General features: G+C 70.0%; 48 protein-coding genes and 9 pseudogenes (1 of these 57 only partly in view). 26 read left to right on the top strand and 31 right to left on the bottom strand.

Translation table 11 applies throughout. The annotated features are described in order from the left end of the window. The 3 genes in view from ABZ951_RS15405 to ABZ951_RS15395 are tightly spaced (at most 51 nt apart) and all read left to right on the top strand, a layout consistent with a single transcriptional unit that may run on beyond the window. On the top strand, window positions 1-2,170 hold the 3' portion of the coding sequence (locus tag ABZ951_RS15405; protein WP_344088273.1) for an aldehyde dehydrogenase family protein. It extends 785 nt beyond the left edge of the window; only the last 2,170 of its 2,955 coding nucleotides appear in the window; its start codon lies beyond the left edge, outside the window; it ends in the stop codon at window positions 2,168-2,170. A gap of 51 nt (window positions 2,171-2,221) precedes the next feature. Continuing rightward, window positions 2,222-2,575, top strand: a complete 354-nt coding sequence (locus ABZ951_RS15400) for an acyl carrier protein (protein WP_344088270.1) — start codon at window positions 2,222-2,224, stop codon at window positions 2,573-2,575. Beyond that, the gene (locus ABZ951_RS15395; RefSeq protein WP_344088267.1) at window positions 2,572-4,314 is read left to right on the top strand and encodes a fatty acyl-AMP ligase; all 1,743 of its coding nucleotides are present in this window, start codon (window positions 2,572-2,574) and stop codon (window positions 4,312-4,314) included. Before ABZ951_RS15400 ends, ABZ951_RS15395 begins: the two co-directional genes overlap by 4 nt. Before the next feature lie 181 nt (window positions 4,315-4,495). On the opposite strand, the gene ABZ951_RS15390 is transcribed toward ABZ951_RS15395, so the two are convergent. Further along, window positions 4,496-4,993 (bottom strand): MarR family transcriptional regulator, encoded by a 498-nt coding sequence (locus tag ABZ951_RS15390; RefSeq protein WP_344088264.1) that lies wholly within the window; start codon window positions 4,991-4,993, stop codon window positions 4,496-4,498. A 232-nt stretch (window positions 4,994-5,225) separates the two neighbouring features. Between ABZ951_RS15390 and ABZ951_RS15385 the strand changes: the two genes are divergently transcribed. After that, on the top strand, window positions 5,226-6,746 hold the full coding sequence (locus tag ABZ951_RS15385; protein ID WP_344088261.1) for an MFS transporter: 1,521 nt from the start codon (window positions 5,226-5,228) through the stop codon (window positions 6,744-6,746). 276 nt (window positions 6,747-7,022) lie between these two features. Here the strand turns inward: ABZ951_RS15385 and ABZ951_RS15380 are convergent, their stop codons facing one another. Next, window positions 7,023-7,874: a phytanoyl-CoA dioxygenase family protein gene (locus ABZ951_RS15380; RefSeq protein WP_344088258.1), complete on the bottom strand. Its 852-nt coding sequence runs from the start codon at window positions 7,872-7,874 to the stop codon at window positions 7,023-7,025. A 119-nt stretch (window positions 7,875-7,993) separates the two neighbouring features. On the opposite strand from ABZ951_RS15380, the gene ABZ951_RS15375 reads away from it, so the two are divergent. Continuing rightward, entirely contained in the window at window positions 7,994-8,860 is an 867-nt protein-coding gene (locus ABZ951_RS15375) for an AraC family transcriptional regulator (protein ID WP_344088372.1), read from the top strand. 88 nt (window positions 8,861-8,948) lie between these two features. Here the strand turns inward: ABZ951_RS15375 and ABZ951_RS15370 are convergent, their stop codons facing one another. Beyond that, entirely contained in the window at window positions 8,949-9,542 is a 594-nt protein-coding gene (locus ABZ951_RS15370) for a DUF2690 domain-containing protein (protein ID WP_344088255.1), read from the bottom strand. 277 nt (window positions 9,543-9,819) lie between these two features. Between ABZ951_RS15370 and ABZ951_RS15365 the strand changes: the two genes are divergently transcribed. The 3 genes from ABZ951_RS15365 (at window position 9,820) to ABZ951_RS15355 (ending at window position 12,266) form a co-directional block, all read left to right on the top strand. Then, window positions 9,820-10,866, top strand: a complete 1,047-nt coding sequence (locus ABZ951_RS15365; RefSeq protein WP_344088252.1) for a YihY/virulence factor BrkB family protein — start codon at window positions 9,820-9,822, stop codon at window positions 10,864-10,866. Between the two features lie 40 nt (window positions 10,867-10,906). Then, window positions 10,907-11,455, top strand: a complete 549-nt coding sequence (locus ABZ951_RS15360) for a phosphatase PAP2 family protein (RefSeq protein ID WP_344088249.1) — start codon at window positions 10,907-10,909, stop codon at window positions 11,453-11,455. A 313-nt stretch (window positions 11,456-11,768) separates the two neighbouring features. Further along, on the top strand, window positions 11,769-12,266 hold the full coding sequence (locus tag ABZ951_RS15355; protein ID WP_344088246.1) for a hypothetical protein: 498 nt from the start codon (window positions 11,769-11,771) through the stop codon (window positions 12,264-12,266). A 197-nt stretch (window positions 12,267-12,463) separates the two neighbouring features. On the opposite strand, the gene ABZ951_RS15350 is transcribed toward ABZ951_RS15355, so the two are convergent. Beyond that, window positions 12,464-13,519 (bottom strand): magnesium and cobalt transport protein CorA, encoded by a 1,056-nt coding sequence (locus tag ABZ951_RS15350; RefSeq protein WP_344088243.1) that lies wholly within the window; start codon window positions 13,517-13,519, stop codon window positions 12,464-12,466. Window positions 13,520-13,702: 183 nt separating this feature from the next. Between ABZ951_RS15350 and ABZ951_RS15345 the strand changes: the two genes are divergently transcribed. Beyond that, window positions 13,703-14,728 carry a hypothetical protein gene (locus ABZ951_RS15345; RefSeq protein WP_344088240.1) on the top strand — a complete coding sequence of 342 codons (1,026 nt, stop codon included), beginning with the start codon at window positions 13,703-13,705 and terminating at the stop codon, window positions 14,726-14,728. Here ABZ951_RS15345 and ABZ951_RS15340 read toward each other — a convergent pair. After that, window positions 14,709-15,605 (bottom strand): YwqG family protein, encoded by an 897-nt coding sequence (locus ABZ951_RS15340; RefSeq protein WP_344088237.1) that lies wholly within the window; start codon window positions 15,603-15,605, stop codon window positions 14,709-14,711. The genes ABZ951_RS15345 and ABZ951_RS15340 overlap by 20 nt on opposite strands. A gap of 359 nt (window positions 15,606-15,964) precedes the next feature. On the opposite strand from ABZ951_RS15340, the gene ABZ951_RS15335 reads away from it, so the two are divergent. Then, a complete protein-coding gene (locus ABZ951_RS15335; RefSeq protein ID WP_344088369.1) occupies window positions 15,965-17,749 on the top strand; it encodes an FAD-dependent oxidoreductase in 1,785 nt (594 codons plus the stop codon). A gap of 297 nt (window positions 17,750-18,046) precedes the next feature. Beyond that, window positions 18,047-18,865, top strand: a complete 819-nt coding sequence (locus tag ABZ951_RS15330; protein ID WP_344088234.1) for a lipase family protein — start codon at window positions 18,047-18,049, stop codon at window positions 18,863-18,865. Window positions 18,866-19,039: 174 nt separating this feature from the next. On the opposite strand, the gene ABZ951_RS15325 is transcribed toward ABZ951_RS15330, so the two are convergent. The 3 genes and pseudogenes from ABZ951_RS15325 to ABZ951_RS15315 all read right to left on the bottom strand — a co-directional run. After that, window positions 19,040-20,077: a CU044_5270 family protein gene (locus ABZ951_RS15325; protein WP_344088231.1), complete on the bottom strand. Its 1,038-nt coding sequence runs from the start codon at window positions 20,075-20,077 to the stop codon at window positions 19,040-19,042. Then, window positions 20,074-20,688 carry an RNA polymerase sigma factor gene (locus ABZ951_RS15320; RefSeq protein WP_344088366.1) on the bottom strand — a complete coding sequence of 205 codons (615 nt, stop codon included), beginning with the start codon at window positions 20,686-20,688 and terminating at the stop codon, window positions 20,074-20,076. Before ABZ951_RS15320 ends, ABZ951_RS15325 begins: the two co-directional genes overlap by 4 nt. A 246-nt stretch (window positions 20,689-20,934) precedes the next feature. Next, window positions 20,935-21,048: pseudogene (locus ABZ951_RS15315) on the bottom strand (NADP-dependent oxidoreductase); the annotation flags it as partial. A gap of 52 nt (window positions 21,049-21,100) precedes the next feature. Here ABZ951_RS15315 and ABZ951_RS15310 point away from each other — a divergent pair. After that, window positions 21,101-21,247, top strand: a pseudogene (locus tag ABZ951_RS15310) (AraC family transcriptional regulator); the annotation flags it as partial. Window positions 21,248-21,330: 83 nt separating this feature from the next. Further along, window positions 21,331-21,912 (top strand): annotated as a pseudogene (locus tag ABZ951_RS15305) (transposase); the annotation flags it as partial. Window positions 21,913-22,260: 348 nt separating this feature from the next. On the opposite strand, the gene ABZ951_RS15300 reads toward ABZ951_RS15305, so the two are convergent. Next, window positions 22,261-22,608 carry a hypothetical protein gene (locus ABZ951_RS15300; RefSeq protein WP_344088363.1) on the bottom strand — a complete coding sequence of 116 codons (348 nt, stop codon included), beginning with the start codon at window positions 22,606-22,608 and terminating at the stop codon, window positions 22,261-22,263. A 143-nt stretch (window positions 22,609-22,751) separates the two neighbouring features. After that, a pseudogene (locus ABZ951_RS15295) lies at window positions 22,752-22,850 on the bottom strand (IS5/IS1182 family transposase); the annotation flags it as partial. 391 nt (window positions 22,851-23,241) lie between these two features. Here ABZ951_RS15295 and ABZ951_RS15290 point away from each other — a divergent pair. Next, window positions 23,242-23,418 (top strand): annotated as a pseudogene (locus tag ABZ951_RS15290) (transcriptional regulator); the annotation flags it as partial. 343 nt (window positions 23,419-23,761) lie between these two features. On the opposite strand, the gene ABZ951_RS15285 reads toward ABZ951_RS15290, so the two are convergent. Beyond that, window positions 23,762-24,718, bottom strand: a complete 957-nt coding sequence (locus ABZ951_RS15285) for an NADP-dependent oxidoreductase (RefSeq protein WP_344088228.1) — start codon at window positions 24,716-24,718, stop codon at window positions 23,762-23,764. Between the two features lie 71 nt (window positions 24,719-24,789). Between ABZ951_RS15285 and ABZ951_RS15280 the strand changes: the two genes are divergently transcribed. After that, window positions 24,790-25,734 carry a helix-turn-helix domain-containing protein gene (locus ABZ951_RS15280; protein ID WP_344088224.1) on the top strand — a complete coding sequence of 315 codons (945 nt, stop codon included), beginning with the start codon at window positions 24,790-24,792 and terminating at the stop codon, window positions 25,732-25,734. Here ABZ951_RS15280 and ABZ951_RS15275 read toward each other — a convergent pair. The 5 genes and pseudogenes from ABZ951_RS15275 to ABZ951_RS15255 form a co-directional block, all read right to left on the bottom strand. Next, window positions 25,715-25,990: pseudogene (locus tag ABZ951_RS15275) on the bottom strand (transposase); the annotation flags it as partial. The gene ABZ951_RS15280 and the pseudogene ABZ951_RS15275 overlap by 20 nt on opposite strands. A 484-nt stretch (window positions 25,991-26,474) precedes the next feature. Then, on the bottom strand, window positions 26,475-28,415 hold the full coding sequence (locus tag ABZ951_RS15270) for a GAF domain-containing protein (protein ID WP_344088221.1): 1,941 nt from the start codon (window positions 28,413-28,415) through the stop codon (window positions 26,475-26,477). 144 nt (window positions 28,416-28,559) lie between these two features. Further along, a complete protein-coding gene (locus ABZ951_RS15265; protein WP_344088218.1) occupies window positions 28,560-29,960 on the bottom strand; it encodes an MFS transporter in 1,401 nt (466 codons plus the stop codon). Window positions 29,961-30,036: 76 nt separating this feature from the next. Continuing rightward, on the bottom strand, window positions 30,037-30,849 hold the full coding sequence (locus ABZ951_RS15260) for a 3-hydroxybutyrate dehydrogenase (RefSeq protein WP_344088215.1): 813 nt from the start codon (window positions 30,847-30,849) through the stop codon (window positions 30,037-30,039). 182 nt (window positions 30,850-31,031) lie between these two features. After that, window positions 31,032-32,462 carry a 3-hydroxybutyrate oligomer hydrolase family protein gene (locus ABZ951_RS15255; RefSeq protein ID WP_344088212.1) on the bottom strand — a complete coding sequence of 477 codons (1,431 nt, stop codon included), beginning with the start codon at window positions 32,460-32,462 and terminating at the stop codon, window positions 31,032-31,034. A 569-nt stretch (window positions 32,463-33,031) separates the two neighbouring features. On the opposite strand from ABZ951_RS15255, the gene ABZ951_RS15250 reads away from it, so the two are divergent. From ABZ951_RS15250 to ABZ951_RS15240, 3 genes are all read left to right on the top strand, one after another. Further along, window positions 33,032-33,817, top strand: coding sequence for a CoA transferase subunit A (locus tag ABZ951_RS15250; RefSeq protein WP_344088360.1), 786 nt, complete (start codon window positions 33,032-33,034; stop codon window positions 33,815-33,817). A 1-nt stretch (window position 33,818) separates the two neighbouring features. Next, entirely contained in the window at window positions 33,819-34,478 is a 660-nt protein-coding gene (locus tag ABZ951_RS15245) for a CoA transferase subunit B (RefSeq protein WP_344088209.1), read from the top strand. Window positions 34,479-34,784: 306 nt separating this feature from the next. Then, window positions 34,785-35,948 (top strand): PHB depolymerase family esterase, encoded by a 1,164-nt coding sequence (locus ABZ951_RS15240; protein WP_361280003.1) that lies wholly within the window; start codon window positions 34,785-34,787, stop codon window positions 35,946-35,948. A gap of 176 nt (window positions 35,949-36,124) precedes the next feature. Here ABZ951_RS15240 and ABZ951_RS15235 read toward each other — a convergent pair whose 3' ends face one another. Then, the gene (locus tag ABZ951_RS15235) at window positions 36,125-37,249 is read right to left on the bottom strand and encodes a hypothetical protein (protein WP_344088203.1); all 1,125 of its coding nucleotides are present in this window, start codon (window positions 37,247-37,249) and stop codon (window positions 36,125-36,127) included. Window positions 37,250-37,631: 382 nt separating this feature from the next. Here ABZ951_RS15235 and ABZ951_RS15230 point away from each other — a divergent pair, with 382 nt between their 5' ends. Then, a complete protein-coding gene (locus ABZ951_RS15230; protein ID WP_344088200.1) occupies window positions 37,632-38,252 on the top strand; it encodes a LysE family translocator in 621 nt (206 codons plus the stop codon). Between the two features lie 548 nt (window positions 38,253-38,800). On the opposite strand, the gene ABZ951_RS15225 is transcribed toward ABZ951_RS15230, so the two are convergent. Continuing rightward, the gene (locus ABZ951_RS15225) at window positions 38,801-38,977 is read right to left on the bottom strand and encodes a hypothetical protein (protein ID WP_344088197.1); all 177 of its coding nucleotides are present in this window, start codon (window positions 38,975-38,977) and stop codon (window positions 38,801-38,803) included. Between the two features lie 73 nt (window positions 38,978-39,050). On the opposite strand from ABZ951_RS15225, the pseudogene ABZ951_RS15220 reads away from it, so the two are divergent. Further along, window positions 39,051-39,314: pseudogene (locus tag ABZ951_RS15220) on the top strand (IS110 family transposase); the annotation flags it as partial. Between the two features lie 88 nt (window positions 39,315-39,402). Here ABZ951_RS15220 and ABZ951_RS15215 read toward each other — a convergent pair. Continuing rightward, window positions 39,403-39,618 (bottom strand): hypothetical protein, encoded by a 216-nt coding sequence (locus ABZ951_RS15215; RefSeq protein ID WP_344088194.1) that lies wholly within the window; start codon window positions 39,616-39,618, stop codon window positions 39,403-39,405. Between the two features lie 51 nt (window positions 39,619-39,669). Then, window positions 39,670-40,437: a MerR family transcriptional regulator gene (locus ABZ951_RS15210; protein WP_344088191.1), complete on the bottom strand. Its 768-nt coding sequence runs from the start codon at window positions 40,435-40,437 to the stop codon at window positions 39,670-39,672. A gap of 518 nt (window positions 40,438-40,955) precedes the next feature. On the opposite strand from ABZ951_RS15210, the pseudogene ABZ951_RS15205 reads away from it, so the two are divergent. Together ABZ951_RS15205 and ABZ951_RS15200 are read left to right on the top strand one after the other, a co-directional pair. After that, window positions 40,956-41,185: pseudogene (locus ABZ951_RS15205) on the top strand (transposase); the annotation flags it as partial. A gap of 85 nt (window positions 41,186-41,270) precedes the next feature. After that, a pseudogene (locus ABZ951_RS15200) lies at window positions 41,271-41,872 on the top strand (Tn3 family transposase); the annotation flags it as partial. A gap of 28 nt (window positions 41,873-41,900) precedes the next feature. Here the strand turns inward: ABZ951_RS15200 and ABZ951_RS15195 are convergent. Both ABZ951_RS15195 and ABZ951_RS15190 read right to left on the bottom strand, forming a co-directional pair. After that, on the bottom strand, window positions 41,901-42,398 hold the full coding sequence (locus ABZ951_RS15195) for a peptidylprolyl isomerase (protein ID WP_344088357.1): 498 nt from the start codon (window positions 42,396-42,398) through the stop codon (window positions 41,901-41,903). A 187-nt stretch (window positions 42,399-42,585) separates the two neighbouring features. Beyond that, on the bottom strand, window positions 42,586-42,984 hold the full coding sequence (locus tag ABZ951_RS15190) for a hypothetical protein (protein ID WP_344088189.1): 399 nt from the start codon (window positions 42,982-42,984) through the stop codon (window positions 42,586-42,588). A gap of 234 nt (window positions 42,985-43,218) precedes the next feature. On the opposite strand from ABZ951_RS15190, the gene ABZ951_RS15185 reads away from it, so the two are divergent. Next, window positions 43,219-43,590 (top strand): hypothetical protein, encoded by a 372-nt coding sequence (locus ABZ951_RS15185; RefSeq protein WP_344088187.1) that lies wholly within the window; start codon window positions 43,219-43,221, stop codon window positions 43,588-43,590. Between the two features lie 243 nt (window positions 43,591-43,833). Here the strand turns inward: ABZ951_RS15185 and ABZ951_RS15180 are convergent, their stop codons facing one another. The 4 genes from ABZ951_RS15180 to ABZ951_RS15165 form a co-directional block, all read right to left on the bottom strand. Beyond that, complete coding sequence (locus ABZ951_RS15180; protein WP_344088185.1) at window positions 43,834-44,481, bottom strand: response regulator transcription factor; 648 nt, start codon at window positions 44,479-44,481, stop codon at window positions 43,834-43,836. Then, window positions 44,469-45,707 (bottom strand): sensor domain-containing protein, encoded by a 1,239-nt coding sequence (locus tag ABZ951_RS15175; RefSeq protein ID WP_344088183.1) that lies wholly within the window; start codon window positions 45,705-45,707, stop codon window positions 44,469-44,471. The genes ABZ951_RS15180 and ABZ951_RS15175 overlap by 13 nt, the downstream gene beginning before the upstream one ends. Before the next feature lie 71 nt (window positions 45,708-45,778). Continuing rightward, on the bottom strand, window positions 45,779-48,298 hold the full coding sequence (locus tag ABZ951_RS15170; RefSeq protein WP_344088180.1) for an ABC transporter permease: 2,520 nt from the start codon (window positions 48,296-48,298) through the stop codon (window positions 45,779-45,781). After that, window positions 48,295-49,041 (bottom strand): ABC transporter ATP-binding protein, encoded by a 747-nt coding sequence (locus ABZ951_RS15165; RefSeq protein WP_344088177.1) that lies wholly within the window; start codon window positions 49,039-49,041, stop codon window positions 48,295-48,297. The genes ABZ951_RS15170 and ABZ951_RS15165 overlap by 4 nt, the downstream gene beginning before the upstream one ends. A gap of 229 nt (window positions 49,042-49,270) precedes the next feature. On the opposite strand from ABZ951_RS15165, the gene ABZ951_RS15160 reads away from it, so the two are divergent. Next, window positions 49,271-49,435 (top strand): hypothetical protein, encoded by a 165-nt coding sequence (locus ABZ951_RS15160; protein WP_344088174.1) that lies wholly within the window; start codon window positions 49,271-49,273, stop codon window positions 49,433-49,435. Between the two features lie 55 nt (window positions 49,436-49,490). On the opposite strand, the gene ABZ951_RS15155 is transcribed toward ABZ951_RS15160, so the two are convergent. The 3 genes from ABZ951_RS15155 to ABZ951_RS15145 form a co-directional block, all read right to left on the bottom strand. Further along, a complete protein-coding gene (locus ABZ951_RS15155) occupies window positions 49,491-50,705 on the bottom strand; it encodes a glycosyltransferase (protein ID WP_344088171.1) in 1,215 nt (404 codons plus the stop codon). Next, window positions 50,702-51,502, bottom strand: coding sequence for a MerR family transcriptional regulator (locus tag ABZ951_RS15150; protein ID WP_344088168.1), 801 nt, complete (start codon window positions 51,500-51,502; stop codon window positions 50,702-50,704). The genes ABZ951_RS15155 and ABZ951_RS15150 overlap by 4 nt, the downstream gene beginning before the upstream one ends. A 273-nt stretch (window positions 51,503-51,775) precedes the next feature. After that, the gene (locus tag ABZ951_RS15145; protein ID WP_344088165.1) at window positions 51,776-52,072 is read right to left on the bottom strand and encodes a helix-turn-helix domain-containing protein; all 297 of its coding nucleotides are present in this window, start codon (window positions 52,070-52,072) and stop codon (window positions 51,776-51,778) included. Between ABZ951_RS15145 and ABZ951_RS15140 the strand changes: the two genes are divergently transcribed. Both ABZ951_RS15140 and ABZ951_RS15135 read left to right on the top strand, forming a co-directional pair. Beyond that, the gene (locus ABZ951_RS15140) at window positions 52,071-52,235 is read left to right on the top strand and encodes a hypothetical protein (protein WP_344088162.1); all 165 of its coding nucleotides are present in this window, start codon (window positions 52,071-52,073) and stop codon (window positions 52,233-52,235) included. The genes ABZ951_RS15145 and ABZ951_RS15140 overlap by 2 nt on opposite strands. A 117-nt stretch (window positions 52,236-52,352) precedes the next feature. Further along, on the top strand, window positions 52,353-53,060 hold the full coding sequence (locus ABZ951_RS15135; RefSeq protein ID WP_344088158.1) for a hypothetical protein: 708 nt from the start codon (window positions 52,353-52,355) through the stop codon (window positions 53,058-53,060). A gap of 68 nt (window positions 53,061-53,128) precedes the next feature. Here ABZ951_RS15135 and ABZ951_RS15130 read toward each other — a convergent pair whose 3' ends face one another. Both ABZ951_RS15130 and ABZ951_RS15125 read right to left on the bottom strand, forming a co-directional pair. Then, on the bottom strand, window positions 53,129-53,680 hold the full coding sequence (locus tag ABZ951_RS15130; protein ID WP_344088155.1) for a GNAT family N-acetyltransferase: 552 nt from the start codon (window positions 53,678-53,680) through the stop codon (window positions 53,129-53,131). Window positions 53,681-55,338: 1,658 nt separating this feature from the next. Beyond that, window positions 55,339-55,473: beta/gamma crystallin domain-containing protein (locus tag ABZ951_RS15125; protein WP_361280017.1), on the bottom strand; the 135-nt coding region annotated here is incomplete at its 5' end.

The following is a 55,473-nucleotide window of genomic DNA, read 5'->3' as shown; positions in this document are numbered from 1 at the left end:
GCTGGCGAGCCCGTTGGTCGACGACATCTTCTACTTCGGCGACAGCACACGGGGCCTGCGTCTGCAACAGAACTGTCTGGCGCGGGGCAAGAAGCCGGTGCTGGAGCTGGCGGGCAACGACATGGTCGTGGTCTGGAAGGACGCCGACCTCGCTCCGGCCGTCGAGGCGCTGACCGAGTCTTTCTACGCGGCCGGGCAGATCTGCTGCGCGCCCAACATCGCCCTGGCTCACCCCGAGGTGGCGGACGAACTCCTGGACCGGCTTCAAGAGGCCATGCGAGGTCTGCGCCCCGGTCACCCCGAGGACCCGGACGTCGTCCTCGTCCCCACGCCCCACAGCGCGGGGTACGACGCGGCACTGGCCGACGCGCGTGAGCACGGCGCGCGCGTGCTCGCCGGGGGAAGGCACCTCGACGTCCACGGCGAGGAACGCGACACCGGCATCTTCCTGGAACCCGCTCTGGTGCGGGCGGACGGCATCCGGCAGGCGCACAGACTGCGCGCCGTCCGGCACGAGACGTTCTTCCCCCTGTTGACCGTGGTGGTGCCCGACACGGTCGACGATCAGCCACTCCTGGAAACCGCCTTGGAGTTCGTCCGTGCCAGCGCCTACGGACTGCGCTGCTCGCTGTGGACGCGTGACGGTCATGTAGCCGAACAGTTCCTGGACCGGACCACGTCGTACGGGCAGTTGCGCGTCAACGACTCCCACCTGGCCGCGCTTCCCTACCTGCCCCCGCACGGCGGCACCGGGCTCAGCGGTGGCGCGTTCGGGGAAGCCAACTACCCCATGCTGCGCACCAGCCACCTTCAGGCGGTGTCGGTGGCCGATGGTGTGTGGCCACGTCAGGCCCTCTATGAGGTCTTCGACCGGGAGATCGGCCCGGGCCGCGTCACGGGTGGCGTCAAGCCGGTGGTGCGGGCCGAGCAGACGCACCCTGCCGGATGGCCGCCCGCCGATCTGCCGGCAGGGCTTCCGGCACCCTTCACCGACCGGTTTCACCAGGACCCGTACCCGACCCTGCGGTGGCTGCGCGAGAACCGGCCCGTGAGCCGCGTCGTCACCCCCGACGGCCCCGGTTGGCTGCTCACCCGGTACGAGGACGTACGCCTGGCCCACAAGGACAGACGGGTGAGCTGCGACAGCAAGCGCACCCCGGCCGGCATTCTGTGGGGCGGCGCATGGCCCGGCGAGCTCCGCGAGCGGTTGTTCACCCATCTCCTGGACACCGACGACCCACGCCACGGTGAGCTGCGGCGCGTGGTGGCCCCCATGTTCACCCCGCACCGGCAGGACCGATGGCTCACACGGATCACCGGCATCGTCAACGAACGCATCGACCGGATGGCCCCCCGCGGGCACGCCGACCTGATGGCCGAGGTCGCCTACCCGCTCGGGGCACACGTGCTCTTCTCCGTCCTCGGAGCCCCGGTCCCCGACCTGCCCCAGATGCGCGCCCTGACCTGGCGACTGGTCGACTGGAACACCACCGTTCCCTACTTCCCGGCCCTGGCCCACCAGGCGGACGAGATGACGCGCGCCATCCTGTCCGACAAGCGCCGACGGCCGGGTGACGACCTCCTGTCGCTGCTGGTGCGCGCCTGCGACGAGGAACGCCTCATCACCGAAGACGAACTGCGGGGCATGTTCCTGCTGATGCTGGTCGCGGGGCAGGATCCCAGCATCAACGGCGTCGGCAACAGCATGCACACCCTGCTGACCCACCCCGAACAGGCCGATCTCCTGCGCACCGACCCCACCTTGATCGCGACGGCCACGGATGAGCTCCTGCGGTTCGACAGCCCTCTCACCTTCACCAGCTGGCGCGGCACTCTGGAACCCGTCACCTTCAGTGGTGTCACCGTTCCCGCGGACGCGTCGCTGATCGTCTCCCTCGGCTCGGCCAACCGGGACGCCTCCCACTTCGACCGGCCCGACGAACTCGACCTGCGACGAAACCCCAACCCGCACTTGGCCTACGGGCACGGCCCCCACTACTGCCTCGGGGCCCGGATCGGCCGCCTCACCGCCGAAACAGCCATCAGCATCCTGCTGCGCCGCTTCCCCGATCTGCGACTCGACGGGCACGTGCGCTGGAGACCCGGCCCGTTCGAACGCGGCCTGGAGCGCCTGCCCGTGACGTGGAACCCCGCCGACGTCCGGCCATGAGTTGCGCCGGAGCCCCCGATCACTGGAAGAACTCCCTTGAGGTGACGGACCATGACGGAGACGAGGAACGAGGTGACGCGTCCTTCGATGACCAGGGAAGAGATCGTGCGAGCCCTGAGCGACATCGTGCGGGACGTCACCGATCTCCCGAGCGAGCGGATCGACGAGAACAAGGCGTTCGTCGCCGACCTGGAGCTCGACTCACTGCGCATGGTGCAGATCGTGGTGGCGGCCGAAGACCGGTTCGGCGTCACCATCAGCGAGGAAAAGGCATGGGAGCTGCGCACGGTCGCGGACGCGGTCACCTGGATTCAGGACGCCCTGGAGCCCGCGGCCACGCACCCGGAACACCGCTCCCGCACGGCCGGCCCGGCGACGTCGCCCGCGACCGGTGACGACCGGTGAGCAGCTTCGTGCACTGCCTGCGGGAGCAGGCCCGCCGGTACGCGGACACCCGCTGGTTCGCCTTCGTCGAGAGCCGGCGGGGCAGCACCGTGGAAACAGGACGCCTGACGTACACGGGTCTGGAACGGCGGGCCCGTGACATCGGCGCCCGGCTGGCCGGCGCAGGCGTGACCGACCAGCCCGTCCTGCTGCTCTACCCGGCCGGGCTGGAATTCCTCAGCGCTTTCTTCGGCTGCCTTTTCGCGCGGGCGGTCGCCGTTCCCGCGCCGCTGCCGGCCACTGACCCGCGGGCGCTGGACCGCGCGGAGGCCATCATCCGGGACACCGGAATCCGGCTGATCCTCACCGACCGGGGCAACCAGGCCGCGCTCCGCCAGTGGCTGCGCGGCACCGGCCTGCACGTCACCGTGAGCTGCCTGGCCACCGAGACCACCCCGCCACCCGCCTCAGGTCACACAGCGCTGCCGGAGGTCACCGCACAGACCACCGCCTATCTGCAGTACACCTCGGGCTCCACCGGCGCACCGCGCGGCGTCGCCGTCTCCCACGCCAACCTCCTCCACAACTCACAGCAGATCCACACCGTCATCGGCTCACCGACATCCGGTACGGGCGCCGGATGGCTGCCCCACTACCACGACATGGGCCTGGTCGGACAACTGCTCCAGCCCCTGTACACGGGCGGGAACATGGTCTTCACCTCACCGCTCACGTTCGTCGCCCGCCCCGCCGTATGGCTGCAGATGATCAGCCGGTACCGGGCGGCCTTCACCCTCGGCCCCAACTTCGCCTACGAGTGGCTGGTGCGCTCCGTACGTGACGAAGACCTGCGAACCCTCGACATCTCCTGCCTGGAATGGGCACTCAACGGTGCGGAGACCGTTCGCGCCTCCACCCTGCGCAAGACCGCGGAACGGCTCGGCCCCATCGGATTCCGCCCCCAGGCATGGGCGCCTGCCTACGGCCTGGCCGAATCCACCCTGCTGGTCACCGGCAGCCACCGAGGCACCGGCCCCCGCACCCGCCGTCTCGATACCGTCCGCCTGGCCCACCACCGTGCGGTGAGCGCACCGGCCGGCACCGGCACCGAGCTGGTCTCCAGCGGCCGGCCCGTCGGCGCGGACCTGCGCATCGTCGACCCCGGGACCACCACGCCCCTCCCCGACGGACACGTCGGTGAGATCTGGGTGGCCGGCGACAGCGTCGCCCAGGGCTACCGGGGACGCGAGCAGGCCACCCGTGACACCTTCCACGCCCACCTCACCGACGGCACCGGCCCCTTCCTGCGCACCGGCGACCTCGGCTTCCTGTTCGAGAACGAGCTCTACGTCACCGGCCGCCTCAAAGAACTCATCATCGTCAACGGCCGCAACCTCTACCCCCAGGACATCGAGGAAGCGGGCCGCACCGCGCACCCTGCCGCCGGTGCCGCGGCCGCCTTCGGCGTGGATACCGGTCAAGAACACATCGTCCTCATCCAGGAGGTACGCGAGGACAAGCTCGACGGCCTGACCCATCAGGAACTCGCCCGACTCATCAAACAGGCCGTGAGGACCACTACGGGCACACCGGCCAGCCTCGTCCTCGTGCCACTCCACACCGTCCACCGGACCACCAGCGGAAAGATCCAGCGGACACGGATGCGCGAGACCTTCCTGTCTCACCGCCTCCGCCCACTGCACACCGACACTCACCCCGACATCAGCGCCTACCTCACGTGCGCCCCCGCGCGGCAGTAGAAACCCACCCGCTGGAGGACGGATGCCTGCTTGCAGGCCGCAGGCCGAGAACGGCTCTGTGCCGGTAGCCGACGAGGGCGAAGCCGGCGCGGTCGGGGTCCCTCGCGCGAGACGACGGCGGTCTCATCGAAGCTCTGGTCGCCGCAGCGGGCAGAGCGCAGCGGCCTGGACCGGATGTCGTCTAAGCGGGCCGCTGTCGGCCCTGGTCGTTTCCCGCCAGGTGTTGGGCGAGGGTCTGGTGGAGGCCGTCGAGGAAGTCCTCGAACTGCGCGAGTGTTTCGGCAGGGTACCGGTCCAGGAACGCGCCGATGAGGGTGGCGACCGGCAGGAAGAACTCGTCGGCCAGCCTCTGCGCTTCCCGGCCGGTGCGCAGGGTCACCACGCGACGGTCGGAGTGCTCACGGGTGCGGGTGACGTGACCGGCGTTCTCCAGGCGGTTGATCAGGGCGCTGGTTGCGGCGGGTGAGAGCTGGATGCGGCGGCTGAGGCGGGCGGGGGTGAGGGGGTCGCCGCGGTGCTCGCTGTTGATGATCTCGAGCAGGGCGGTGCCGTCGGTGGTGTGCAGGCCCAGCCATCCGGCGAAGCGGCGTCCGTAATCGGAGTAGTCGGCCGCGTAGACCCCCAGGCTTTCCACCAGCCGTTGCTGCTGGGCGTCCAGGCCCGCCTTGCGCTGGCTCATCTCTTTCGTCCCCCTCGGGTGGTCGGCGCCGGCCCAGCGGAGGGCATGGGCGGGTTTTGACATCCTGACACGTCCAGCTTAAATTCCATTATCGAATGATTCCATAATGGAAGTACCATCGTCTGGTCGGCGACCGGCCCGCACCCGGGGCCGGCGAGCCGTCGGCTGCCGTGGGCGGCCGCCCTCTCCCTTAAAGCACTGTCTTAAAGCACTGTTCGAAGGACTCCCTGTCATGGTCATACCTACGCCCGTCCCGCAGGCCGCGGCCGATCCCCGGCGTTGGAAGGCGCTGGTCTTCATCTGCCTGGCGCAGCTGATGGTCGTGCTCGACGGCACGATCGTGAACATCGCCCTGCCCTCTGCCCAGCACGATCTGGGCTTCTCCGACGCCGACCGGCAATGGGTGGTGACCGCCTACTCGCTGGCCTTCGGCGGTCTGCTGCTGTTCGGCGGGCGCATCGCCGATCTATGGGGCCGCAAGCGCGCCTTCATCACCGGTGTCATCGGCTTCGCCGCCGCCTCGGCCCTCGGCGGAGCCGCGGTGAACACCGGCATGCTGCTGGGGGCCCGCGCGCTGCAGGGCGTCTTCGGCGCGCTGCTCGCCCCCGCCGCGCTGTCGCTCCTGGCGGTGATGTTCACCGAGGCCAAGGAACGCGCCAAGGCGTTCGGGATCTACGGGGCCATCGCCGGCGGCGGCGCCGCGATCGGCCTGCTCCTGGGCGGGGTGCTGACCGAGTACCTCAACTGGCGGTGGACCCTGCTGGTCAACATCTTCTTCGCCATCGCGGCCGCCGTCGGTGCCTTCCTGCTGGTCCACGACCCGCGCGCGGCCCGTCACAGCGGCCGGCGCCTGGATGTGCCCGGGGTCCTGCTGGCCACCGGCGGCCTGGTCACCCTGGTCTACGGCTTCACGCGCGCCGAGGCCGACGGCTGGAGCGCCGCGTCGACGCTCGGCCTGATCGGAGGCGGCTTGGTCCTGCTGACCGTCTTCGTGGTCCTGGAGCGGCGGGTGAAGGCGCCGCTGCTGCCGCTGCGCGTCGTCCTCGACCGCAACCGGGGCGGCGCCTTCCTCTCCCTGGGCATCGCGGTCGTGGGCATGTTCGGCCTGTTCCTGTTCCTGACCTTCTACCTCCAGATCGTCCTGGAGTTCAGCCCGCTGCTGTGCGGAGCGGCGTTCCTGCCGATGACGGCCGGCATGATGATCGGCGCCACGCAGATCGGCACCCGCCTGGCCCCCCGCGTCCCGGCCCGGCTCCTGCTCGTTCCCGGCTTCCTCCTCGCCGCCGCCGGCCTGGCCGTCCTCGCCCAGATCACCCCCGACAGCTCCTACGCCGCCGTCGTCATGCCGGGCATGTTCGTCATGGGCACGGGCATGGGCACCGCGATGATGCCCGCCATGAGCCTGGCCACCCACGGCATCGCCCCGCAGGACTCCGGAGTCGCCTCGGCGATGGTCAACACCTCCCAGCAGATCGGCGGCGCGATCGGTACCGCGCTGCTCAACACCATCGCCGCCGGCAGCACCACCGCCTACACCCGCGGCCATGCCCCCGCCGATCCGGCGGCGGCCGGACGCCTTCGCCTGGAGGCGATGGTCCACGGCTACTCCACGGCCATCTGGTGGGCCGCGGGCCTGCTCGTCCTCGCCGCGGCCATCGCCGCCCTCCTCGTCGACCACGACCCCCGGGCCGACGCCAACGCCACCGCCGCGGGGGAGGAGACCGGCAGCCGCCATCCGACCACCGTCGGCTGACAGTGGCCCGGCCCGCCGGGCCTGCGGATGCGATGAGGCGGGGGGCGAACCAGGCCAGGCGCACGGCCGCCCGGCTCGGTCACCTCGCCACCCGCTGCGGCATCGGCGCAGCCAACGGGGCGGCAACGGAGCTGTCGTCATCACCTGGTGACGCCACATACGGCGTGACTGCCCTGGCGCTCGCCTTCGTGACAGCGTCCCCCTCACGGCCTTTCCCTGGCGAGGTTGATTGCGAGCCCCGCCCCTCGGCGCGCCGCGGCCGTGTAACTGAGCGCACTAGCCGGCGGATGAGCGTTCTTCTTGGCAGAGCTGAGCGTTCTGGTCGGCGGGCCCGGTGTCCTCGCCGTCGGGGCCGGAGGTGGCCTGCCCCAGGCCCCGGCGGATCGCGATCTCCACGGGTGAGTACGCGCCGTCGGCCCGCTCCAGTTCGCACGGCGCGGCCGGGATCAGTGGGGGCTGGGCCATGAAGCGCGGTCGTGCCCCGTGATGCGGCTGCGCTGCGTGCACCAGGAACGGATGACACAGGAAGACGTCGCCCGGGGAACCGGTGGCGAGGGCGAGCGGCCGGTGGGCGGATGCCGCTGCGAGGTCCGGTGCGATGGCCAGGCCGCTCGCGCCCTTCTCTCCGTACGGCTCCAGAACCTTCGGCACGTCGAGGTGGGAGCCGACCCGGATCCGAGTCGGGGCGTCCTCTTCCCCCACCTCGCTGAACAGAAAGAGCATCAGCAGGGCCCGGCCACGTGAGCGGAGATTGGTGAAGGGCCAGGTCTCGCCCTCCACCGCGTAACTGCCCTCGATGTGCCAGCCCGCGTCATCGGGCTCCTCCTCGTGCGGAAAGCGCAGCGGGAAGGTGCCGAGCGAGTAACGCGGCTCCCAGCGCCCGGCGCCGACCAGCAGGTCGTACGCCCGGTGCAGGGCCGGGGAATTGGGTGCGGCGGCGAACGGTCCCTGTGCCATTCCGCCGACCCAGTGCACGGGCTGCGTCCATGTCTGCGGGTCGTCCGGGTCGCAGCCCGTCTCCCGCCACAGCAGCCGCGCGCAGCTCGCGGCCACAAGGGGCGCGACGGCACCCTCCAGCTTGACGAAGCCGTCGCGGAGGAAGCGGGATACCAAGGTCGTGTCGTCCATGCCTCCATCGTGCGGCGCCGCCCGTCCCGGTCACCCGACACTTGCCGCACCGCTTTTCTCGGGTGTGGGGTTCAGGGCCGTGCCTGATTGAATTGGTGGCCGGGATCTTGGAGGCGAGCGTGCTGGAGCGGCTCAATCAGGCCATGGAGCACATCGAGCGGCAGCTCGACGGCTCCGTCGACGTAGGCGAGCTGGCGCAGGTCGCGGCCACCTCGGAGTATCACCTGCGGCGGATGTTCTCGGCGCTCGCGGGGATGCCGCTGTCGGAGTACATCAGGCGTCGGCGGCTGACCGTCGCGGGCGCGGAAGTACTGGCCGGTGAGCGGACGCTGCTGGAGATCGCGGTGCGGTACGGGTACGGCTCGGGCGAGGCGTTCGCGCGGGCGTTCCGCGCGGTGCACGGAGTGGGGCCCGGCGAGGCGCGGCGCACCGGCGCGGCGCTCAGCTCCCAGCCCCGGATGACTTTTCGCCTCATCGTCGACGGGAGCAGCAGCATGCGCTACCGCGTCGTGCACAAGCCCGAGTTCAATGTCGTCGGGGCGAAGGCCCGGGTGCCGCTCGTGCACTCGGGGCCGAATCAGGCGATCATCAATTTCGTCCGCGGGATCGGTGACCACGCAAGGGAGCTGCTGGAGGAGCTGTCCGACCAGGAGCCGCACGGCATTCTCGCGGTGTGCGACGACCTCGATCCCAGCCGGGCGGAGGGCACCGACCTCGACTACTACCACGGGGTCGTCACCTCGGCGTCCGCGCCGGAGGGCATGGCCACGCTGACCGTGCCGGCCGGGACATGGGCGCTCTTCACCACCTCGGGGCCGACGCCGGAGGCGATCCAGGCGCTGTGGCGGGATGTGTTCACCGAGTGGTTCCCATCGAACCCGTACCGGAGCCGCCCCGGGCCGGAGCTCCTTCGTACGCGGATGTCGGCGGACGGCAGCGAGGCCGATGCCGAGCTGTGGCTGCCGGTGGAACGCGAGGCCGATTGATTCAGGAACCCTTCCGTTGGCCGAGTTCCTTGCCGCTGGCCAGGGCAGTCCGCGTCGCCCGCGCTCGTTGAACTGCTCCGGGTTCGGCTCAGTCTTTCCAGTGGGTCTTTTCCGTTACTTCGGCGCAGTACTTCGTCCATTGCCCGGCGCGCGGGGTGGTGGTTTTCGGTACCGCACATATCTTGACGTTGAAGGAACTGCCCACTGACGCCATCGGTGTGAACTGGTCGGTTCCGTACTCCACCAGTGCGCTCTGCGCCGAGCCGTTGCGCACCTGGAGAGTCACCACGTCGCCCCGTTCACCGGTGACGATCCGTGCCCATACTGCCGAGCAGTACTTGCTGTACCGGGCATGAAGACCTACAGGATTAGGGCTGACCGGCTGCCAGCTGACGGCGTCGGCGGAGCACCCTTCTTTTTGCGGGTTCTTGCCGTCGCACCCGGGGCCGGGGCAGGCGGGCGGATGGTCGCCGAACCACTTCTCCCACATCCCGGTGGCCACGACGGTGGTGACCCCGCCCACGACCGTGCTCGCCAGCCCGACGACCAGCACGTGGCTGCTATGGGCACCCAGCCAGGCCAGTACCGCAGCGATCCGGCGGCGCAAGGCTCCGGGGCCTGGTTCAGGCGGCACATCCGGCGACGGCGTGCTCGGCGGCTCGCCCTGACCACCGGCGCTCATTTGGCCTCCTGAGACCTCTCACGTGTCAGGAAAACCCTCAGTATGGAACCTCACCCCATAATGGAGTAGCGCATTTTCCGCCTTATCCCAGTAGCCACCACGGCAATGGGGGTAGGCCCCACGCCGCCGTTGACACGTGTCCGTCGGCCCAGCACGCCTGGGTGGCGTCGCTGCTGCTGCGCAGGGCGCCGGGCGCCGGGCGCGTCGCCGCCTGTCAAGTCTGTGCCGGATTCGTCGGGCGAGGCATGAGCGGCCCTCTGGCGGACAGCCGTCGGGTATGGCACCTACGACACCAGCACGCGGGCACGGTGATGACCATGAGCACTTCGGAGTGCCCGGGGACAGCGGGCCGGGGCCGGATGACGGGGTGCAGGAGCGGGCACCCGATCAGCTCAGCGAGTTGCCCAAACGGTCCTGGTGGGCGGTGCTGCGGGGTACGTTCAAGGAGTTCACGGACGACGAGCTGGCCGACCGGGCCGCGGCGCTGACCTACTACGGTGTGCTGGCCCTGTTTCCGGCCCTGCTGGTCCTCGTGTCCCTCCTGGGCGTCGCCGGGCAGTCGGCGACCAAGCAGGTCCTGGACAACCTTCAGAAGCTCACGCCGGGCTCGGCACGTGATGTGATCAGTGGCGCGGTGCAGCAGTTGCAGGGCAATGCCGGTGTCGGCTCGGTCCTGGCGATCGTGGGCCTGGCTGTCGCGGTGTGGTCCGCGTCCGGGTACGTGGCCGCGTTCATCCGTGCCTCCAATGCCGTCTACGACATGCCCGAGGGCCGCCCGGTGTGGAAGGTGCTGCCGCTTCGCCTCGCTCTGACCGTCACGCTGATGGTCCTCGCGTGCGTCAGTGCGCTGATCGTGGTGTTCACCGGCGGCCTGGCCCGGCAGGCCGGTACGGCCCTGGGCATCGGTGACAGCGCTCTGACGGTGTGGTCGATCGCCAAGTGGCCGGTCCTGGTCCTCCTCGTCACGATGATGATCGCCCTTCTGTACTGGGCCGCCCCTAACGCCAAGGGCCGCGGATTCAAGTGGGTGACCCCGGGCAGTTTCCTCGCCCTGCTGATCTGGATGATCGCCTCGGGCGGCTTCGCGTTCTACGTCGCGAACTTCGCCTCCTACAACAAGACCTACGGCACCCTCGCCGGGGTGATCATCTTTCTGGTCTGGTTGTGGATCACCAATCTGGCCATCCTTCTCGGTCTGGAGTTCGACGCCGAAATGGCGCGGCAGCGGGCCATCGCGGGCGGTCACCCCGAGGACGAGGAGCCCTACGTCCCGCCGCGCGACACACGGAAGTGGAGTGACGAAGATCGCCGCCGGATGGAGTGAAGGCCGTCTGAACGTCCCTGGCCGGGGGAAGCCGCTCCGCATGAAGATATTGAACGCACTGCGTACGGGCGAGAACCGGCTGGCCAAGCGCATGGCGTCCTGGGACTCCCCGTGGGCCCGTGGGCTGCTACCGCCGGTGGAGGATGCCGCCGAACGTACGAAGCTGTGGTGGGCCACAGCCGCTGTCATGGTGGCCGGGGGTGGCTGGAGAGGGCGCAGGGCCGCGTCGGCGGGCGTGGCGGGGATGGTGACGGCGCAGGTGCTCTCCAACGGTGTGGGCAAGCAGCTGATCGAGCGCCGTCGGCCCCCGAAGGAGTGGTTCTGGCACGAGGACGTCGAGGACCGGCCGGACAGCTCGTCCTTCCCCTCCGGGCACACTGCCGCAGCTGTCGCCTTCACCGCCGCCGTCGCCCCCACCTGGCCGTGGGCGGGCGCAGTGTGCGCCGTACCGACGGCGTTGGTGGCGGTCGAGCGGGTGCACAGCGGCGCCCACTATCCCTCCGATGTCGCGGCAGGAGCCGCCATCGGATTGGCCGCGGCCGCTGTGGTGCGGGCCGCTCCCCGCCTGCTGCTGCGCCGTCTCGGGTAAAGCTGGGGCTGGTCTCGCGGGCGCCGGGCCGGCTGGCGGGCCGACGCGGCCCCAAGCGGCGTGCCTATCGAACGGCGCCGAGCCTCGCTACAAGCCGGCGCTGTCGGGCCGCGCCGTCGCCCCGACCGCGGGAGGAACGCGATTCCGGACGGCCGCGGTGTCGTTCCCCGGCCCATTGCATGTGTTGTCGACCGACAGGATCTCTACGCCCGCCCGGCCGCCCGAGGGCGGCCGGGCGGTCTGCATCCGGATGCGGTAGCGCCGTCCTGCGAACAGCGGCATCAACGGCCCGGGGCCGGGCAAGCGGGCCCTTATGCACGGACGACACGCGCGCCCTACGAGCATCCTGATCGGCACGGCCCCCGCGACCGGGAGGCAGCACCGCCCACGGGCTGCCCGGCACTCGCGCCGGGGCCAGGTCACCAGTCGGCTGCGCCGCCGGATCCTCGCCTACCGGGCCATCGACTTCCTCTCCTCACACATCCCCGGCGATCCTCACCCGGGTGAGGAATACCTGCTCCTGGTCCATATCCGCAGGGTCGTCGGCCAAGTCCACTACCGGATCTGCACCGACTGCGCCGAGGCCGTCATCACCGACGTCGTCATCGAGGAACCCTTCCAGCACACGGGACTCGGCACCCGAGCACTGTCACATCTACGCTCCCGCCACCCGGGCACGGCCTGGCGCAGCACCCTGAGCCGGCGCACTACCCGTGATCTCCTGCGCCGCATGCGCATCCCCCTCACGACCGCCGCCCCACGGTGCCCGCACACACCTCCGCCGGCCGATCAGGCACCAACCACCTTCTGACCGACCGGTTCGGTCGCGGCTCACCCACCCCGCAACCGCCCCGACATCCCACGAGCGGGGGCTCTGCAACAAGCAGCGCAACAAACAGCGCAGTAGCCGGGCCTGAGGAGAAAAGCGGCAGGCAGGGCGGCACCTGAACCCGGCAATGCGGTCGTCACCGGCCGAGGTCGGCACCGAATGCGGCAGGCAGGTAACCGCTACAGCCAGCCATTGCGGCGGAAGGCACGGTAGAGGACGCCTGAGGCCAGGGCCATGAGGCCCACGGCCAGCGGATAGCCGTAGGTCCAGCCGAGCTCCGGCATGTGCTCGAAGTTCATCCCGTACACGCCGGCGACCATCGTAGGGATCGCGAAGATCGCTGCCCATGCCGAGATACGCCGCATGTCGTCGTTCTGCCAGGTGCCCACCCGGGCCTGCTGCGCGTCCAGCACCGAGCCCAGCAACTCATCCAACGTTCGCACCTCGATATCCGTGCGGTCCAGATGATCGGCCACGTCACGCATGTACGGGGCGATCTTCAGCTGACGGTCCTCTTCGCCCGGTCCGCTCAAGAGGCCGTGCACTACCGGGACGAGCGGCTGCACGGCGTCGCGGAACTCGCGTACCTCCCGCTTCAGCGAGTAGATGTCCTCGGTGTGGTCGACACGCGACGTCGAGAAGACTTGGTCCTCCAGCCGGTTGAGCGCGGCGCGCACCCTACGGGCCGCGTCGCTGTAAGCATCGACGGCGACGTCCAGCACGGCGTGCAGGACAGCCCAGGGACCCAAGCGCAGCATGCCCGGGTCGAGATCGAGCCGTCGGGCGGCCTCAGCGCACGGGTCGACCGCCCCGTGGCGCACGGTCAGGACGCAGCGGGGCCCGACGAAAAGCATCATCTCGCCGGTCTCCACCGCCGCCTCTTCTTCCACGTACCACAGGGTCTTCAGCGCGACGGCCAGGACATCACCGAACCGCTCCCACTTGGGGCGCTGGTGCGCGTGTACCGCGTCCTCGACGGCCAGAGGGTGCAGGTCCAGCTCCTCGGCGAGCTGGATCAGCTCGTCCTTGGACGGATCGACCAGACGCACCCAGGCGAACTCGCCGTCGCCCAGTCCTCGCACCCGCTTGAGAACCAGACGGCAAGTCGCGTCCGGCGCTTCGCACTCGACACTTTCCGATCGGCCCGAACGTTTGTTAAACACGACGCATTCCATCACCCCCTCATGCCTCACAAGCCGACCTTCATGCATGGCTTCGGTCAGCTCACCGCGCATTGTCATGTGGCGGGAGACACCGGGCCTGGCCCGTGTGAGCGCGGCGACCCGGGTATAGGGGGTCCTCCGCCGACCGGCCCCTACCCCCGCAGGATCCGCCCGTCGCGGGCTCCACCGCGCGGCGGAGGCGGATGGGCCTGGCGAGGGACGCGGGTCGGGGCCGCGCCGGCCGAGGCTGGCGGCATGCGGATGACGATGTTGGTGACGGTGAAGGCGACCTGGCCCGCGTGGGCCGGGCGAGCGGCAGTGGTGTGGTCGGCCGGATACGCGGGCGGGGCGGTAGTCGCGGCGTTGTGCCCCGGGTACGCGTTCGGCTACGCGGCCGGGGGATCGTGGCGTGGCACCGCCGCGGAGTGGACGCTGGCGGTGGCGTACGCGCTCGCGGCGCTGCTCGCGTACGTCATGCTGCGGATGCCCGGGACGCGGTGGCCGCCGCCGGCCGCGTGGGGCGTGGCCCTGCTCGCGCTTATGTCGGGATTCGGCTTCCTGTTCAGCCCCGCGCACGCCCTCGACCTGCTCTCCCGCAACCAGCCCCCGATGGACTGGGCCGCCTGGGCCAACTCGGGCGTGGCGACGCTCGGCGCCGTGCTGTGGGCTTGCGCCGCCCTCGCCCACCGACGCCACCGGCTCGCCGTCTGCGGCCACTGCGGTGGCCTCGGGCACCGCACCGCCGTGGAGCGGCACACCCGTGCCGGGTACCTGGCGGTGGCGGGCCTCGTCCCGTACGCCACCCTCAAGACGGCGTGGGCGCTGGGCGCGCACGTGGGCTACAACGGCCACAAGCAGCGGCCCGGCATGGACGAGTACTACGCCGGCGACGCGCTCATCCGGCTCTACGACCACGGCGTCGACATCACCGCCGTTCTGGCGCTCATCGGCATGCTGCTCGCCCTCGCCCTGACCCTGCCGTGGGGCCGGCGGCTGCCGCGATGGCCGCTGCTGGGCCTCGGCTGGACGGGCGCGGGCGCCCTGGCGCCCTTCGGCTTCTACCTCCTCGTCTACGGCGCACTCGTGTGGGCCGGTGTCGTGGACAACGGCATGGAGGCCATCGACGGCTGGGTCGTGGTCGTCGCCTACGGCGGCTTCTCCGTCTACGGCCTCGCCCTGGGCCGGGCCACCCGCGCCTACCAGCAGGCCACCCGCCGCAGCTGCGCCCACTGTCCCGGCGACACGACGCGCACCGACCTCCTCAGCAGCACTGCATCGTGAACATCGCCCGGTCGAAGCGGAGTTCGGCCAGGTCCTGGGGGCGTATGAGCCAGTAGAGGGCGCCGCAGTCGCCCCACATCATGTCGGCGTCACCGTCGGTGTCGATCTGCGCGAGCAGCGTCCAGCCCTTGGCCTCCTCGGCGACGCGCGGGTCGTCCCAGCGGGTGTCCCTGCCCAGAACGCCGTGGGCGATCTCGTACTCCACCGGGTTCTGGACCGGGTTGGCGTGGCCGCCGATGAGGTGGTCCGCGTCGCGCTCGAGGTCCCACAGCTCATCGAGGAACGCGCCGGCCTCCTCCGGGTGACTGTTCGGTTCCTTCACCTCACCGCCGGGCCACAGGGCCGTCATGACGTCCGGGTGCCAGGAGTCGGGCGCCGTCCACTCCACGCGGGCGGTGAGCGGCACCTCGGGGTACGCCTCGAACTCGACGTCCTCGTCGTCGATGACGGGCAGGGCGCGCTCGGCGACCGGGACGCCGGCGGGAACGTGGACCACCTGGGCCCCCGCCCACGTCTCGGGGTCGTCCACGTCCACGTACGCCTCGCCGTCGTCGATCTGACCGTCGAAGTAGAAGAACGACAGCGTGCCGTCGGCGGGCAGCGCTATGTCCAGGGCCCCGGCAGGCAGCACGGCACAGTCCACGGAAGCGACGAACGACAGCGGTCCGTGCCCTTCCCACACCGGCCATGCCGCATCCTCCGGCAGTGCCGGGAGCCCGCCGAGCCGGCCGACCACCACGTCCTGCGGGCCCGGATCCGGCACCGCCACCAGGCGGGCGGCGGGCCGCAGCAGACCGATCCACCGCTCGGCGACATCGGCGGGAAGGTGCTTGCGGGCGAGATCATGCAGAGGCGATGCGGACGTGTTCTGTGTCATGCCGATGATGATGCACCGCACCACTGACAATCGGCCCCGGTGGCCTATCCGATCGCAGATGCCGCGCCACCGCACGGGCCCCCAGATACTGCTCGAACGTGCCCCCGGCCCGGCCCGGCCCGGTCCGGAGCGAGGTTGGCTCCCGCCCGCATGACCGCACCGGAGCGGCGTCACGACGCCGACCGCCCTCTCACCGGCCTCACCGCCCGGCCCACGAACGTCTCAGCCTGTACAGACAGACAGTGGGCGCTCAAGGAGCCTTGAAGGCGTCGAACGACCGAGCAGCCGTACCCCACACCGGTGACCGTCCGCGGCACACCATGACCCGTGAGCCGCCGGATCGTTGCCCCGGCATGGGTATGCCGGAGGGGCAACGGACACGGCGTCAATTCCTGGGTACGGCGGCGGCCGTCGGCAGCGGGGCGGCCCTCACGGCGGCGGGAGGCGCCGGGGCCGCCGGCCGCGGCGGTCCCGGTCGCAGCGTGGCCGTCCTCGGTGGCGGCGTCGCCGGGCTCAGCGCGGCCCAGGAGCTCGCCGAGCGCGGCTACCGAGTCACCGTCTACGAGCGCAACACCGCTCTGGGCGGTAAGGCCCGCAGTATCGACGTACCGGGCACCGGTGGCGGCGGGCGCCGCCCCCTGCCGGGCGAGCACGGATTCCGCTTCTTCCCCGGCTTCTACCGCAACCTCCCCGACACCCTGCGCCGTATCCCCCTCCCGGACGGCTCCGGAACGGTCCACGGGAACCTGGTGAACGCGACCGACGGCCTGGTGGTCCACACCGGCGGCCGCCCCGACGCGAAGGTGCCCTTTCGCACGCTCCTCGCCCCGCCCCACCCTTCGTCGCTGCTGCCCGACGCCCTGCTGCGGACCCTGACCGGTGCGCTGGACACCGTTTTGCACCTGCCACCCGCCGAGATCGCCTACTTCGCGGGCCGCCTGCTGGTCCACCTCACCAGTTGCGAGCAGCGCCGCCTCGGCCAATGGGAGCGGGTGCCCTGGTGGGACTTCATCCGGGCCGACCGCATGTCAGAGGACTACCAGCACCTGTTCGGCACCGGCATGACCCGCAACCTCGTCGCCATCAAGGCCGAGGAGGCCAGCACCCGCACGGTGGCCCGCATCCTCCAGGCTTTCCTCTACAACGCCCTGAACAGAGGGAACGACGGAGAGGTGGACCGCGTCCTCAACGCACCGACCAACGAGGCATGGATCTCCCCCTGGGTGCACCACCTGCGCTCCCTGGGCGTCCGTTTCGAACTGGCCAGTGAAGTCCGGGAGGTGCTGTACGACGGAGGCCGTGTCACCGGCGTCCGCCTGGGGGCCCCGCACGGCGGAGCACACCGCTCCGTCACCGCCGACCACTACATCAGCGCCCTGCCCGTCGAGCACGCCCGCATGACCTGGGGCCACGCGTTGCGTGCGGCGGATCCCCGGCTCAGGCGCTGCGACCGGCTCCGCACGGACTGGATGGTCGGCGTGCAGTACTACCTGCGCACCCGCACGCCCATCGTCTACGGGCACACCAACCACGTCGACTCGCCCTGGGCGCTCACCACCATCAGCCAGGCCCAGTTCTGGCCTGGCCGTGACTTCCGGACGGACTACGGCGACGGCCGGGTCGCCGACTGCCTGTCCGTGTGCGTCTCGGAGTGGCAGAAGCCGGGGATCCTCTACGGGAAGCCGGCGATCCGCTGCACGCGCGAAGAAGTGGCACGCGAGGTGTGGGCGCAGATGAAGGCGGGGTTGAATGACACCGGCCGTCAGGTTCTGGACGACGGAGACGTTCACGCGTGGTTCATGGACCCGGCGGTCACCGGCCTGGGCGGCCCCTCGCCGGCCAACCGTGAGCAGCTCTTCATTCACCCCGTGGGCACCTGGTTCGACCGCCCGCCGAGCCGTACGGCGGTGCCGAACTTCTTCCTGGCCGGCGACTACGTTGCCACCGACATCGACCTCGCCACGATGGAGGGTGCGAACGAGTCCGCGCGGCGCGCGGTCAACGCCCTACTGGAGGCGGACGGTTCCGACGCTCCGCGCTGCCGCGTCTGGCCGCTGTACCGCCCGCCGGAGCTGGAACCGCTCCACCAGCAGGACGAGGCCCGCTACCGGGCTGGTCGGCCGAACGTGTTCGACCTGGGCTGAGCCTGCTTCTTGCACGAAGCGGCCACCGGGTCACTCGCGTTCGTGCACGTTCTCGCAGCGCCACAGGGTCCACGTCGGCGTCCGGTTGCGGGACGGGGCGGGGCGGGGCGGGGGCTGGGCGCAGCGATGGTGCCGGACGCCGGGGCGGTGCCGCGGTGGGTGGGGAGCCGGGTGAATCCGTGCCGGTGCTCGGAGGGTCTGGGCAACACGGGCGGGCCGGTCCAAGACATTGCAACCCTGAGTGACTATCGTCACTCTTCGTATCGGTCCGGTCGTTCGTTGTTCGAGAGGATCGTCATGACGACTGCCGTCATCGACCACACCGCCACCGGCTACAGCGTCGGCCATGCCCTGGGCATGGCCCGCGCGGCAGAGCTCGCCTACCAGGACGAGCAAACCATCGAGGCCACCGCGCGGGAATGGGGCTTCGAGAGAGTCCGCCACCACCACACGACGTTCAGTCCGCCCTTCCCCCTACAGGACACGCAGGCGTACACCATGGCCAGCCCGCGGATGATCATCACTGCCTTCCGCGGCACGCAGCCGGTGGAGATGCGCGACTGGCTCTCCGACACCACCACCCCGCCGTGGCCCGGCCCGGGCAAGACCGGCTTCATCCACTACGGCTTCGGCGAAGCCCTGAACAGCGCATGGCCGAAGATCCGAGGCGCCATCGACGAGTTCCGCGACAACGGCCAGACCCTGTGGTTCACCGGCCACAGCCTCGGCGGAGCTCTGGCGATGCTGGCCGCCGCCCGTCTGCACTTCGAGGAGCCCAACCTCACTGCTGACGGCGTCTACACCTTCGGCCAGCCGCGCACCTGCGACCGCACCCTGGCCCGCGCCTACGACCATGCCTTCACCCAGCGCATGTACCGCTTCGTCAACAACAACGACATCGTCCCCCAACTCCCGCCCGAGCCGGTCTTCCACCACGTCGACGCGCTGCGCTACATCGACTCCAACGGCACCGTCCGCGACAAGATGCCCGTGATCGGCGGGCTGCTGGACCGCGCCAAGGGTGCCACCGCTGACATGCTCGCCCCCGCCTCCGACGGCGTACGTGACCACCTGATGAAGGGCTACATCGCCGCCCTGGAGAAGAACCGGCACTGAACCTGGCTTCGGAGAAACCGGACGGGTCATTCCGAACGGCGGACGGCCGACCGTTCCCTCTGCGCCGCCCGTCTGATCACCCGGCTGCGCCGCCGGGCGCCGGGACGGCGGCGGAGCCGGCGTGAGGGGCGCCGCGCGGGAGCGCGGCTGACGGAGGCGCCCCCTGCACCACGCTCAGAGCGTCGTGCCGTCGGGGAGCTCCTTCTTCGCGTTGACCACGGCCCGCTTGATGACCACGGTCTCGTGGGTGATGGCGCCGGATTCGAGGCCCCGATAAGGCTTGACCAGCACGTCGCGCTGGCCGAGGTACCCATAGGTGTTCCTGTCGAAGATCCACTCCTGGCGGCTGACCGGCCCGGTGTGAGTGATCGCGACAGCGGTCCGGCCGGTCGCGTCGACGACGTTGTCCACGAGCTTGACGCCCGGGATCTTGGCGGCGGCTTTGAACAGCGCGGCGCTGATGTCCGGTGCCGCGATTTGCTCCTCCAGCAGCTGGCCCACCTCCTCGAACGCTGTCCGATCGGCCGACGGGTCGCCCATCCTGCCCCACCGGTAGAGGCGCTTGAGCAGGGCGTCGGGGTCGGTGGGAAGCGCCTTGACGCTGTTGTAGGAGCCCCGGTCGGTGACGTCATCAGGACGGTCGAGGTCGAGGTCCTCGCCGTTCTTGTCCATGAATTCATGGCCGGGCTCGTAGACGAAATTCCTGAGGCCGTCGGGCGAGTGCCAGACCTGGCGCGAGCGCAGCGGAGTCACCACGAGCTTCTCCTTGCCGCCCGCCCTGTCGACCCGCCCGCCCCTCACCTTGCTCTCCACGTAGATGTACTGGTCCTGCCGGGGCTCCAGGGCCGGCTGCCGGGCTGCCGCGAGGGAGATGCGGTCGACGGTCGTCGACAGTCCTGTGGTGGTGCCGGGTTCCAGCTTCGCGCCGGCCGTCGGCGGGCGGGTGTCCGTACCCGAGGCACCCGGACCGCCCGGGGCCACGAGCACGGCGCCCGCCACCACGGCCGCGGCAGCCGGGAGCGCGATCCAGGCCGTGCGGTGCGCACGGGAGCGCGGTGCGCACGGGGTGGTTCGGCGCGCCTCGGCCCACAGGGCCTCTTCGAGCAGGTCCTGCCGCGCCTTGGGCAGGGCGGTCTCGGCCTGCGGCGGGAGCAGGAGGTCGAAGTCACGGAGGTCGAGCGGCTCTTGGGGTCGCCGGGAGATGCTCATCATCGGTTCCACTTCTCGTTCGGCCGGTTCAGGTGCAGGGGGAGGAACTGGGCACGCCGGGACGCCGTCTCGTCGGCGTGCTGCCGGAGTTCGTGTTCGGCGAGCTTGCGCAGACGCTCACGGGCCCGGAACAGCCGCGACCGTACGGTGCCGACGGCCACGCCCAGGGCCTCGGCCGCTTCCGCGTAGCTCAGGCCGGACCACACACAGAGGATGACGACCTCGCGCTCCGGCCGACGCAGCTTCCCCAGGGCGTTCTTCGCGGCGGTGAGCTGTTCGGCGTCCGCCATCCTGCCCACCACCTCACCCGCGATGTCCGGCACGGCTTCCTTGGCGGGCATGCGGGCCAGGGCCTTCTGATGGCGGCGGGCGGCACGGTTGGTGTTGCGCTGGACGTTCACCGCGATGCCCATCAGCCAGGCCTTCGCGCCGTCCGGCTCCTCGGGAAGCCTGTCGCGAAGGCGCCAGGCCTCAAGGAACGTAAGCGAAACGACGTCCTCGGCGGTGGCCCAGTCGCCGGTGGCACGGATGGCATAGCGGTGGACGAGCTGGGCGTGCGAGCGGAAGAGACAGCGGAAGGAGTCCGGGTCGCCGTCCCTGATGCGGGTGTGTATTGACGTCACGTCTGGATATGTCCGATGGAAGGTACGAGTTCCCATGATGTGGGTCACACGACGGGACGGAAGTGCCCTGAGCGCGACGCAGGACAGGGCCGAGTACGAGCTGTTGTGGATCATCCCCAGCGGGACGGTCTACGGCGGAGCCCAGGCCGTGCTGGGGGCGGTGCTCACGCTGCCACGGGTGCGTTGGGCTGCTTCCACCGGTCGGCCCGCATCCGCATCGCCGCCACCGCGTCTGGGAATGAGGACCTCGCCAGGCCCGGGCGCCGGGCGCGGCAGCCGGACCTCCTTGAGCACCCCGGGTCCGCCGAGGATGTTCTGGGTGATCGCGCGCATGGAGGTGATGTCGTTCATGCGCCTCAGCCTGCGGTGTCCGCGTGCCCGGCGGCAGTGGCACGAATGGTTTGCACGGATCCCGGCCGGGGCGCGCATCGTGTCCATCTGCACCGGCGCGTTCGCCCTCGCCGCGGCCGGGCGGCTCGACGGGCGTCCGGCCACCACGCATTGGAAGCTGGCGGCCCGGTTCCGGGAACTGTTCCCCGAGGTGGCCCTGGGCGTGCTGCGTGCAGATTGAGGGACCATTTTTGGCGATTCCGGAGGGTGTCCTGCGAGGCCCGGGCCGGGACGGCGAGGTCGCTGTCGGCTGATGGCGAGCTGTCACGCTTTCGGACGGCCTTCTACGGATGTCTGTCCGCACGGGCGGACGCGTTCTTCGAACTGGCCGACGCGCTGCTGTGCGCGGACGGACCGACGCGGACGCCGGTCGAGTTGTCGCTGCCGGCCGAGCACCGGCGGGGATAGGGCTCACTGTACGGGGCCTTGAACCGAGGTCACTTCTTCACCGATGCCCTGCAGGACCTGCTGATATCGCTGCCGCTGCCGCGATTCGCCGGGCGGCTCGTCCTCACGGTGGACGTATCCCCGTGGCTGCGCTCGGACGCGGCCTGCTCGCCGGAGCGGCTGTTCTGCCGCGTCCACGACCGCCTCAAAGCGGCCACGCAGATCATTCCGGGCTCGCCGTACTCGTGCGTCGCGGCGCTCACGCCGGACCTCACCTCGTGGACCGCCGTGCTGGACGCGGTCCGCCTCGGGCCCGCCGACGACGTTGTGGCCGTCACGGCAGACCAGCTTCGGCAGGTGGTACAGCGGCTGATCGCGGCCGGGCAGTGGCGGCACGGAGACCGGGACGTACTGATCGTGATGGACGCCGGCTATGACGTGGCGTGGGACCGGGTCCACCGCCGACTCACCCCCCGCTCGGCCTGTTCGGATAACTTCCCTGGTCTAGGGCAGGTGAGCCGCCTCAAGGCCGATCACCTGCCCGGCGCCGTCGCGCCAGGCGACCGCGACGCACCACCGGTCTGGCTGGGTTCTCCGCGACCGGCGCCACCGAGGACGACGTCGAATTCCTCTGGTGAGCCCTACGCCGCAGCCTGCTCTACGCGCGCGCCACCTGGCCGCGCAGACCAAACAGACATGGGGAAGTGCCCGTATCCCATGCGCATCCTGCAGCGGTTGTTCCTCGGGACGGCATCGCGTCTCCTTCGTCACCGCCACCAGTGCAGGTCAAGCCGTCAGCCACGAAGATCGCCAGATGATGGTCAGTCGCAATCTGATCATCCGTCGTTCGGGTTGTCGGCCATAACCCCGCCGCGCCCGGCCTGTTACCCCTGCTTCGGGGATACCGGGTCGGCGTGGTGCTTCAAGTCTCAGGTGTCGGTCACCATTGACGGGCTGTAGGTCCGCGGTGACCAGACGCGCGAGCTCCTCGGCGCCGTCGACGTCATAGGCGCCCTCGGCGAGACGTCGTCGCAGCAGGCCGGCGAGCTGCTCGGCTATCTCGGGAAAAACGTAATGCCCGGTCAGCAGCCGGGCCGAGTGGCGGCCTCCGCGAAACTGCCCCTGACCACCCACCACCCCGCTACACTCCAGCCGCCCAGCCAAAACCGCAAGTCAGACAGCGAAATCCTGCTGATGTACCAGGGCCTGTCCGGCGGACCATGGGGGCGCACCACCGCTGCGCGGCGGTGCGCTCAGGCGCTGGACGGGCTTGAATCCCTGCGGTGGGTCTGCCACCGCCCGCCCCGCCCGCCGTTCTGCGGCAGGTGCGGCGTCAGCCGGGCCTACTTTGCATCGGATAGATCACCCCGTCCCACAACGGTGGCAAGGACATGGGCGCCGTCCAGTCACCAGCCCCGTCGGACACTGCCTAATCCGCCAGCGAAGTGACCTGAACCACTCAAGCTTGGTTGGCGCTGCTCAACCTACGTTGTCACAGGACAGCATGACCCGTCCGGCTCAGTGCGCACGGTGCATCATCCGGCCCGGCACGTCTTCGCGGCAGTGCTCTCTGGCAGCAGCCGGCAGCCTCCAAACGACAGGAGAGCGCCTTCTCACGGTTTCGCCGTGACCGCGGGGTCTGAGGGCGTGTGCCGCGGGGCGGCAGAGGCGGTGGTCCGGCTGCTGTCCGGCGTAGGTAGGGTCGTGATCAGCCGTTGCGGTGTATGGGGACACCGCAACGGCTTGCTGACTCCTGGCAGGCACTGCCCGCTCCAGCGGCTGGCGGAGTATCGAACGATGAATGTCCGCCGCTGGGACAAGATCGTCACCTCCTGGGCGGCCGGCGACCAGCAGGGCCTGGACGATGCGTGGCCCACCGAGGTACTCCCTGACCTGGGCTCGCAGTGGGGCCAGTACGAGTACGTCACCAACATCGGCTTCGCCGTACAGCGGGTGCGGAGGATCACGGGCTCCCCCGTCTTCGTCCGGAAGCCTGGTTGTCCACGCAGGGAGTCCGTGCGGCCAGGTGTCACTGGCCGCTCTCCATGAGGGGGCCGGCTCGAGCTACGACGGAGCGTCGGGGAAGTCGCCGTCGGTCAGAATGAGTTGAGCCTGGCTGCAGCGCGGTCCGTACGTCAGGACTGGCTTACGGGCCTTCACCGGAACCCGGGGGGCCGTTGCAGGTCTTGAGGGAAGGGACCCTCGTATTCCGGGGAACTCCCCGGGCAGGGGCGGCCCGGGCAATGGTCCTCGGGGGCGTTCCCCTCCTGGTGGCCGCCCGCCCTCTTCACCGCACGGTCAGCACCAGCTTTCCCGCGGTGCGGCCCGTGTCGCCGAGCTCATGCGCCTTGGCCGCGTGCGCCAGCTCGAACGTGCCGGCGATCTCGGCGCGCAGTCGGCCGTCTGCCGCGAGTTGGGCGATGGCTGTCATCCCGGCGTGGTCGTTTTCCACCAGCATGACCTCTGCGTGCACGCCGAGGCGGGAAGCCTCTGCCGTGAGCGCCGGGATCCCGTCGTCGAGCCGGAGGGACACCAGGATGCCGCCCGGGCGCAGGCTGCGCAGGGAGTGGATTGCATGGTCGCTGCCTTGGGAGTCCAGGACGACGTCGACGTCGCGGACTGCCTTGCTGATGTCTGTGGTGCGGTAGTCGAGGACCTGATCGGCACCCAGGGCGCGCACGAAGTCGTGCTTGGCGGCGCTTGCGGTGCCGGTTACGTGTGCCCCACGGGCCTTGGCGATCTGCACGGCGAGGTGGCCGACGCCGCCGGCCGCCGCGTGGATCAGCACCCGCTGGCCGGCTGCGAGGCAGGCGGTGTCGACGAGGGCCTGCCAGGCAGTGAGGGCGGCCAGTGGCAGGGCACCGGCCTGCACGTGGTCGATGGCGGTCGGTTTGGGAGCGAATGCGCGGGCCGGGCCTGTGACGTATTCGGCATGCGAGCCTGCTCCGTAGGGGTAGGGCAGCATTCCGAAGGCTTCGTCGCCCGGCTTGAAGAGGGTGACGCCGGCGCCGGTCGCCTCGATCACGCCGGAGACGTCCCAGCCGAGGACGAACGGCGGTTCGCCGAGGAAGAGACCGGGGACACTGCGGTGCTTCCAGTCAGTGGGGTTGACCCCGGCGGCGTGTACCCGGACGAGGACCTCGCCGGGCCCGGGCGCCGGGCGCGGCAGCCGGACCTCCTTGAGCACCCCGGGTCCGCCGAGGACGTTCTGGCTGATCGCGCGCATGGTGGTGATGTCGTTCATGCGCCTCAGCCTGCGGTGTCCGCGCGCCCGGCGGCAGTGGCACGAATGCCAATTATCGCTAGGATCGTGCCATGCATCGTGTCGTCGTCCTTGCACTCGAAGGGGTCTATCCGTTCGAGCTCGGCATCCCGCAGCGTGTCTTCGGCACCGCGGACAGCCTCTATGAGGTGGTCACCTGCACCGTCGACGGCCGCCCGGTGCGCACCTCCGCGGACTTCGCGATCACCGCCGAGAGCGGGCCGGAGGCGCTGGCCACCGCAGACACGGTGGTCATCCCGCCGTACGCGTCGGCACCGGCCTCGGCGCGGCTCCCTGCTCCGGTGGCAGACGCGTTTGCACGGATCCCGGCCGGGGCGCGCATCGTGTCCATCTGCACCGGCGCGTTCGCCCTCGCCGCGGCCGGGCGGCTTGACGGGCGTCCGGCCACCACGCATTGGAAGCTGGCGGCCCGGTTCCGGGAACTGTTCCCCGAGGTGGCCCTGGACGCGGGCGTGCTCTTCGTCGACGACGGTAGTGTCCTCACCTCGGCCGGGGCCGCGTCCGGCGTGGATGTGTGCTTGCACCTCGTGCGCAAGGACCACGGCAGCCAGGTGGCAAACCGCGTTGCGCGCCGGTGTGTGGTGCCGCCGTGGCGGGAGGGCGGACAGGCGCAGTACATCGAGCAGCCGGTGCCGGAGCCGTCTGCGGCCGGGACGGCGGCGGCGCGCGAGTGGGCCCTGGGGCGCCTGGACGAGCCGCTGACGCTGGCCGACCTTGCCTGCCAGGCCCGGATGAGCCTGCGGACGTTCGCCCGCCGGTTCCGGGACGAGGCAGGAATGAGCCCGGGGCGGTGGCTGATCCAGCAACGGGTCGCCCGGGCCCGGGAGCTGCTGGAGTCCAGCGACCTGCCCATCGAACAGATCGCCGGCCGGGTGGGCTTCGCGACGCCCGCGTCGCTGCGGCAGCACCTGCACGCCGCGATCGGCGTCTCACCGCAGACCTACCGCCGCACTTTCCGGGCCGTGATGGATCGCTGACCTCGCCCGGGCTGCAACCAAGGCACCGGACCACGTAGTGCAGCCCGCGCTCTTCCAGACCGAGGCGGAAGGCGGCGGTGTCGCCGTAACCGCCGTCGGCGACGGCCAGCGGCACGTCCAGGCCCCACGACCGCGTCTCGTCGACCATGTCCAGGGCCGGCTGCCACTTCTCGGCATGCCCGGTGCCGACGGGGATGCCGCACTCCGAGCGGCGGGCTACCTTGTCCGGATCGGCCTTCGGCGATGCCGCATCCCAGGGACTGGTGGTGATGAAGTGGGCCAGGGATTTTCCAGCCAGCAGGTCGGCGACGGCCTGCCGGTTGACCCCGGAGCCGAGTGCCGCCGCATGCGGCTCAGCCCACGGCCTCCCATGGCGCGGGCGAGGCCGCGGGCGATCTGGCGCACGGCCTCAGCTCCGGCATCCAGGCCGGCCGTCTCGGGCCAGGCTTCCGGATCCGGGGTCAGCTCCTGCGGGTGGCGTGCGCGGGCGCGTCCGCCGACCGTGCTCGCACCGTCTTCTCTGTCGAAGCTGATCAATCCGCGGGCGGCTGCTTGTCCAGCCGCTATTCGTGGACCGTGCTGCTGATCCCGACACGTCTATCTACGTCCTCTCCCGCGCTGCCGCCCTTGAGCCGCCGTCGTGAGGATCACCTGCTGTGAGGCACTTCGCGGTTCCACACTCTCCCAGGAAGTGCCGATGCGGCGAGCCGTTTGTGGCACCGGAGGGCGGCTCATCCGAGTCACTGCTTCAGCTTTTTGTGGCTGTTCAGGCGGTGCAGTCGCAGGGCAAGCTGCAGTTCAAGGGCCCTTGGAGGGCTGTTCCAGTCGGGGCCGAGGAGCTGCGCCACTCGGTCCATTCGCTGGACCACGGTGTTGACGTGCACGTGGAGGGCGTCCTTGGCCTTGGACAGGCTTGCGCCATGGGCGTAGTAAGTGTCGAGGGTGTGGATCAGCTCGGTGCCACGCTGCTGGTCGTATGCCAGCACGGGGCCGAGGAAACGCTCCACGAAGCCGTCGATGTCCGATCGGTCGCCGAGCAGGACGCCGAGGAACCCCAGTGCGGCGATGTCGGCGCCGTCTCCGGTGCGGCCGAGCGCGTGCAGGGCGTTGAGGCAGCGGCAGGCTTCGGCATAGGTGCCCGGGAGCTGTCGGGGGCCGGTGGCCGGCCCGGCTGAGCCCACGGTGACCAGCGCCCCGGCTGCCTGCCCGAGCTCCCGGGCGAGCCGCGCAGCGAGGGCACCAGGCTCCGATGACGGTACGAGGAGGACGACGTGGCCGTCGCGGACCCCCGCCAGCCCGCCCAGCGAGCGGGCCCGGCGTACGGCTTCAGTGAACAGCTGGGCACGCGGCTCGTTGTCGGTGTCCAGGGTGAGCACGGCGTAGGGCTGGGAGAGATTGAGGCCGAGCTTGCGGGCGCGGAGGGTCAGGCTTCCGGTGTCGTGGCGCCTGCCGTGCCGCTCGAACGTGAGCAGGTCATCAAGGAGTTCCCCGCGGACGCGGTCCTCCGCCTCGGCCACGGTGCGGCGCAGTAGCAGCAGGAGGGCGGCAACGAGGGCCGCGCGTTCGAACAGGCGCCGGTCCGCGTCGGCCAGATCCGCGCGTCCGGTCAGGACGATGCTGCCGAGGAGCTCGGGGCCGGCCAGTACGGCGCACACCCAGGTGCTGTCCACCGGGACGGCATGGCCACCGGTGCGCGAGGCAGCGATGCCCTGCGGGGAGGGGGTGAGGGGAGCGGTGCCGGCTCGGGCCATCTCGGTGCCGTCGGAGTCGTGAAGGGCGAGGCCACCGCCCAGCAGAGCGGCGATCTCGCGCACCAGGTCGTCGACACTCCCGCCACGCAGGACCAGGTCGGTGAGCCGGTCGTGAGCGTCGCCGGCGCGGTGCAGCGCCGTGCTGTGGGCACGGGCGGTTTCGTTGGCCGTGTTGAGCTCGACGAGCGCGGAACGGGTTTCCTCCAGCAGGCGCGCGCTGTCGATGGCGACTGCCGCGTGGTCGGCGAGCGAGGTGAGCAGGGCGATGGCGTCCGGGGGGAAGTCGCGGGGGGTGCGGTCCGCGGCGAACAGCACGCCGATGACACGTTTCCCGACGCGTAGGGGGACCCCGAGGATGCCGCACAGCCCTTCCTCCAGCACCGCTTCATCGATGGGGCGGGTGTGTTTGAAGCGAGGGTCCGTGCGGTAATCGGCGCTGGCGTAGGGGCGGGCGGTCTGGGCGACCAGCCCGCCGAGTCCCTCACCCATGCCGAGGCGCAGTTGCTGGAAGCGGGCGGAGACGGAGCCGTCGGTGACGCGCATGAAGGTGTCTTTGGCGACGGGGTCGTTGAGGGACAGATAGGCGACGTCGGTGCCGAGCAGCGTCCTGGCCCGGTGGACGATGGCGCGGAGGACGGCGTCCAGGTCGCGCAGTGCGGCGAGGTCGCTGGCGGTGTCGAAGAGTGCGGCGAGTTCGGCCTCTCGTTTGCGGTGCTGCTCGAGGGTGCGCCGGATCTCCAGCGCGGTCTGTGTGGCTTCTTCCAGCAGTGACCGCTCCTCGGGCGAGAGCTGCTCGGTGGACGCGTCCTCCGGCGTGCGTGTGAACTGCTCGGCGGGTGCTCCGGAGGCCAGCAGGGTGAGCAGCCGTCTCAGGATCACCATCGCGTTCTGGGTCCCTGCGCGGTACGGGCGATCGTTCACGGTGGCCATGGCGGCACTCCTTCCGTCCGGGGGCGGGGGTGACGGACTGACGAACGCGCGCGGTATGCGCTCTCGTGGACGGCGAAGGTGTGCTGATCGCGTTTCGCCGGTTGCCCGCCGCATCCCGTGGCCCGGCGGGCAGAGTACGTCAGCTCACCCAGCATCTGTACCGACGGGCGAAGGCTCCGGCCGACGTGCCTGGTCCGCGGAGCCGGCCGCCATGGCAACAGTGAGGTCCCGGCCGCGGGTTTCCCCGGCGAGGGCGATGGTGATGGTGGTGACCACCGCGGCCAGGCAGAGATACAGGGCGACCGGGGTGGCGGAGTCGTACTCCGCGAGGAGTTCGACCGCGATGATCGGCGCCAGCGCGCCGGCCACGACGGACGCGAGCTGAGAGCCCATCGAAGCCCCTGAGTAGCGGACCTTGGTGTCGAAGAGTTCCGATATGAAGGCGGCCTGCGGACCGTACATGGCGCCGTGCAGCAGCAGGCCGACAGTCACCGCCAGGGTGATCACGGCGAACGACTTCGAATCGAGCAGGGCGAAGAAGGCGAAGGCCCACAGCGCCATGCCGACCGAGCCGATCAGGGTGACCGGCCTGCGGCCGATGCGGTCGGAGAGCGCACCCCACAGAGGGATGGTGACGAAATGGACCGCCGAGGCGATCAGCACGGCGTTCAGTGCGGTGCTCTTGGGGAGCTCGAGGTGCGTGGTGACGTAGACGAGGAGGAAGGCGGTGAGGACGTAGTACGAGATGTTCTCGCCGAACCGGGTGCCGATGGCGGTGAGGACCTCCTTCCAGCTGTGGCGGAACACCTCGATCACCGGGGCCTTCTCCTTGATGCCGCGGGCGGCGCCGGCCCGGGCCTCGGCCTGGGCTGCGAGGAAGACCGGGGACTCGGAGACGGAGACGCGGATCCACAGGCCGAGCAGCACCAGGACGCCGGAGAACAGGAACGGGATGCGCCAGCCCCACGAGATGAACGCTTCCTCCGACTGGACGGCGGCGAGCAGCGCGAGGACACCCGTGGCCAGGAGGTTGCCGCCCGGGGCTCCGGCCTGTGGCCACGAGGCCCAGAAACCACGCCGCTCGTCGCCGCCGTGCTCGGAGACGATGAGCACCGCGCCACCCCATTCACCGCCGAGCGCGAAGCCCTGGATGAGACGGAGCAGGGTGAGCAGGATCGGCGCGCCCACGCCGAGTGTTTCGTAGGTGGGCAGCAGCCCCATGGCGAAGGTGGACCCGCCCATCATGAGCAGGCTGATGACGAGCAGCTTCTTGCGGCCGATCTTGTCACCGAAGTGCCCGAAGACCACTCCGCCCAGCGGCCTGGTGGCGAATCCGATCGCGTAGGTGATGAAGGCGATCAGGGTGCCCACGAGCGGGTCGGCGGTGGGGAAGAAGAGGGTGTTGAACACCAGCGCGGCGGCGGAGCTGTAGAGGAAGAAGTCGTACCACTCGATGGTGGTGCCGATCAGGCTCGCGCCGACGATGCGGGCGATCCCGGTGGAGCGGCCTGGGGCGGCGGGACCGGTGGCCAGGGTTTCAGACATGTGTCACCAGTTTCGTGTGCGGGCAAAGGCATGTGAGGCGAAGGCATGTAAGGCGAAGCAGAGAGGTGGCAGGGGCTCAGTTCGCTCCCCAGCCGCCGTCCATGGGCAGGGAGGCACCGGTGATATAGCTGGTGTGCGGCCCGCACAGCCACAGGGCAGCGGCAGCGACCTCTTCGGCCTCCAGGAGCCGTTTGACCGGGGCGCGTGAGAGCAGGACGTCGGACAGCACGTCGCCGGCGCTGATGCCGTGGGCCGCGGCCTGGTCGTTGATCTGTCCCTCGACCAGAGGAGTGCGGACATAGCCGGGATTCACGCAGTTGCTGGTCACGCCGTGCGGGGCGCCCTCGACGGCGGTGACCTTGCTCAGCCCCTCCAGGGCGTGCTTGGCGGTGACGTAGGCGGATTTGTACGCGCTGGCGCGCAGCCCGTGGACGCTGGAAATGTTGACCACCCGGCCCCATCCGGCGGCGTACATGTGCGGCAGCACACGGCGGATCAGCAGGAACGGGGCTGTGACCATCACCTGCTGCATGAGCGTGAAGCGCTCCGGCGGGAACTCGGGGAGCGGAGCGACGTGCTGTAGCCCGGCGTTGTTGACGAGGACGTCGATGTCCTCGGGCAGTGTGTCGATCACGGCAGGGTCGGCCAGGTCGGCGGTGTGCGCCTTTCCTCCGATGGCTTCGGCGACCGCTGCGGCCTTCTCGGCGTCCAGGTCGACCACGTGGACCTCGGCACCGGCCGCTGCGAGGGCGGCGGCGCATGCCAGACCGATGCCGCTGCCGCCGCCGGTGACCAGGGCGGCGCGACCTGACAGGTCCACGCCTTGCGCGGCCGAGAGGGTCGAGGCGGCCGGCCTCGGTGAACGCGGGGGAATGTATTCGCTGGTCATGGCCGGAAACAGTAGGGTCACCACGCCGGCTCTCCTATGGGGATGACCGCCACAATGACCCGCTTGCAAGTGGCGGACCTCCCTACGTATGCGCCCGGAGTGTCCCGCTCTTCCGCACCAGCCCGCTTCCCTGGAAACACCACGGCCCCGCCGTGACTCCGCTCGCGGCGGGCCATGGCGTGTCAGCGGCCGAGTGGACAGGTAGTCAGGAGCGTGGCCGCGTCGGCTGTGGGCGGGCGGGGCACGGTGCGACCGGCCGGCGGCACCTGGGAACGGACCAGCCACCCCTCCAGGGCGGAGAGGGCCGAGCGGTGGCAGGCGACGAGCGGCCTCAGCCGATCGGGGAAGGCGTCCACCAGGGAGTCGGTGTGGGTCCCGTCCTCAATGCGGTAGTAGCGGTGAAGCCCACCTCGGCCCGCCCGGTGAACCATCCGGGCGTACACATCGGAGTCCCGGCCGATGGGGAGCAGTACGTCCAGGGTGCCGTGGATGGTGATCAAGGGCTTGCCGATGCGGCCGGTCAGGGCGATCCGCTCCACGGCGCGGCGGACTTCCGCGGGGCGGGAGGCGTAGTCGTAGTCCGCGTCGCAGGCCGGGCTCCCCGGGGTGCAGTACGCGGTGCCCGCTTCTGCCGAGCCGTCGAAGCCAGGATCGATCTCCTCGCGATAGACGCGCTGGGTGAGATCCCAGTACACCTTGTGGTGGTACGGCCACAGGAACTCCGACCCGGCCGGATAGCCGGCGGTACGCATCGCGTCACGTGCCGCACCCGCGGCGGGGCCGCCCGCCTCGTACACCGGGTAATGGCGCAGCGCGGACGGCAGGAACGTGAGCGGGTTCGGCCCGTCCGCGCGCCACAGCGTGCCTTCCCAGTCCACGCCGCCGTCATACAGCTCGGGATGGTTCTCCAACTGCCACCGCACCAGGTAGCCACCGTTGGACATGCCGGTCGCCAGGGTCCGGGCGGGTGGGCGGTGATAATGCTGGGCGACCACGGCGCGGGCCGCGCGGGTGAGTTGGGTGAGGCGCGTGTTCCATTCGGCGATGGCGTCACCCGGCCGGTCACCGTCGCGGTGGAAGGCGAGCCCGGTGTTTCCCTTATCGGTGGCGGCGTAGGCGTAGCCGCGGGAGAGTACCCAGTCGGAGATGGCGCGGTCGTTGGCGTACTGCTCACGGTTGCCGGGGGTGCCCGCCACGACCAGGCCGCCGTTCCAGCGGTCGGGCATGCGGATGACGAACTGGGCGTCGTGGTTCCAGCCGTGGTTGGTGTTGGTGGCGGAGGTGTCGGGGAAGTAGCCGTCGATCTGGATACCGGGCACGCCGGCGGGGACGGCGAGGTCCGCGGGGGTGAGTCCTGCCCAGTCGGCGGGGTCGGTGTGGCCGGATTTCACCGTTCCCGCGGTGGTGAGTTCTGTCAGGCAGTCCGCCCGCTGGTGTGCGGCGCCGGGGACAGTGATGCGCGCTAGACCTGCGCAGTGGCGGCCCGGTCCCGAGCCCGCGGCGGTCGGTGTGGCCGCGGCCGTCGGCACGGCGAGGCCCAGAGCGACCAGGGACAGGACGGCCGACGCGGCGCGCCGGCACGGGCGCGACATGGTGGTGAGGTGCGAGAGCATGCAGTACCTCTGCTTCCGAAGGGAGTGACGGGCCGGAGGCTAGGCGGCCACGGCAGGCTTCGGACATGGGTGCGCCCACCACGGTCGTGCCGGTCGAGACGGGTTCCGGCCCCATGCGGAGTGACTGGCCCCCGCTGGTCTCGCCTCGGCCTGCGGGGTCCACGAAGGCGGCATCTGGAGGATCTGCGCGGCTCGGCGACCGGGCTGGCGGACAAGAGTCTCGATCACCGCCCAGCTCACTCACGCCGCGGTTTCCGCGGGCTGCACGGGACACAGCAGCGTACGTGGGCAACACACATTCCGAGCACCCAGCTGTGTTGCCTCGATACAGCTGGATCGGCGATGAGCGGCCCGCCGCCTCCCCGGGTCCCACGAGGTAGGAGCGGCGCCGGCACCTACACGGGAGCCTGTCGATGTGTGGGCCACTTCCATGGAAAAGGGAGGCGGCCCCTTCCTAGGGTCGACGCCAGTTGGCCGAGCGGGCACCGACCGGAGCAGCGGTTCATGGCAGTCAAGCCCGGCCGTTGGTGAACAGGGGCGGTTGGTGTCCCCCGATGGGAAGGGACCGAATGGGTCTGGACAAGACGGTCGCGGACGCGGCCGAGGCGGTGGCGGACATCCCCGACGGGGCGTCACTGGCCGTCGGCGGGTTCGGGCTGTGCGGCATACCGAGCGCGCTGATCGAGGCCCTGCTGCACCGGACGACCTCAAGGCTTGCGGTCGTCTCCAACAACTGCGGTGTGGACGACTGGGGTCTGGGGCTGCTCCTGCGCGCGGGCCGGATCGCGAGGATGACCAGCTCGTACGTCGGGGAGAACAAGGAGTTCGCCCGGCAGTACCTCAGCGGTGAGCTGGAGGTGGAACTGGTGCCGCAGGGCACTCTCGCCGAGCGGTTGCGCGCGGGAGGAGCCGGAATCCCCGCCTTCTACACCCCGGCGGGGGTCGGGACTCAGATCGGCGAGGGCGGCCTGCCCTGGCGGTACGGGCCGGGCGGGAGCGTAGCGGTCGCCTCACCGCCCAAGGAGACCCGCGTCTTCGGCGGGCGCGAGTATCTGCTGGAAGAGGGCATCACCACCGACTTCGCGCTGGTGCGCGCGGTCATCGGCGACCGTCACGGCAACCTGGTCTTCCGCTCCTCGGCCCGCAACTTCAATCCATTGGCGGCGATGGCCGGCCGCATCACCATCGCGGAGGTCGAGCACCTGGCCGAACCCGGAGAACTCGACCCCGACCAGGTCCACCTGCCCGGCGTGTTCGTCCAGCGCGTGATCCGCGTCCACCCCGGCGACCCCGCCGCCGAGCGGCGCATCGAACGCCGCACGGTCCGAACCGAGCAGGAAGGCGGCGGTGCCTGACATGGCCCTCACCCGCGAGCAGATGGCCGCCCGGGCCGCCCGGGAACTGGCCGACGGCACGTATGTCAACCTCGGCATCGGCCTGCCCACCCTGATTCCCAACTACTTGCCGCCCGGCGTCGAGGTGGTGCTCCAATCGGAAAACGGCATTCTCGGTGTAGGGCCCTACCCGACCGAGGACGAGATCGACAGCGACCTGATCAACGCGGGCAAGGAAACCGTGACGACGCTGCCGGGCGCCTCGTTCTTCGACTCCGCGCTGTCCTTCGGCATGATCCGCGGTGGCCACATCGATACCGCTGTCCTCGGCGCCATGCAGGTATCGGCCACAGGCGACCTCGCCAACTGGATGATCCCGGGCAAGACGGTCAAAGGCATGGGCGGCGCCATGGACCTGGTACATGGCGCCCGACAAGTCATCGTCCTCATGGAACACACGGCCAAGGACGGCAGCCCCAAGCTCGTGCCGGAATGCACCTTGCCGCTCACCGGACGGCACGTCGTCCAGCGCGTCATCACCGACCTCGCCGTCCTCGACGTCACACCTGAGGGCTTCCGGCTCGCGGATCTCGCGCCCGGCGTGACGGTCCAGGACGTCCGGGCGGCCACGGCAGCCCAACTGATCGTGCCCGACCGGCTCGCTTCTCAGTCACCCTCCTGAGTCGATAGCACCTACCACGCCAGTGATACAACCCCTCGGCGGTCCACCAGGAGTCGTCCCGACTGTGGTGATCCCTGCCATGTCGCAGACACATTGCTGCCACATACGGTTCCGGACACCCGGGCTGCTTCCGACTCCCATGCGCCGGAATCGGTCCGGACCCCCCGCAGGCAACCCGAGGGAGCCACCATGCCGTCACATCTCATTGAACCCGCAGCAGAGCCCGGCAGCGGGCCCGCCGGCCCGCTGCGGCCCGGCGTCCGACGCCGACCAACTGCGACACTCACCGCAGGGGTGGCGGCAGGAGTGGTCATTCTCCTGCTCGCCGCGCTGTCCGTCGTGGCGATATCCAGCCCGGCCCGCGCGGCGACAACACCTCAAGAGGTGACGGGATTCGGCTCCAATCCGGGCAACCTGCGCATGTTCCGCTACACGCCCCCGGGACTGGCCGACGGGCGCCCCGTCGTCGTGGCCATGCACGGCTGCACCCAGAATGCCGCCACCTATGCGTCCAACACCGGCTGGATGCGGCTGGCCGACACGTACAAGTTCTCCGTGGTCTTCCCGCAGCAGCAGACGGAGAACAACATGAACTCGTGCTTCAACTGGTTCGAAGCCGGTGACACCCGGCGGGACTCCGGAGAAGCGCTGTCGATCAAGCAGATGGTCGACCGCACGAAACGGGACTACGGCTCAACAAGCGCCTACGTCAGCGGCCTCTCAGCGGGCGGAGGAATGACCTCCGCCATGCTGGCGGCCTACCCCGACGTCTTCTCGGGCGGGGGAATCATCGCCGGGCTGCCCTACGGCTGCGCCGACTCGGTGTCCTCCGCCTTCACCTGCATGAGCCCCGGCGTCAGCAAGAGCCCCAAGGAGTGGGGAGACAAGGTAAGGGAGGCGTTCTCGTCGTACTCCGGGCCTCGCCCGAAGGTCTCGATCTGGCACGGCACCACGGACTCGACCGTGAAACCCATCAACGCCACCGAGCTCATGGAGCAGTTCACCAACGCCAACGGCACCGATCAGACACCGGACACCACGGACACGGTCGGAGGCTACCCCCACCGGGTCTACGGCGGCACCGTGGAGACCTACCAGATCACCGGCATGGGGCACGGCCATCCCGTCGACCCCGGCGCAGGACCCGCCCAGTGCGGCACCGCGGCCGCCTACATCCTGGACGTCAACATCTGCTCCGCGCACCACCTCGTCCGGTTCTGGGGCATCGACGACAGCGCCTCGCCCAAGCCGACCTCGACCGGCACGAGCACGCCGACTCCGACCCCGACCAGCTCAACCCCGCCCTACTCCGACACCGTCATCGGCACCGCGACCGACCACTACGTGGCCCAGCGCATCACCGTGGACGGTTACAACAAGCTGGGAGCCGCCCACGGCTACAACACCCCCTTCACTCTCTACCAGTGCGAGGCAGGATGGACCGATAGGACCGACTGCTCGCCCATCTGAACCACGAGGAGGGAGGGCGCGGTGGGACACGCCTCCCAGGGGAGTCTCCCGGTCGGCATGCCCCACCGCGTATTTCTTCCTGAACGATGCGAACCGGGAGGCGGTGGAGGCCAAGCGGGCGTCGTGGTTACGCGGGTGCTGTGGTTACGCGGGTGCCGTGTTCACGATCTCGCGGGTCAGCGCCCCGGGCGTGCGTAGGTGATCCGCTCACAGCTCTTTTTGACGACTCCGCGCTGCATGGTGAAGAAGAAGGCGTCCTTTCCGCCGTCGCCGCAGTCGACGGTTCCGGCGTTGGTGTTCGCGGTGATGGTGTCATCACCGTCCTCGCCGTGGATCGTGCTGCCCACGAGCCCGGCGCTCTGGCTGCGGTTGGTGTGATGCCCGCCCTGCACGGAGATCTCGTCGTCCCCCGGCGTGCCGGTGACCGTGCCGAACCACATGCCGAAACCGCCGATCCTGTTGCGGACGCGCGGGCCGCTGCCGGCGTCACCGCCGGTGATGTGGACGACGGCGCCGTCCGGCGCGGGTCCACCGATGACGTCGCCCGAGAGGACGGCGAATCCGCCGTTTCCGCCGACGCCGTTCTTCGTCCACGACGAGCCGTAGTTCCCTTGCCCGCCGTGCCCGCCGTTCACAGTGAGCTGCCCACGCCGGTCGGCGGCGACGACGACCTGTGCGTCATGCCGCAGCCCCGCGCCGCCCGAGCCCCCCGACCCCCCGTGGGCGGGGTAGGGGGAGATCGTCCTGCCGTCGCCACCGTTGCCGCCGTCGCCGCCGGTCAAGGTGATGATGTTGACCCCGCGCCCGCCCTCGACCGCGCCGCCGTCCACCGCCTCGCCTCCCTGGCCTCCGTTGCCCCCGTCGTAGACGCTCGAACCGCGAATGTGGGCGTTCCTCCCGTTGGCACCCTTGCCGCCGGTCAGGGCGATGACGTCGTGGCCGTCGCCTCCGAGGACCCACCCGCCCTCGTCGACGGCCGGATCACCGTCGCCGCCCCTCGTCGTGTCCGTTCGGGCGCCGTCGCGGCCGCGCACCGTGATGGCGTCGTTGCCGGCGAGGCCGTCCACGGTCCCGTACACGGTGCCGGTGATCTCGATGACGTCGTCGCCCGCCGTTCCCCTGAGGGTCTGTCCCTTCGGGACGCCTTGGGTGCACACGATGTGCGTGCCGTCGCGAGTGCAACCGGACGGGTCCGCCGCCCAGGCCGGCGGCGCGAGCGCCGTGACGCACGCGGACGCCATCACGACCGCCGTGGCGATCGACTGCCGGCCGCGATTCCCGGGGTGGCGTGCACGAGACATGAGAACTCCCTGACATGACGAAAGCGGGGCTTTGAGGCCCCACAGGAGTACTGATGCGATCACCCGACAGTCAAAGGAGTGGAACGCTGATCCCTTTCTTTTCCGTCCGTCCGTACGGGCTTCGTACGGATGCCTTGCGAGAAGCAAGCTGAGCGGGGTGGTGCGGCCGCTGATCACTGAGCGCCGCCCGCCGCACGCCTTCGAAGGCGAGGAACGCAGTGGGCGACGCCGTTTCCTCGGCGCGAGGAGGAGACCGGTCCTCCGTCGTTGCCGGTCACGGCGTACCGTGACTTCCGGTGTGCGCCTCCGTCCCGACGGACGTCGGTGGGGCGTGCGTAGGATTCCGGAGAGCCGGGACGGGACGGGGACGGGAGTACGGACGATGTGGACGCAGATCGCGACGGCGGCAGGGGTGCTCGCCCTGCTGACCGTGGTGCCGGGGCCCGACATGGCCGTCGTCACCAAGCGGGCCGTCGCCGCCGGACGGGCGGAGGGCCTGCGTGCCGCCGCCGGCATCACCGTCGGGCTGCTGGCCTGGGGCGTGTTCACGGTGGTGGGGCTGGCGGCGGTGATCGCCGCGTCGGCCGAGGCGTACCTCGCCGTCAAGCTGCTCGGCGCCGGCTGCCTGGCCTTCCTCGGCCTCCAGGCGCTGTGGCAGAGCCGGCGCGGCGCGCCCGGCCCCGCGGTGGAGGCGGCGGCGAAGGGTTCCTGGGGCGCGTTCGCGAGCGGCCTCGTGTCGAATCTGCTCAACCCGAAGATCGCCGTCTTCTACACCGGTGTCCTGCCCACCCTGGCCCCGGACGGCCTCTCCACGGCGGCGGGCATGAGCCTGCTGGTCCTGCTGCACGCCGCGCTGACCCTTTCCTGGCTCGGCGGGTACGTGTACGTCGTCTCGCGCGCCCGGGCCGTGTTCGAACGGCCCAGGGTGCGGCGCGCGTTGGACCGCGTCACGGGCGTCGTCCTGCTCGGCTTCGGCCTCCGGATGGCCGCCGAGGCCGGCTGAGCGGCGGCGCGGTTCCCGCGTGAGGAGGAGGCGAACGGGGAGCCGCTCGCGTCAGCCCGGCCGACCCTTGGTTCAGCCCGTTCCGGCCGTTGCACCGCCCGGTCCTCCCGGCTGGTCGGCGTGCCACCCGACACCCGTTCGCAATCTGACGCCCGGCGCCCCACGTTGCTCGCGAGACGAACCAGGGCCGCCCTCTTCCCCTACCCGGCCTGCTGCACCGGTCGGCGTACCATCCGGCGCCCCGCCCGCCTTCGACGTCCGGCGCCCGGTGCCGATCGCAGCGCGAACGAGGGGAACCCGCTCACCCCGGCCCGCGCCCGTCCGACCTTGGCGCAGGCCGGCCCTCCACCCGACGCACCGCGCACCCTTCGGCATCCGGTTCCCGGCATCGATCGCGAGGCGGACAGGGCGAACGGAGCGGACGGAACGGCCGTGCCGGCGGCAGCCGGGCCCGAGACGGTTCAGCGCCCCGCCCCCGCCCCGGCAGGCCGCGCGGGGGCGCCGCCCCGCCGACGGAACCCCGGCCGGACGGCCGCCCGCCCGCCTCCTCAGCACAGCAACAGCTCCCGCGCGCGGCCCATCACCCGCGCCCGGTCGTACCCCTCGCCGCCGTCGGAGGCGATCAGGTGGCAGCCGATGCGCAGGGAGAAGCCGAGCAGGCTGCGGGCCTCGACCTCGCCGGGGTCGGGGCAGAAGGAGCCGAAGAGCGAACGCAGGTAGTGCATCCGCCGGTCGTCGGCCGGCGCAGTCGGCCAGCGACGGTCTCGTCCCGGCGGGCTCAGTTGCGGATCGCGACAGGTGTCCTCCGGGAAGACGCAGCGCCGCAGGCTGAGCCGCGGCGGCGACCGCTAGGCGAACGCCGCCCTCTACCCGATCGTCCTCAGCCGTCTGTGCTGGGACGACCGCACGCGCGGCTACCTGCAGCGACGTCTGACTGAAGGCAAGACACGCCGCGAGATCATCCGCTGCCTCAAACGCTACGTCCCACGAGAGATCTACCGACTCCTCGTCCCCGCGAAAACTCCGCCTGACCAGGCAGGACCCGCCATCGGTGGTGCTTGACACCCAAAGGGGCATCAAGCTCGCCATCCGCTACGAGGCGACTGTTCAGCTCACGTTGATACGGCAGTCGCTGTGATCCTATCTGCCCTCACACGGTGTTCGGGTGACCGGGACCGGCCTCCGGCAGCTTCGCTTTCAGGCGGAAGTAGTTGATGGCGGCGTGTACCACGAGTGCAACCGGCAGGGCGAGGAGAAGGGACCACGGCACTGTGCCGACCGCAGCCAGAAGGCAGATGACCGGAAGGGTAAGGAGGGTGGGGCACGCTGAGGTCAGAGCGATGCGCATATTGGTTCGACGGTTCATGGCAGACTCCTTGGTAAATAGGGGTGACAGGGTGACCACAGCACATGCCAGTCAGGCAGGGCTGTTGCGAGCGCGGTCCAGGTAGTCGGCCAGCTCTCGCCAGGCGACAGCCGGAGCACCGGAATCTCCAGACAAGGCGGCTGGATCGTCATGCCAGGCAGCCCTCACACCGGCGGAGATACCGGCATCGCCGCCGGTGAACAACGCGCTCAGCTCGTCCATGCGGGCCACCAGTCGGCGGACCATTTGATCAGTGGGAGGAGTTCCACCCGCGCGGAGTCGTTCGGCCCTGCGGTACAGCTCAGGCCACTCCACCTCAAGCAGGTAATGCATCGCAGGCCCCAGGTCAGCGGCGCGAGTCCGCAGGACATGAATCTGGTCGGCATCCAGGTGGCGGCTCAGCGAGTGCTCGCCCTCCGGACTGGTGCCGCCGATCGCCCGCAGAGCATCGAGCAGAGCCGTGGCCGTCGGGGCCTGGTCTGCCGCAAGCTCGTCACCGAGTTGCACGAGTCGCCGCCGCAGGACATCGAGGGCAGCGATAGATGCCTCCACACCGGCCAAGTGATTCCGGACCAACCGCACCGGATCGACCCCGGCATCGAGGCAGACGGCGATAGTGTCGAGAGCCAGCCCCAGACTACGCAGTGCCAGCACTTGATAGAGACGGACGAGGTCGTCCTCGGTGTATTCCCGGTGCCCTCCCGCGGTGCGCTGTGAGGGGCTGAGCAGACCGATGGCGTCCCAATGATGCAGCGTACGCACAGTCAGCCCACTGGCCTCGGCAAGCCGGCCGACCTTCCAGGTGGCAGAAATAGTCATAGAGCCACCATGCATCCTCACACCGCGTGAGGTTCAAGCCGGGCCAACTGGCCGCGCCCTGGAAATCTTCCGCCCCGTTCATGCGCCCCGTACCCCCGAGCGGTACGACCGCGCGCTGGCCGAGTTTGCGCTGCCGGGTATGGTCGATGAGAACGGCGAGGGCAGCCTGCGCGAGCTGGAACCCGGCGAGGAGGTACGGCAGATCACGTTCCGCGACTGCACCACGGCCCGGGCGGTCCGCTATGAGAACTACACCGGGCTCGGCCTGCGGGGGATGCCCCCGCCCACCCCTCCGAGTTCGACCGGCTCCTCAAGGATGCCCTGGCCACCAAACCGCGCACCCTGGTGGTGGGTGAGGCCCACTGGCTCAACTCCGAGGCGTGTGGATGACCGGGTCATTCGTCAGGCAGGGGTTGCTTCCGCTGGTGTCTCGTTGATGGCTTCGGTAGCACCCGCAGACTCCAGGTGCCGCCTTTTAATCGAGGTGGTTGCGAACAGGTGGTTGGGTTGTGGGGGAGCACGGCACCGTGCTGGTGGTCGTCGACCAGCCCGCCTCCATCGGCGCCCTGCCGCTGGTCGTCGCCCGCGACGTGGGCTGCAGGGTCGCCTACCTCCAGGGCTGACCATGCGGCGGATCGCCGACCTCTACCCCGGCGAAGCCAAAACCGACGCCCGCGACGCGTTCGTCACCGCCGACGCCGCCCGCTCGATGCCCCACACACTCCGGGCCGTCGAGCTTGCCGACGAAGCCGTCGACCTGAACGATCAGTGGTTCTGGCGGGCTGACCCGCCCGACGGCCAGGAGCCGGCCAGCGGGTACGGGCCGCGAGGACGTGGCCTGCGACAAGGTCAACCTGAAGAAGATCGTCACGCACTGGCCGTACATGCTGCGTGGGGCCGGGTCGCTCATCACCAACCAGGTGAGGTCCTCTGACCTGTTGCGGATGTTCGGCTGCGAAGGACACTCGACCCCGCTGGGGCAGCGTTCGCCGAGTACACGGGCGATCGGCAAGACCATGCACCTGCTGGCCCTGGTCGACCCGGTCGACGACACCTACCGCCGCCTGCTGAACCGGCAGCTCACCGTGCAGGAGTCCCGACACCGTCTCGCCCGCACGATCTCCCATGGCGGCCGGGGCCAGATCCGCCAGATGTACCGCGAGGGCCAGGAGGACCAGCTCGCCGCGCTCGGCCTGGTCCTCAACGCCGTGGTGCTTGTGGAACACCCGCTACCTGGACGCTGCCGTCGCGCGGCTGCGCGCCGAGGGCCACGGGGTCAAGGACGAGGACGTCGCCCGCCTCTCCCCGCTCAAGGACCGGCACGTCAACTTCCGGGGCCGCTACCTGTTCAACATCGAGGCCAGCGGCCCCGGCCAGTGGCCTGTGGCCCTTCCGCGACCCCGACGCCATCGAGGACAACGAGGGCGAAGACTGATAGCCGACGCACCACCTGTTAGCTCTTCTTAGAGTGCCCCGCAGCCGTCGATGACGATCTTCTTCGAGGTCTTGCCCGAATCAGACCCGTAACTTTCGATCTTCTTGATGATGTCGTAGCCCTCGACGACCTCGCCGAACACCACGTGCTTGCCATCGAGCCATGGGGTCACCGCAGTGCAGATGAAGAACTGCGAGCCGTTTGTGCCCGGGCCCGCATTGGCCATGCTCAAGATGCCTGGCTTGGTGTGCTTAAGGATGAAGTTCTCGTCCTGGAACTTCTCCCCGTAGATGCTCTTGCCGCCGGTACCGTTGTGGTGGGTGAAGTCCCCACCCTGGAGCATGAAGTTAGGGATGACGCGGTGGAAGGTAGAGCCCTTGTACCCGAATCCGTTCCGTCCGGTCGTCAGCTCCAGGAAGTTGCGGGCGGTCTTAGGTACGACATCTTCGCGCAGCTCCATGACGACCCGGCCGACTCGGGCGCCGTCGGCTGACAGGTCGAAGTACACACGTGGGTTTGACGGCATGGTCCCCATGCTTCCATTCGGCGGATCTGGGTTGCTGAACGACTCACGGGTTTGAGCTGGAGTGCCAGATCGACGAGGTCACGCCGTGGCGTAGGCCTTCCAGCCGCCTCGGCGCCTGCGGCCCCGGGGCGACCCCGGCGCCGACAGCCTCGACGATAACGACGACGGCGCGGGGGCTGAACCGGACCTACTCAGGTGAGGTGCGGTCGGCGTCGGAATCCTGCGCACGGAGCAAGTCTTCAGCTTCTCCCCGGACCTCCTTGATGCCCTTGTACGAGCCGGTCGCAAGGCCGAGGGCGGATCCGCCCAGTGATCCGGCCGCGATCCCCACGGGACCGAGGAGAACTCCGAGGGCCGCAGTCCCCAAGCCGAACTTCGCCCCCTTACTGAGAATTCCGGGCGCCTCCTTAAGGAGGAGCTTGCCCTTTTGCGTGTTCTCTTCAGTAGCGAACCTGTCAACGAGCTTGCTCACTCGCGTTGGTGGTTCGGGGTCGGGCGGGGTGGGAGCGGCGTGGGCCGTTGCGGCTGAGGCGAGAAGGGTGCCGGTGAGGCAGAGGATGCTCAGAGCGCGCGCGGTCTTGGTCATGTAAGACCAAACGATTAGCGGGGCGCAGGGATGCGGGACCACCGCGTTTGCCTGCGCCCCGCGGCTCTCACAAACGGGTGACGGGCTCAAGGGGCGGTGCGCCACCCTGCCGTCAACCGGTTGACCGGTCAACCGACAGTCGGCACAAAGTCCCGACGTGTCATGTCACACGGGCTCCGGCCTGACGGGAGACCGAGCCTGCTCGGTCCCCATGCATCAAGCAGGATGGGGAACATGCACACGAACGGAAGCCGGCCCCTTGAAGACCTTGTGCACTGGAACGGTGAGCTCTCTGACCTCATCAGAAATGCCCGGCGCGGTGAACCGACATCGATCGTCACCTTCCGTCGTGGCCATGCCCTGGCTGCTGCGGAGAAGGTCACTGCTGGACTGGTCGGCCCCAGCCAGCTCGTCGACTGGGCGCAGGCTGTGCATTTCGAGAACTGCGTGGACGTCGACGAAGAGCACCAGGACCTGCTGACTCAGTTCCTCGTCGAGATCTCGACCCCCGAGCTGTTCGAGCCGGTCACACACGAAGTCTGCCAACGGTGGCTGGGCGTCCTGCAGACATCGATGGCCTCGGGTGCCGAAGCGGCCGAACATTAGACGACGAGCTGAGGCCGCAGCTCCAGCAGAGGACCCGGTCGGCGTGTGCGGGGCAGGCAGTGTGGTGTCCGCAGCGGGGGCACGTGTGCCGGCCGTCGGACTCTCCTCTTCCACGGGCACCTCAAGCTGGTCCTCCTTCGCGGTCGCGAAGTTGCGCCGCGTAGCTGGGTGAGATGGCGGGAACGGAGGCAGGTCGAGGCGATGCCTTCGTTCACGGGAGCAGCAGCGATTGGGCCGGGCGGGTCAGGCGTTGAGGTAGGTGAGGACGGCCTGTACTCGCCGGTGGGTGTCGCTGGTGAGCGGGAGGTCGAGTTTGGCGAGGAGGTTGGAGATGTGTTTCTCGACGGAGACGGGGGCCAGGACGAGGCGTTCGGCGATGGCGGAGTTGGACAGGCCCTGGGCCATGAGGGCGAGGACTTCGTGTTCGCGGGGGGTCAGGCGGGCGAGGCCGGTGTCCTTGCTGTTGCGGGCGAAGATCTGGGCGATGACTTCGGGGTCGAGGGCGGTACCGCCGGCGGCGACGCGTTCGAGGGCGTCGAGGAAGGCGTCGATGTCGGTGACGCGGTTCTTGAGGAGGTAGCCGACGCCGCCGCGGCCGTCGGCCAGCAGTTCGGCGGCGTAGGTGCGCTCGACGTACTGCGACAGGATGATCACCGGCAGGGCGGGGGTGTGCCGGGCGCGGACCTCGATTGCGGCGCGGAGTCCTTCGTCGCGGAAGCCGGGCGGGAGGCGGACGTCGATGAGGGCGAGGTCGGGGCGGTGGGTGTCCACGGCGGCGATCAGGTCGGGGCCGGAGTCGACGGCGGCCAGGACGTCGTGGCCGGTGGCGGTGAGCAGGCGGATGAGCCCTTCGCGCAGCAGGAGTAGGTCTTCGGCGATTACAAGGCGCATGGGATCTCCGCTTGGACGGTGGTGGGGCCGCCGGTGGGGCTGGTGAGGGTGAGGGTGCCGTCGAGGGCTTCGATGCGGCGGCGTAGTCCGGTCAGGCCGGAGCCGTCCGGGTCGGCTCCGCCGTGTCCGTCGTCGGTGACGATGACGGTGAGGGTGCCGTCGGGGCGGGTGTGGACGGTGACGGTGGCGGTGGTGGCGTGGGCATGTTTAGTGATGTTGGTGAGGGCTTCGGCGATCAGGAAGTAGGCGGCGGCCTCCAGCGCGGGTGCCAGGCGGCGGGGCAGGCGGATGTCGGAGGTGATGGGCAGGGGGTGGTCGGCGAAGAGGGCGGTCAGGGCACCGTCCAGGCCGCGGTCGGTGAGGATAGGGGGGTGGATGCCGCGTACGAGGTGGCGTAGTTCGTCCAGGGCGGTGTTGACGTCGGCGCGGGCTGCCGTCAGGTCGGCGCGGGCCTGGTCGGCGGCAGGTCCGAGGGTCTTGAGGCGTCGCTCCGCCAGGGCCAGGGCCATGCCGAGGGCGACGATGCGGGCCTGGGCGCCGTCGTGGAGGTCGCGTTCGATACGGCGCAGTTCGGCAGCCTGTGCATCGATGGCGCGGCTGCGCGTGCGGGCCAGGTGGTCGGTGCGTTCGGTGAGTTGCTGGGTGCGGCCGGGCTTGAGCAACTCGGCGGCCAGGCGGGCCTGGCCGGTGGCCAGGGCGCATACGAGCCACGTGGCGGCGGGCAGCAGGGCCAGCGCGGCCAGCGCCGTCACAGCTTGCCTCCCCGGGGTGGCAAGTGGCATGAACCCGGGATCGCCGCGGTGTTCCGGCGGGAGCGCCCAGGCCCAGGCTGGTGCGGTGAGGGACGCCAGGTCCACTGCGAGGACGACCACGGCGAGGACGGCGCAGAACACGGTCAGCGGGAAGAGGATCGTCAGCCAGGCCGTATCGCGCCAGGTAGCGGGGTGCGCAGCCCGTTGCCGGGCCCGGCCGGAGACGACGGCTGCCTCGGCAGCCGGGTAGGGAGTGGGAATCCGGACGGGCAGGATGAGGGCGGCGCGGCGCCGTTCGAGTCCGGCGAGCCGGCGCACCACGGAGGTCGTAGCCAGGAAGGCGGGGGCGCCCAGGTGGGTGACGCCCAGGACCGCGCAGCCGGTGACCCCGGCCACGACGGTCACCAGCGCCCCGATGCCCGCGGCCAGGCCCAGCAGCAGGTATTGCAGAGACCGGACGGTGCGCTGGACCATGTCCCGCACTCTACGAACCCCCGTCTTCACAGCAGCGGCACGGGTTCCGGCCGGCGCCTGGCGTGTCGGCTTCACTGCTCGCTCCGTCCGCCACCTGCCGGCGCGGTGCGCAGGACCAGGCGGGTGGGCAGGGCTGCGGCGGCCAGACCGAGAAGGCCGGTACCGGCCAGCAGCCCTGTGTACCAGAGAGGGTCGACGATCATGCGCCACTGGCCGTCCTGGGCACTGCTGAACGTTCCCACGACCACTGCGGCGATCCCCGCACCGACGACAAGGCCGGCGGTGACGGTCAGCACCGCTTCGCGCGCGGCCATCGCCCGTACCTGGCGGGCAGTAGCGCCCAGCAGCCGCAGAGCGGCGTACTCGCCGCGGCGGCCGAGGGCGGCCATGGCGAAGGTGTTGAGGACGGCGACGGCAGTGAAGACGATGGAGATAGCAGTCAGCAGGCGCAGCGCCGCCTGCTGGGAGGCGCCTTCGGCGTCCTGCCGGCTGTCCGCCGTGCCGCCGGTCGCGGACAGGTGCGGGAACTGCGCGCGCAACTCCTTCATGGCCGCTGGGCCGGGGCCCTGGCCGAAGTGAACGGCCGACAGCAGGGACCGGGCGGTGTGCGCGGCGGTCAGCGGGCCGGGCAGCAGCATGTCGCCGAACCCGGCGGACCGGGCGTACACAGCCACCACCGGCCGCGAGAGGTGCGTGCCGTCCGGCAGCCACCACCCGACCGTGTCACCCACCCGCCAGTGCTGGGTTCCGGCGAGGTCCGTACTGACTGCCACCCCGTCGGCGAGCCCGTTCAGGGAACCGCTGGTGACCCTCAGATCCAGCACACCGTCTCCGGTGCGGTACAGGCCCTGGGCAGGGTAATGCTGCGGCTTGCCGCCCTTGCGGACCATGACCTCGCTCGGCACGGTCGCATCCACATCCCGTACCCCCGGCGTCCTGGCCGCCTCCTCATAGGCGCCCAGCGGCAGGCCGGGACCGCCGACAGCGGTCAGGGTCTCGCGGGCAGGGGCGACCCGAGCGCGGGCGGCCTGGCCGGTGAGGTCGCTGAGCAAGGTGGAGTTCAGCACCATCGTGGCGTTGAGAGCGAACAGCAGCGCCAGCGGCATCGCCGCCCCCGCCGCCCGCAGCGGGAAGCGTCGGGTGTTGGCAGCAGCCAGACGGCCGGTCGCTCCCGGCAGGACCCTGCCGAGCACGGCGCCCACCGTCCGCACCAACCACGGTCCCAGGGCGGCAGCAGCACAGATCAGCAGCGCACAGCCGATGAAGCCCATGCCGACGCCGATCCCGCCGTGCATCGGCGTGAACACCAGCACCGCCGCCGCACCCGCGATCAGCACCGCCCCGGTCAGCACGCGCCAGATTCCGCCGCCGGCCGGGGCCGCGGCCGACTCCCGCATCGCCTCTGCCGGAGCGATCCGGGCCACCCGCCGACCGGCGAAGTACGCCGCCAGCCGCGCCACGCCCACCCCCGTACCGGCCGCGATCAGCAGCGGCAGGACACCGCCGTGCACCTCAAGAGACGCGGGAACCGCGCCGGTGGCCACGAACCGGTCACCCATCCAGCTCGCCAGCCACCATCCGAGCGGAGCCCCCACCACGGCGGCGGCCACGCCCACCGCCCATGCCTCCAGGCCCATCAGCCGGCGCACCTGGCGCGGAGTCGCGCCCACTGTCCGCAGCAGCGCCAGCTCGCGCAGCCGCTGCCTGGCGGTGAAGGCGATGGTCCCGGCAATGACGAACAGGGCCGCGAACACAGTGATGCCCGCCATCGAACCGAACACCCCGACCGCGCCGGTGTAGCTGACCAGCACAGCCGGCGCATCAGCCTGTACCCGCTCTTCGCCGGTGAGCACCCGAACGTCCGAGCCGGCCACCCGCCGCACCTTGTCCAGTACCTCGTTGCTGTCGGCACCCGGAGCGAAGCGCAGGGCGAGCGCGGTCGCATCGCCCGGCCGGGTCAGCCGCCCGGCATCCGAGGGGGAGAAGAACACCGCGCCCTGCGAGGAGAGCTGCGGGCCGTCGGGGGCGGCGACGATGCCGGCGAGACGGAACGGGGCCACGTTCAGCGACAGGGCCATGCGCACCCGGTCGCCGGGCCGCACACCGGTACGCCGGGCCAGGCCCGCGTCCAGCACCACCTCACCGTCACCGGGCGCATGACCGTCGACGAGCCGGAAAGGAGTCAAAGCCGCAGACGACCAGGGATGCCCCAGCACCGGCGACGCGCCCGAACCGCCCCCGACCGGTCTCCCACCGGCCGTGAGCGGCTGGGCGTAGAACGACGCGTCCTTCGTCACCTGCGCCACTCCGGGTACGGCGGCCAGGCGGCCGGCCAGGCTGCCGGGAAGCGCGGGCGCACCCGACAACGGGCGGCTCTTGGTCTTGTCCCCGTCCCGCACGGACACCTGACGCTGGGCGCTGACCACGGCGTCGGCGGCGGTGTACCTGTTGGATCCGGCCGGGGAGGACAGCGCGGAGAACAGCAGCGTGCCGCAGGCGGCGACCAACGCCACCGCCAGGGCAGTGCCGGCGAAGGTCCCGGCGAAGGACCACCAGCGGTGGCGCACGGTGGCAAGAGCGAGACGGATCACCGGGCGCTCAGCTCCGTCATCACGGCGGCGACCTGCGCGGCCGAAACATCCCTCAGGCAGGAGTGAACCTGGCCGTCGGCGAGGAAGAGGACCTGGTCCGCGCAGGCGGCGGCAGCCGGGTCGTGCGTGACCATCACGACCGTCTGGCCCAGCTCGTCCACCGCCTCCCGCAGCAGCGCCAACACCTCACGCCCGCTCGACAGGTCCAACGCCCCGGTCGGCTCGTCGGCGAACAGCACCTGCGGGCGTCCGGCCAGCGCCCGCGCGACCGCCACCCGCTGCTGCTGACCACCCGAGAGCTGATCAGGCCGATCACGCTTGCGCCCGGACAGCCCCACCCGTGCCAGGACTTCGTCCGCCCAGCGCCGGTCCGGGCGCACTCCGGCCAACTGCTGCGGCAGCAGCACGTTCTGCCACACCGACAAGGCCGGGATCAGGTTGAACGACTGGAACACGAAACCCGCCCGACGACGGCGCGCCCGCGTCAACGCCGGCTCGCGCAGCGCACCGATGTCCTCCCCGGCCAGCCGGACCCGCCCGGCGCTGGGGCGCTCAAGACCAGCAGAACAGTTCAGCAGCGTGGATTTCCCGGACCCGGAAGGGCCCATCACCGCCGAGAACGTTCCTGCCGCCAATCGTGCGCTCACTCCCCGTAGCGCGGGCGTCCCACCACCGCCGGGGTACGTCTTCGACACATCTTCCAGCTCGACCGCAGCCGCTACCGGATCATTCGCCAGGTACATGCTCCCAGCCTCGCCGGAACGAAGCCGCACGCCTACATGGCCCACTCGTAACCTGGAGGTAGGGATAGCCCTACCTTCTCTCACGTCGGGCGGCTACGGGCAGCGCAAAAGATGATCAGATGGCCGCCTGACGTGCCGTCCCGATATCAGGCACCACGATTTTGCGCACAAGCTGCGCCGGTACGGGGAGTGGGACCGGCTGCTGCTGCCGGACACGGACGAGAAGACGGTGCGCCTGGCCCGGTCCCGGCCGGACGCGATCGAGCACGTCGGCCACGAGAAGCGGCTGTGGCGCCGGGTCTACCCGCCGACCGGGCGGGAGGGGCTGCCGCCGCTCGCGTTCGCGGACACCATCGCCGCGAAGGTCGCCAGTACCGTCGCCGTCGTGATCTGATGTGTAGGCCAGCGGAGCGTTGAGTGGCACAGGAGTGGGGAACGGTTTGGCAGCATCATCCATCGGTGAGCTGCTGGATGACCTTGAGCGCCTGGCCTGTTCCGTCCTCGGTCGCCAGGTGTTCTGCCGCACTCGCCGCGGCTCGTGTGCATGTCTGCTGCTTCACTACTTGGCTGAGTGAGTCGGCGAGCCGTTCGGTGGTGAGGGACCGGAAGGGGATCGGGTCGGTGGCGGCGCCGAGGGCGGCAAGTCGCCCTGCCCAGAACGGCTGGTCCGCGGTCACCGGTACGGTGACCGCGGGCACTGCGGCGCGCAGGGCGGCGGCCGAGGTTCCGGCCCCGGCGTGGTGGACCACCGCGGCGAGCCGTGGGAACAGCAGGGCGTGCGGCATGTCACCGATGGTGAGCACGTCGTCGCCGTCGGCCGCGAGCCCGGCACTGCCGGCCTGAAGGATGCCGCGTAGCCCGGCGCGACGCAGGGCTCGCACGGCGATCTCGCTCAGCCGTTCCCCGTCGTTCGCCGCCATGCTTCCGAAGCCGATGAGGACGGGTCGCGGTCCGGCACGAAGGAAGTCCTCCACGTCCGCGGGCAGCTGTTCGGCCGCATCGTGATAGGGCCACCAGTTGCCCACGACCTCCAGGCCGGGACGCCAGTCGGAGGGGCGTGGCACCAGTGCTGGGCTGAAGCCGTACAAGATAGGCCAGCTCGCTTGTTCCTGCCGTCGGCGCATCGCCGAGGCGGAAGCCGGGGGCAACTGGAGGCGGTGTCGCAGCCTTGCGACCGCCGGCTCGTAGACGCGGTCGGCCATGCGCAGAGCGAGGCGTCCGGTTGCGCGGTTGGCGAGGCGGCCCAGTGAGCGGGAGCTTGTGACGACCGGCGGGAAGTCGCCGGTCGGTGCGGTGGGCTGGAGGTACAGCCCGAGGCTCGGTATGCCCATGGCCTCGGCGAGGTGCCAGCCGAGCGGGGCCGTGGTGGCTGACAGAACGAGAAGATCCGCGCCATCGGCCAGCGCGTCGGCGAACCCCTGGCCCAGTTCAGAAATGAACGCAGCCGCCGTGCGCATCAGTTCACGCCTGTCCGGGACGCCGCCGGGCACCCGCGTGTCGGCGGGGAGACTGCGAAATTCCAGTCCTGCCGCGCGTACGAGGGGTGCGAAGGTGTCCGTGGTGGCGAGGGCTACGTCGTACCCGGCCCGGCGCAGTGCGGCGCCCAGGCCCGTGTAGGGCGCGACGTCGCCGCGCGATCCGGCCGCGGCGATCAGGATCTTCATCGGTCCTCCTGGGATGCGGTACGGCCGCCTGCGTGGCGGGCCGCGTTGGCGTGCACCGCCTTGGCCGTATAGGCGGCCAGGCCCGGGCGTTGCTGTGACGGCGGTACGACCAGGGCGAAGGCTCGTGGGTCGGCGACGAAGTCGTCCGCGATACGCCGGTGCATGTCCGGCGGGCAGGAAGTGAACCAGCGTGAGATGTGCAGACGGTGCTCCTCGGCGAGGTCCATGGCCCGCTCGCCGTCGCTCGGCTCCCCCTCGTCGAAGCTCGCGAGCAGCTCCGCCCGCCAGGCGGTGGCCTCGCCCATGAGCTGACGCCAGTCCTCCTTGGTGTGGGCAGCCGCGCGCGCCATCGACTCGCGCTGTCCCTCCGAGTGTGCCCACTTCAGCTCTGCCTGGGTGGCGTAGCTCAGGTCGAAGGTGATCTCACCGAAGACCTCGAAGCGTTCCTGAGGACTCAGGGACACCCCCGTCTGCTGGACCTCGACAGCCCGTTCCGCTACCTTGGCCAACTGCTGCAGCCTGGCGATCTCCTCACTCAACTGCCGCTGTCGGGCCTGCAGATACTCCACGGCATTCGCCTGTGGATCCCTGAGGATCGCGACGATCTCATCAAGGGAGAAGCCGAGCTCTCGGTAGAAGAGAATCTGCTGGAGGCGGGCCAGGTCCGCTTCGCTGTAGAGCCGGTAACCAGCCCGGGTGCGCTCACTGGGCGAGAGCAGCCCCGCCTTGTCGTAGTGATGCAGCGTACGCACCGTCACCCCGGCGAAAGCCGATACCTGTCCCACGGAGTAGCTCATCCACCTGCCCTTTCGTCGGCATACAGCATCAAGCCTGACGTAAGGGGAGGGTCAACTCGCTCTCACCGGGCTTCGTGGGGGAAACCGGAATATCGCTCATTGGTCCTCGCGCCTACGCTCTGCGAAACGGCGTGCGGAACGGTGCATGGCGGGCCTCAATGAGAGCACGCGGCAGGAATGACGAACCCGAGAGAACACCTATCTCCGACGGCGGGCTGGTGAAGGAGGAGCGCACATACAAACGCCTAGTGGAGATCCTGGCAGCTTGACCGTCTACGACCGGTGCGGGGTCAGAGCGAACCCCCGCCGGATCCGCGAGACCGTGGACTGCGACATGCCCGTGGCCGCGGCCATGGACCTGGTCGACCAGCGCGTGGCGTTCGTGGGCGTCTCCTTGAGCGTCCTGACGAGCATCTTGACGATGACGCGCTCGACACCGGCGTCGGTGATCTTCCGTGGGGCGCCGGGCCTCGGGTCGTCACGAAGACCGTCCGGACCCTGGTCGAGGAAGCGGCGCCGCCAGGTGCGGACCGTGTCCGGGGTGACCCGCAGCCGCCGGGAGATCTCCATGATCGAGTGCCCTTCGGAGCACTGCAGCCTCAGGTCACCACGGCTGCGCGAGCAGGCCGCGGCCCAGGGCGAGTCGACAGCGGCCGCGCCGTGGGCGGACCGCCTGCCCGAGCTCCCCGCGCGCTCGCTGGACAGCGACGCCACCGGGGAGGTGATCGCATGAGTGCCGAGCTGAGCGGCGTGGACCTCGCGCGCCAGGCCCTGGTCGCGGCCCGGGAGGCGGCGAAGAAGAACGGCGCCACCCAGACGAAAAAAGCCGAAGCGGCGCACCGGCACGGTCGTGCGCTGCGGCGGACGCGATCCTCTCGGGCTCGGCGCGGCGATCGTCGTGATGATGGCCGAGCGCGGCATGGTCGCCCCGGCCGCCGACGGCAGCGTCCTCGCCCAGTTCGACACCATCCTGGCCACGGCCGTACATGAGCTTGCCGGGTGGGTCCAGGCCGTGAAGTTCGACGCGGACACCGGCCGCTTGGACGCCGTCCCTGACGCTCCGGCAGTCGGCACCAAGCTGCGCTGGAGCGCGCCGAAGCTGATCGCGGCGGCCAACGAGACGGTGCCGAAGGCGAACGTCCGCGCCCTCCACGTCCTGGCGCCCGCGCTCATGAAGGACGGCCCCGCCACGGCGGTTGCCGACCCGGCCCCGCAGCCGGCCGCGCCCGCCGCGCCGGTGGAGCGCCGCACCCCGCCGGACGGTTACCGCCGCGCGATCGAGGCTCATCCAGCGCTCGGAAACGCTCATCACCTGGGCCTCGATCACCCTCATGACCAGGCACATCACCCGCCGAAACTCCCGCAGGAGCGGACAGCCGGTCTCCCGCGAGGCCAAGCGGGACTGATCCACTCGGCACTGACGGTGAGCAGCCCCACCAAGAGGCCACCGGGCCCCCAACCAGCACGCCGAGGCCAAGTGTCCCGGGACCGTCGCGAAACTCGGTACCGCTCAATCGTCCTCAAGGACAGCGTTCACTCCACGAGCAGTGCCAGTTAAACGATCTCGATGCCCAGAGCCCGCCGACTGCCGGTCGGCGGGCCAGCCAGATCGTTCGGCAGAGCAGGTCACTCGTCCGGAGCGGTGCTCTGCGCTGCGGGCCGCCATTCCTCTTCGAGGAGGCTGAAGATCAAGGAGTCTCGCCAGCCGTCGCGAATCAGCTGCGTGTGACGCAGACGTCCCTCATACGTCATGCCGAGCTTGGCCAGCACCCGGGCTGAGCCGAGATTTCGCGGGTCACAGGTTGCGTAGATTCGATGGAGCCCCAACTCACCGAAGCCACAGGCAAGAAGCTGCTGCCCAATCTCTGTCCCGATGCCCTGGCCCCAGACTCGCGGATGCACGACATAGGAGACCTCGGCCTGACGCTGGATGTCACTACGAACACGCAGTTCCCCCATGCCCACCACATCCCGCCCGAGGCGGGCCACATAGGAAAACCGGCGTCGGGGGCTGTCCGACCAGGCTCTGACCGCGCCTTCCACGAAGTCGCGCGTCTCATCCTCTGTGTTCGGCCCCCACGTCTGATAGCGACAAGCCTCCGCCAGACACGCCCACGAGTGAACGGCCGGCCAATCCTCCAAAGTGATCTTTTCCAGGGTCACCGAGCGTTGATTCATGAGGCGATCATGTCCACTTCAGCCTGTCGCCTTCAAGGGCAAGCCATACGCCTGCTCATGCTCGTCACCCTCTACTTCCTTCGACACTCCATCAAGTGGAGGGAGAGACATCACTGGCGAGATCCAAAGAGTCTCAACATCAATCGTCATGCGCACTGGTCCTCCCACCGAAGAACCAACTGAGACTACGTCCTGGCGATCTCTTGCCGGAACTGATGGATGAAGCCGCGAAGGAGATCCTCCGTTCCCCTGCGCTCGGCCCTGGGGTCGTCGTTCCCGGCCCAGCGGGGGCAGGACGGTGTCGTCGGCGCACAGTAGGCCGAGTGGGGGCGGGTCCGCGCCCAGCAGGCGGTTTCGAAGGCCCGCGCCGAAGTCGCGGCCGCGCAGATGCCCGCCGTGGAGGCTGCGCCCGTCGTACCGGTCATACCGGTCGTAGTGCCCGCGCCGCGTCCGGTTGCCGTGCCCGTCCCGGCCGTCGATGACGTCGACCAGGAGCAGGAGCTCGTCCTCGAGGGTCTGACCCGCGACCAGGTCCGCGACTGGCGGGTGCGCGCGATGAAGGACCCGCAGTTGGTGTTCGACCGCATCGACCGGTACGGCGCACACGGCCGGGTCCGCCGATCGGCGGGACGGGCCAGGGGGCGGGGCCAGCTACTCACGCCGCGCCTTCGGGGGCGGGTACGTGCCCGGTGGCGTGCCGACTGGCCGTTCAGGACAGCCGGAGGCGCGCTGGGGTGTCTGCGCCGATGCGAGCGCCGAGGCGCGCATTTTGCACCTGGTAGTGGAGCTATGCCCTTGTTGACCGAATCGCGACATCGCTATATGTAGTGAACCGACTATGAAGGAGGCGGGGGAGGATGCGTGTTTCTAAGGTCGCGCTGACTGCTGCTGCGCTGGCACTGATGGGGGGCGGGATGATGGCCGCGCCTGCGGCTGCCGATGCGGGCGGGAGGCTGGCCGACGGGCCATGCCGGGCCGAGCCGGTGATTGGCGGCGTTCTGGTCGGTGCGAGGTCCGTGTGCCCGCCGGGCACCTACCGTCACTGGCATCAAGTCCACGTAACCTGCCGGAAGAGGCTGGCCACGTATCCGGCCCATGGCCCCATCACCGGTGGGACCGGCGTCTCCGAAGTCCGGTGCACTCTGGGCTGGACCGTCAGCAACTGGTGGAACACCCAGGGCCCCGACGACTGACCTAAGGCGAAGGCGGTAGAAGCGCTGGAACGCTGATGGTGCGCTGGGGGCAGGGGTGGCCTGCCGGGACCAGCAGCACCCGCGGAAAAACCAACGGCGTGGCCCCTGACCTGACCGTTTCCATGAAGTCGGTTGGCTATGACTCCATCACCGTCGACTACGAGCGCGAACTCGCCCAGTTCGACGGGAAGGACCACCGGCCGCTGCGGACCTAGCCACCGACCTGCCGGGCTGGAGAACACCCCGAAAGGCCGGGCCGTCGGCGCTGGTGCCCGCTCATGGCACTGGCCGATGCCGGCCACGCCCGGAAAAGGGTGGCCGGCATCGGTGAGCCGGGCGGGAGAGGATTCGCGCTGATGGAGAATCCGCGTGCTTTCCCGGCAGGGCGGGTTCGGAGTCGGACGCTTCGGCGGGAATGGCCTTCCCGGAGAACCGGCCCGTCGGCGAAAACCGCCCGTCAATCCGTCAGAGGATTTCGATGGCCTTCACCTTCGGCGGACGGTTCGGGAAGGTGATCTCGTGCCACCGCTCGATCTTCACCGAGTCGCCGTTGGCGTCGTAGTAGATCAGGTCGTTGTTGCCGGTGGAGATCTTGTCGAC

Origin of the sequence: Streptomyces sp. NPDC046215 (assembly GCF_040646215.1) — a bacterium.
In the GTDB taxonomy this organism is placed as follows: domain Bacteria; phylum Actinomycetota; class Actinomycetes; order Streptomycetales; family Streptomycetaceae; genus Streptomyces; species Streptomyces stramineus.
Note: the sequence above shows the minus strand (reverse complement) of the source record. Positions and strands in the feature narration are given on the sequence as shown.

Bases quoted from the DNA above. Each gene is read 5' to 3' on its own strand.
- ABZ951_RS15400 (WP_344088270.1), top strand. From the start codon at position 2,222: ATGACGGAGACGAGGAACGAGGTGACGCGTCCTTCGATGACCAGGGAA.
- ABZ951_RS15390 (WP_344088264.1), bottom strand. From the start codon at position 4,993: ATGAGCCAGCGCAAGGCGGGCCTGGACGCCCAGCAGCAACGGCTGGTG.
- ABZ951_RS15385 (WP_344088261.1), top strand. From the start codon at position 5,226: ATGGTCATACCTACGCCCGTCCCGCAGGCCGCGGCCGATCCCCGGCGT.
- ABZ951_RS15380 (WP_344088258.1), bottom strand. From the start codon at position 7,874: ATGGACGACACGACCTTGGTATCCCGCTTCCTCCGCGACGGCTTCGTC.
- ABZ951_RS15370 (WP_344088255.1), bottom strand. From the start codon at position 9,542: ATGAGCGCCGGTGGTCAGGGCGAGCCGCCGAGCACGCCGTCGCCGGAT.
- ABZ951_RS15365 (WP_344088252.1), top strand. From the start codon at position 9,820: ATGGCACCTACGACACCAGCACGCGGGCACGGTGATGACCATGAGCAC.
- ABZ951_RS15360 (WP_344088249.1), top strand. From the start codon at position 10,907: ATGAAGATATTGAACGCACTGCGTACGGGCGAGAACCGGCTGGCCAAG.
- ABZ951_RS15355 (WP_344088246.1), top strand. From the start codon at position 11,769: ATGCACGGACGACACGCGCGCCCTACGAGCATCCTGATCGGCACGGCC.
- ABZ951_RS15350 (WP_344088243.1), bottom strand. From the start codon at position 13,519: ATGCGCGGTGAGCTGACCGAAGCCATGCATGAAGGTCGGCTTGTGAGG.
- ABZ951_RS15345 (WP_344088240.1), top strand. From the start codon at position 13,703: ATGCGGATGACGATGTTGGTGACGGTGAAGGCGACCTGGCCCGCGTGG.
- ABZ951_RS15340 (WP_344088237.1), bottom strand. From the start codon at position 15,605: ATGACACAGAACACGTCCGCATCGCCTCTGCATGATCTCGCCCGCAAG.
- ABZ951_RS15335 (WP_344088369.1), top strand. From the start codon at position 15,965: ATGCCGGAGGGGCAACGGACACGGCGTCAATTCCTGGGTACGGCGGCG.
- ABZ951_RS15330 (WP_344088234.1), top strand. From the start codon at position 18,047: ATGACGACTGCCGTCATCGACCACACCGCCACCGGCTACAGCGTCGGC.
- ABZ951_RS15325 (WP_344088231.1), bottom strand. From the start codon at position 20,077: ATGATGAGCATCTCCCGGCGACCCCAAGAGCCGCTCGACCTCCGTGAC.
- ABZ951_RS15285 (WP_344088228.1), bottom strand. From the start codon at position 24,718: ATGAACGACATCACCACCATGCGCGCGATCAGCCAGAACGTCCTCGGC.
- ABZ951_RS15280 (WP_344088224.1), top strand. From the start codon at position 24,790: ATGCATCGTGTCGTCGTCCTTGCACTCGAAGGGGTCTATCCGTTCGAG.
- ABZ951_RS15270 (WP_344088221.1), bottom strand. From the start codon at position 28,415: ATGGCCACCGTGAACGATCGCCCGTACCGCGCAGGGACCCAGAACGCG.
- ABZ951_RS15265 (WP_344088218.1), bottom strand. From the start codon at position 29,960: ATGTCTGAAACCCTGGCCACCGGTCCCGCCGCCCCAGGCCGCTCCACC.
- ABZ951_RS15260 (WP_344088215.1), bottom strand. From the start codon at position 30,849: ATGACCAGCGAATACATTCCCCCGCGTTCACCGAGGCCGGCCGCCTCG.
- ABZ951_RS15255 (WP_344088212.1), bottom strand. From the start codon at position 32,462: ATGCTCTCGCACCTCACCACCATGTCGCGCCCGTGCCGGCGCGCCGCG.
- ABZ951_RS15250 (WP_344088360.1), top strand. From the start codon at position 33,032: ATGGGTCTGGACAAGACGGTCGCGGACGCGGCCGAGGCGGTGGCGGAC.
- ABZ951_RS15245 (WP_344088209.1), top strand. From the start codon at position 33,819: ATGGCCCTCACCCGCGAGCAGATGGCCGCCCGGGCCGCCCGGGAACTG.
- ABZ951_RS15235 (WP_344088203.1), bottom strand. From the start codon at position 37,249: ATGTCTCGTGCACGCCACCCCGGGAATCGCGGCCGGCAGTCGATCGCC.
- ABZ951_RS15230 (WP_344088200.1), top strand. From the start codon at position 37,632: ATGTGGACGCAGATCGCGACGGCGGCAGGGGTGCTCGCCCTGCTGACC.
- ABZ951_RS15225 (WP_344088197.1), bottom strand. From the start codon at position 38,977: ATGCACTACCTGCGTTCGCTCTTCGGCTCCTTCTGCCCCGACCCCGGC.
- ABZ951_RS15215 (WP_344088194.1), bottom strand. From the start codon at position 39,618: ATGAACCGTCGAACCAATATGCGCATCGCTCTGACCTCAGCGTGCCCC.
- ABZ951_RS15210 (WP_344088191.1), bottom strand. From the start codon at position 40,437: ATGACTATTTCTGCCACCTGGAAGGTCGGCCGGCTTGCCGAGGCCAGT.
- ABZ951_RS15195 (WP_344088357.1), bottom strand. From the start codon at position 42,398: ATGCCGTCAAACCCACGTGTGTACTTCGACCTGTCAGCCGACGGCGCC.
- ABZ951_RS15190 (WP_344088189.1), bottom strand. From the start codon at position 42,984: ATGACCAAGACCGCGCGCGCTCTGAGCATCCTCTGCCTCACCGGCACC.
- ABZ951_RS15185 (WP_344088187.1), top strand. From the start codon at position 43,219: ATGCACACGAACGGAAGCCGGCCCCTTGAAGACCTTGTGCACTGGAAC.
- ABZ951_RS15180 (WP_344088185.1), bottom strand. From the start codon at position 44,481: ATGCGCCTTGTAATCGCCGAAGACCTACTCCTGCTGCGCGAAGGGCTC.
- ABZ951_RS15175 (WP_344088183.1), bottom strand. From the start codon at position 45,707: ATGGTCCAGCGCACCGTCCGGTCTCTGCAATACCTGCTGCTGGGCCTG.
- ABZ951_RS15165 (WP_344088177.1), bottom strand. From the start codon at position 49,041: ATGTACCTGGCGAATGATCCGGTAGCGGCTGCGGTCGAGCTGGAAGAT.
- ABZ951_RS15155 (WP_344088171.1), bottom strand. From the start codon at position 50,705: ATGAAGATCCTGATCGCCGCGGCCGGATCGCGCGGCGACGTCGCGCCC.
- ABZ951_RS15150 (WP_344088168.1), bottom strand. From the start codon at position 51,502: ATGAGCTACTCCGTGGGACAGGTATCGGCTTTCGCCGGGGTGACGGTG.
- ABZ951_RS15140 (WP_344088162.1), top strand. From the start codon at position 52,071: ATGATCGAGTGCCCTTCGGAGCACTGCAGCCTCAGGTCACCACGGCTG.
- ABZ951_RS15145 (WP_344088165.1), bottom strand. From the start codon at position 52,072: ATGGAGATCTCCCGGCGGCTGCGGGTCACCCCGGACACGGTCCGCACC.
- ABZ951_RS15130 (WP_344088155.1), bottom strand. From the start codon at position 53,680: ATGAATCAACGCTCGGTGACCCTGGAAAAGATCACTTTGGAGGATTGG.